Source organism: Brevibacillus fluminis (genome assembly GCF_052072235.1).
GTDB classification, from domain to species: Bacteria; Bacillota; Bacilli; order Brevibacillales; family Brevibacillaceae; genus Brevibacillus_D; species Brevibacillus_D fluminis_A.
This window is the reverse complement of sequence record NZ_CM125436.1, coordinates 4,447,433-4,505,103: the sequence shown is the minus strand read 5'-3', so window position 1 is coordinate 4,505,103 and position 57,671 is coordinate 4,447,433. Positions and strand designations below refer to the sequence as shown.

At 56.7% G+C, this 57,671-nt stretch carries 52 protein-coding genes and 1 riboswitch (1 of these 53 cut by a window edge); of the genes, 44 read left to right on the top strand and 8 right to left on the bottom strand.

Features of this window, described 5'->3' with window-relative positions; translation table 11 throughout:
• From thiO to ACTID9_RS22190, 5 genes are all read left to right on the top strand, one after another.
• On the top strand, window positions 1-131 hold the 3' portion of the coding sequence (gene thiO / locus ACTID9_RS22210) for a glycine oxidase ThiO (RefSeq protein ID WP_441067043.1). The gene continues 1,018 nt to the left of window position 1, outside the view; 131 of the gene's 1,149 nt are visible here — the last part of the coding sequence; its start codon lies off the left edge, out of view; the stop codon is at window positions 129-131.
• A complete protein-coding gene (gene thiS / locus ACTID9_RS22205; RefSeq protein ID WP_441067042.1) occupies window positions 128-331 on the top strand; it encodes a sulfur carrier protein ThiS in 204 nt (67 codons plus the stop codon). Before thiO ends, thiS begins: the two co-directional genes overlap by 4 nt.
• 3 nt (window positions 332-334) lie before the next feature.
• The gene (locus ACTID9_RS22200; protein WP_441067041.1) at window positions 335-1,102 is read left to right on the top strand and encodes a thiazole synthase; all 768 of its coding nucleotides are present in this window, start codon (window positions 335-337) and stop codon (window positions 1,100-1,102) included.
• Window positions 1,099-2,118, top strand: coding sequence for a thiazole biosynthesis adenylyltransferase ThiF (locus ACTID9_RS22195; RefSeq protein WP_441067040.1), 1,020 nt, complete (start codon window positions 1,099-1,101; stop codon window positions 2,116-2,118). Before ACTID9_RS22200 ends, ACTID9_RS22195 begins: the two co-directional genes overlap by 4 nt.
• 68 nt (window positions 2,119-2,186) lie before the next feature.
• On the top strand, window positions 2,187-2,810 hold the full coding sequence (locus ACTID9_RS22190; protein ID WP_441067039.1) for a DUF3298 domain-containing protein: 624 nt from the start codon (window positions 2,187-2,189) through the stop codon (window positions 2,808-2,810).
• A 70-nt stretch (window positions 2,811-2,880) separates the two neighbouring features.
• On the opposite strand, the gene ACTID9_RS22185 is transcribed toward ACTID9_RS22190, so the two are convergent.
• Entirely contained in the window at window positions 2,881-4,368 is a 1,488-nt protein-coding gene (locus tag ACTID9_RS22185) for an MDR family MFS transporter (protein ID WP_441072695.1), read from the bottom strand.
• 440 nt (window positions 4,369-4,808) lie between these two features.
• Between ACTID9_RS22185 and ACTID9_RS22180 the strand changes: the two genes are divergently transcribed.
• The 6 genes from ACTID9_RS22180 to ACTID9_RS22155 all read left to right on the top strand — a co-directional run bounded on the left by ACTID9_RS22180 (window position 4,809) and on the right by ACTID9_RS22155 (window position 11,150).
• The gene (locus ACTID9_RS22180; protein WP_441067038.1) at window positions 4,809-6,053 is read left to right on the top strand and encodes a saccharopine dehydrogenase family protein; all 1,245 of its coding nucleotides are present in this window, start codon (window positions 4,809-4,811) and stop codon (window positions 6,051-6,053) included.
• Window positions 6,054-6,145: 92 nt separating this feature from the next.
• Window positions 6,146-7,240, top strand: coding sequence for a polyamine ABC transporter substrate-binding protein (locus ACTID9_RS22175; protein WP_441067037.1), 1,095 nt, complete (start codon window positions 6,146-6,148; stop codon window positions 7,238-7,240).
• A 27-nt stretch (window positions 7,241-7,267) separates the two neighbouring features.
• Entirely contained in the window at window positions 7,268-8,476 is a 1,209-nt protein-coding gene (locus tag ACTID9_RS22170) for a saccharopine dehydrogenase family protein (protein WP_441072693.1), read from the top strand.
• A 259-nt stretch (window positions 8,477-8,735) separates the two neighbouring features.
• Window positions 8,736-8,963 (top strand): FeoA family protein, encoded by a 228-nt coding sequence (locus ACTID9_RS22165; RefSeq protein WP_441067036.1) that lies wholly within the window; start codon window positions 8,736-8,738, stop codon window positions 8,961-8,963.
• A 24-nt stretch (window positions 8,964-8,987) separates the two neighbouring features.
• Window positions 8,988-10,979 carry a ferrous iron transport protein B gene (gene feoB, locus ACTID9_RS22160; protein WP_441067035.1) on the top strand — a complete coding sequence of 664 codons (1,992 nt, stop codon included), beginning with the start codon at window positions 8,988-8,990 and terminating at the stop codon, window positions 10,977-10,979.
• Window positions 10,980-11,000: 21 nt separating this feature from the next.
• Window positions 11,001-11,150, top strand: coding sequence for a hypothetical protein (locus ACTID9_RS22155; protein ID WP_441067034.1), 150 nt, complete (start codon window positions 11,001-11,003; stop codon window positions 11,148-11,150).
• 62 nt (window positions 11,151-11,212) lie between these two features.
• On the opposite strand, the gene ACTID9_RS22150 is transcribed toward ACTID9_RS22155, so the two are convergent.
• Window positions 11,213-12,619, bottom strand: a complete 1,407-nt coding sequence (locus ACTID9_RS22150; protein ID WP_441067033.1) for a purine-cytosine permease family protein — start codon at window positions 12,617-12,619, stop codon at window positions 11,213-11,215.
• A gap of 387 nt (window positions 12,620-13,006) precedes the next feature.
• On the opposite strand from ACTID9_RS22150, the gene ACTID9_RS22145 reads away from it, so the two are divergent.
• The 25 genes from ACTID9_RS22145 (at window position 13,007) to ACTID9_RS22025 (ending at window position 43,170) form a co-directional block, all read left to right on the top strand.
• Window positions 13,007-15,217: a hydantoinase/oxoprolinase family protein gene (locus tag ACTID9_RS22145; protein WP_441067032.1), complete on the top strand. Its 2,211-nt coding sequence runs from the start codon at window positions 13,007-13,009 to the stop codon at window positions 15,215-15,217.
• Window position 15,218: 1 nt separating this feature from the next.
• Complete coding sequence (locus ACTID9_RS22140; protein ID WP_441067031.1) at window positions 15,219-17,198, top strand: hydantoinase B/oxoprolinase family protein; 1,980 nt, start codon at window positions 15,219-15,221, stop codon at window positions 17,196-17,198.
• Between the two features lie 168 nt (window positions 17,199-17,366).
• Window positions 17,367-19,199, top strand: a complete 1,833-nt coding sequence (locus ACTID9_RS22135; RefSeq protein ID WP_441067030.1) for a sigma 54-interacting transcriptional regulator — start codon at window positions 17,367-17,369, stop codon at window positions 19,197-19,199.
• The gene (locus tag ACTID9_RS22130) at window positions 19,183-19,425 is read left to right on the top strand and encodes a helix-turn-helix domain-containing protein (RefSeq protein ID WP_441067029.1); all 243 of its coding nucleotides are present in this window, start codon (window positions 19,183-19,185) and stop codon (window positions 19,423-19,425) included. The genes ACTID9_RS22135 and ACTID9_RS22130 overlap by 17 nt, the downstream gene beginning before the upstream one ends.
• A 15-nt stretch (window positions 19,426-19,440) precedes the next feature.
• Window positions 19,441-20,322, top strand: coding sequence for a 5-oxoprolinase subunit B family protein (locus tag ACTID9_RS22125; protein WP_441067028.1), 882 nt, complete (start codon window positions 19,441-19,443; stop codon window positions 20,320-20,322).
• Window positions 20,323-21,297, top strand: coding sequence for a biotin-dependent carboxyltransferase family protein (locus ACTID9_RS22120; protein ID WP_441067027.1), 975 nt, complete (start codon window positions 20,323-20,325; stop codon window positions 21,295-21,297). It abuts the gene before it with no gap.
• Between the two features lie 83 nt (window positions 21,298-21,380).
• Entirely contained in the window at window positions 21,381-21,767 is a 387-nt protein-coding gene (locus ACTID9_RS22115) for a VOC family protein (protein WP_441072691.1), read from the top strand.
• Between the two features lie 164 nt (window positions 21,768-21,931).
• Window positions 21,932-23,896 carry a methyl-accepting chemotaxis protein gene (locus ACTID9_RS22110; RefSeq protein ID WP_441067026.1) on the top strand — a complete coding sequence of 655 codons (1,965 nt, stop codon included), beginning with the start codon at window positions 21,932-21,934 and terminating at the stop codon, window positions 23,894-23,896.
• Between the two features lie 173 nt (window positions 23,897-24,069).
• Window positions 24,070-25,683, top strand: coding sequence for a YcdB/YcdC domain-containing protein (locus tag ACTID9_RS22105; protein ID WP_441067025.1), 1,614 nt, complete (start codon window positions 24,070-24,072; stop codon window positions 25,681-25,683).
• A gap of 320 nt (window positions 25,684-26,003) precedes the next feature.
• On the top strand, window positions 26,004-27,011 hold the full coding sequence (locus ACTID9_RS22100; protein ID WP_441067024.1) for a LacI family DNA-binding transcriptional regulator: 1,008 nt from the start codon (window positions 26,004-26,006) through the stop codon (window positions 27,009-27,011).
• A gap of 121 nt (window positions 27,012-27,132) precedes the next feature.
• A complete protein-coding gene (rbsD, locus tag ACTID9_RS22095) occupies window positions 27,133-27,531 on the top strand; it encodes a D-ribose pyranase (RefSeq protein ID WP_441067023.1) in 399 nt (132 codons plus the stop codon).
• Between the two features lie 34 nt (window positions 27,532-27,565).
• Window positions 27,566-29,065 (top strand): sugar ABC transporter ATP-binding protein, encoded by a 1,500-nt coding sequence (locus ACTID9_RS22090; protein ID WP_441067022.1) that lies wholly within the window; start codon window positions 27,566-27,568, stop codon window positions 29,063-29,065.
• The gene (locus ACTID9_RS22085) at window positions 29,062-30,042 is read left to right on the top strand and encodes an ABC transporter permease (protein WP_441067021.1); all 981 of its coding nucleotides are present in this window, start codon (window positions 29,062-29,064) and stop codon (window positions 30,040-30,042) included. Before ACTID9_RS22090 ends, ACTID9_RS22085 begins: the two co-directional genes overlap by 4 nt.
• A 66-nt stretch (window positions 30,043-30,108) precedes the next feature.
• Window positions 30,109-31,077: a substrate-binding domain-containing protein gene (locus tag ACTID9_RS22080; RefSeq protein WP_441067020.1), complete on the top strand. Its 969-nt coding sequence runs from the start codon at window positions 30,109-30,111 to the stop codon at window positions 31,075-31,077.
• A 22-nt stretch (window positions 31,078-31,099) separates the two neighbouring features.
• Entirely contained in the window at window positions 31,100-32,041 is a 942-nt protein-coding gene (gene rbsK, locus ACTID9_RS22075) for a ribokinase (protein WP_441067019.1), read from the top strand.
• A 246-nt stretch (window positions 32,042-32,287) separates the two neighbouring features.
• Window positions 32,288-32,860 carry a permease gene (locus ACTID9_RS22070; RefSeq protein WP_441067018.1) on the top strand — a complete coding sequence of 191 codons (573 nt, stop codon included), beginning with the start codon at window positions 32,288-32,290 and terminating at the stop codon, window positions 32,858-32,860.
• 157 nt (window positions 32,861-33,017) lie between these two features.
• Window positions 33,018-33,647 (top strand): TetR/AcrR family transcriptional regulator, encoded by a 630-nt coding sequence (locus ACTID9_RS22065; RefSeq protein ID WP_441067017.1) that lies wholly within the window; start codon window positions 33,018-33,020, stop codon window positions 33,645-33,647.
• Between the two features lie 425 nt (window positions 33,648-34,072).
• Entirely contained in the window at window positions 34,073-35,911 is a 1,839-nt protein-coding gene (locus ACTID9_RS22060; protein WP_441067016.1) for a sigma-54-dependent Fis family transcriptional regulator, read from the top strand.
• Between the two features lie 15 nt (window positions 35,912-35,926).
• Complete coding sequence (locus tag ACTID9_RS22055; RefSeq protein WP_441067015.1) at window positions 35,927-36,733, top strand: lipoyl protein ligase domain-containing protein; 807 nt, start codon at window positions 35,927-35,929, stop codon at window positions 36,731-36,733.
• A gap of 12 nt (window positions 36,734-36,745) precedes the next feature.
• On the top strand, window positions 36,746-37,021 hold the full coding sequence (locus tag ACTID9_RS22050) for a DUF2277 domain-containing protein (protein ID WP_441067014.1): 276 nt from the start codon (window positions 36,746-36,748) through the stop codon (window positions 37,019-37,021).
• A gap of 227 nt (window positions 37,022-37,248) precedes the next feature.
• Window positions 37,249-38,241 (top strand): thiamine pyrophosphate-dependent dehydrogenase E1 component subunit alpha, encoded by a 993-nt coding sequence (locus ACTID9_RS22045; protein ID WP_441067013.1) that lies wholly within the window; start codon window positions 37,249-37,251, stop codon window positions 38,239-38,241.
• A gap of 18 nt (window positions 38,242-38,259) precedes the next feature.
• Window positions 38,260-39,297 carry an alpha-ketoacid dehydrogenase subunit beta gene (locus ACTID9_RS22040; RefSeq protein WP_441067012.1) on the top strand — a complete coding sequence of 346 codons (1,038 nt, stop codon included), beginning with the start codon at window positions 38,260-38,262 and terminating at the stop codon, window positions 39,295-39,297.
• A 92-nt stretch (window positions 39,298-39,389) separates the two neighbouring features.
• On the top strand, window positions 39,390-40,697 hold the full coding sequence (locus ACTID9_RS22035) for a dihydrolipoamide acetyltransferase family protein (protein ID WP_441067011.1): 1,308 nt from the start codon (window positions 39,390-39,392) through the stop codon (window positions 40,695-40,697).
• A gap of 16 nt (window positions 40,698-40,713) precedes the next feature.
• Complete coding sequence (lpdA, locus tag ACTID9_RS22030; protein WP_441067010.1) at window positions 40,714-42,093, top strand: dihydrolipoyl dehydrogenase; 1,380 nt, start codon at window positions 40,714-40,716, stop codon at window positions 42,091-42,093.
• Between the two features lie 21 nt (window positions 42,094-42,114).
• On the top strand, window positions 42,115-43,170 hold the full coding sequence (locus ACTID9_RS22025; protein WP_441067009.1) for a 2,3-butanediol dehydrogenase: 1,056 nt from the start codon (window positions 42,115-42,117) through the stop codon (window positions 43,168-43,170).
• 80 nt (window positions 43,171-43,250) lie between these two features.
• Here ACTID9_RS22025 and ACTID9_RS22020 read toward each other — a convergent pair whose 3' ends face one another.
• From ACTID9_RS22020 to ACTID9_RS22010, 3 genes are all read right to left on the bottom strand, one after another.
• Complete coding sequence (locus ACTID9_RS22020) at window positions 43,251-43,739, bottom strand: DinB family protein (RefSeq protein ID WP_441067008.1); 489 nt, start codon at window positions 43,737-43,739, stop codon at window positions 43,251-43,253.
• A gap of 179 nt (window positions 43,740-43,918) precedes the next feature.
• Window positions 43,919-44,431 (bottom strand): AAA family ATPase, encoded by a 513-nt coding sequence (locus ACTID9_RS22015; protein WP_441067007.1) that lies wholly within the window; start codon window positions 44,429-44,431, stop codon window positions 43,919-43,921.
• Between the two features lie 303 nt (window positions 44,432-44,734).
• On the bottom strand, window positions 44,735-46,582 hold the full coding sequence (locus tag ACTID9_RS22010; protein ID WP_441067006.1) for an ABC transporter substrate-binding protein: 1,848 nt from the start codon (window positions 46,580-46,582) through the stop codon (window positions 44,735-44,737).
• 240 nt (window positions 46,583-46,822) lie between these two features.
• Here ACTID9_RS22010 and ACTID9_RS22005 point away from each other — a divergent pair, with 240 nt between their 5' ends.
• Window positions 46,823-47,620: an SDR family NAD(P)-dependent oxidoreductase gene (locus ACTID9_RS22005; protein WP_441067005.1), complete on the top strand. Its 798-nt coding sequence runs from the start codon at window positions 46,823-46,825 to the stop codon at window positions 47,618-47,620.
• Between the two features lie 10 nt (window positions 47,621-47,630).
• On the opposite strand, the gene ACTID9_RS22000 is transcribed toward ACTID9_RS22005, so the two are convergent.
• Window positions 47,631-48,494 (bottom strand): D-alanyl-D-alanine carboxypeptidase family protein, encoded by an 864-nt coding sequence (locus ACTID9_RS22000; RefSeq protein WP_441067004.1) that lies wholly within the window; start codon window positions 48,492-48,494, stop codon window positions 47,631-47,633.
• 200 nt (window positions 48,495-48,694) lie between these two features.
• Between ACTID9_RS22000 and ACTID9_RS21995 the strand changes: the two genes are divergently transcribed.
• From ACTID9_RS21995 to ACTID9_RS21975, 5 genes are all read left to right on the top strand, one after another.
• The gene (locus ACTID9_RS21995; RefSeq protein ID WP_441067003.1) at window positions 48,695-49,639 is read left to right on the top strand and encodes an aromatic acid exporter family protein; all 945 of its coding nucleotides are present in this window, start codon (window positions 48,695-48,697) and stop codon (window positions 49,637-49,639) included.
• A 15-nt stretch (window positions 49,640-49,654) separates the two neighbouring features.
• Window positions 49,655-50,527 (top strand): YitT family protein, encoded by an 873-nt coding sequence (locus ACTID9_RS21990; RefSeq protein WP_441067002.1) that lies wholly within the window; start codon window positions 49,655-49,657, stop codon window positions 50,525-50,527.
• 107 nt (window positions 50,528-50,634) lie between these two features.
• Complete coding sequence (gene hemQ, locus ACTID9_RS21985) at window positions 50,635-51,387, top strand: hydrogen peroxide-dependent heme synthase (RefSeq protein ID WP_441067001.1); 753 nt, start codon at window positions 50,635-50,637, stop codon at window positions 51,385-51,387.
• Window positions 51,388-51,431: 44 nt separating this feature from the next.
• Entirely contained in the window at window positions 51,432-51,602 is a 171-nt protein-coding gene (locus ACTID9_RS21980) for a hypothetical protein (RefSeq protein ID WP_441067000.1), read from the top strand.
• Window positions 51,603-51,624: 22 nt separating this feature from the next.
• Complete coding sequence (locus ACTID9_RS21975) at window positions 51,625-52,545, top strand: aldo/keto reductase (RefSeq protein WP_441066999.1); 921 nt, start codon at window positions 51,625-51,627, stop codon at window positions 52,543-52,545.
• Window positions 52,546-52,613: 68 nt separating this feature from the next.
• On the opposite strand, the gene ACTID9_RS21970 is transcribed toward ACTID9_RS21975, so the two are convergent.
• Complete coding sequence (locus tag ACTID9_RS21970) at window positions 52,614-53,483, bottom strand: urea transporter (protein ID WP_441066998.1); 870 nt, start codon at window positions 53,481-53,483, stop codon at window positions 52,614-52,616.
• A 345-nt stretch (window positions 53,484-53,828) separates the two neighbouring features.
• Window positions 53,829-53,889: riboswitch (Fluoride riboswitch) on the top strand.
• Between the two features lie 73 nt (window positions 53,890-53,962).
• Between ACTID9_RS21970 and crcB (ACTID9_RS21965) the strand changes: the two genes are divergently transcribed.
• Window positions 53,963-54,355, top strand: coding sequence for a fluoride efflux transporter CrcB (gene crcB, locus ACTID9_RS21965; protein ID WP_441066997.1), 393 nt, complete (start codon window positions 53,963-53,965; stop codon window positions 54,353-54,355).
• Window positions 54,352-54,711 carry a fluoride efflux transporter CrcB gene (crcB, locus tag ACTID9_RS21960; RefSeq protein WP_441066996.1) on the top strand — a complete coding sequence of 120 codons (360 nt, stop codon included), beginning with the start codon at window positions 54,352-54,354 and terminating at the stop codon, window positions 54,709-54,711. The genes crcB (ACTID9_RS21965) and crcB (ACTID9_RS21960) overlap by 4 nt, the downstream gene beginning before the upstream one ends.
• 56 nt (window positions 54,712-54,767) lie before the next feature.
• Here the strand turns inward: crcB (ACTID9_RS21960) and dacB are convergent, their stop codons facing one another.
• Entirely contained in the window at window positions 54,768-57,653 is a 2,886-nt protein-coding gene (gene dacB, locus ACTID9_RS21955) for a D-alanyl-D-alanine carboxypeptidase/D-alanyl-D-alanine endopeptidase (RefSeq protein WP_441066995.1), read from the bottom strand.
• Window positions 57,654-57,671 lie beyond the last annotated feature (18 nt).

The following is a 57,671-nucleotide window of genomic DNA, read 5'->3' as shown; positions in this document are numbered from 1 at the left end:
GCCCCATCACGGGTGAAGCGATCGCCGGCCTCATTTTGGGGAGAACACCCCGCGTATCCATCGAAGCGTTCCGCTTGGAGCGGGAGACTTGTGGCCGAGCACATGCAAACAAGGACGGTGATGTAACGTGAATCTGATCATCAATGGGAAAGCATGCGAGGTTCCGGACCGAATCGGGACGATTCAGCATTTGCTCGAACATTTTCAACTGGGCCAAAAGGTTGTCATCGTGGAGCTGAATCAGACGATTCTCGATCAGGCGACGCGGGCTGAAACGAGGATTACCGACGGAGACCGGATTGAAATCGTACATTTTGTAGGAGGCGGTTGAGCCATGTTAACAATCGGAACGAAAAAATTTTCCTCGCGCTTGCTGCTGGGAACAGGCAAGTTCCCGTCGTTTGAAATTCAAAAGGAAGCGGTCGCTGTTTCGGAGGCGCAAATTTTGACGTTCGCGGTCCGGCGCATGAACATCTTTGAACCGTCACAGCCGAATTTTCTGGATCTGCTGGATCTTTCCCGCTACACGCTGTTGCCCAATACGGCTGGCGCGAAAACGGCAGAGGAAGCCGTGCGCATCGCCAAGTTGGCGAAAGCGTCCGGGCTTTGCGACATGATCAAGGTGGAAGTGATCGGCGATAGGAAGACGCTGCTGCCCGATCCAATCGAAACGCTGCGAGCTTCCGAGATGCTGCTTGCGGAAGGCTTCACCGTCCTGACGTATACTTCAGACGATGTGATGCTGGCCAAACGGCTGCAGGAAATGGGCGTGCATGCGGTCATGCCGGGCGCCTCGCCGATCGGCTCCGGCCAAGGCATCGTCAATCCGCTCAACATAAGCCTGATCATCGAGCAAGCGACGGTTCCGATCATCGTGGATGCGGGCATCGGTTCCCCGGCTGATGCGGCGCTTGCCATGGAGCTGGGGGCGGATGGCGTGCTGTTGAACACGGCGGTATCCGGCGCCAGGGACCCGGTGAAGATGGCGCTTGCGATGAAGCTGGCGATCGAGGCTGGACGCCTTGGCTTTGAAGCGGGGCGGATTGAGAAAAAGCGGTATGCGTCAGCAAGCAGTCCCCTCGAAGGGATGAGCCGGCCGTGACGGGACGTTACTCGCGGCAGGAGCTTTTCGCCCCGATCGGCACAGCGGGGCAAAGCCTGCTTGGGCAAAAACATGTGCTGATCATCGGGGCAGGAGCGTTGGGTACTGCGAGCGCCGAGTCGCTGGTCAGAGCAGGGGTGGGCACGCTGACCATCGTGGACCGCGATTACGTCGAATGGAGCAATCTGCAGCGGCAGCAGCTGTACAGCGAAGACGATGCTGCAAAGCGTTTGCCAAAAGCCGTGGCGGCCCAAAAACGGCTGAACCAGCTCAACTCGGACGTGCGCGTCCATGCGCTGGTGATGGATGTGACAACCGCTGAAATTCACACGCTTTTGGCCGGGGTTGACCTCATCGTCGATGCTGCGGATAATTTCGACACGCGGCTGCTGCTCAACGACGCTGCGCAAAAATACGGAAAGCCGTGGATTTACGGCGCGTGCGTCGGAAGCTACGGCATCACGTTTACGATCGTGCCGGGGCGTACGCCCTGTCTCGGATGCCTGATGGAGCAGATCCCGCTGAACGGGCCGACATGCGATACGGCAGGCATCATCGCGCCTGCCGTGCAAATGGTCGTGGCGTATCAGGTGGCGGAGGCGCTCAAAATTTTGGTCGGCGATCACCAATCGCTGCACGGCAAGCTGATTTCCTTCGATCTGTGGACCAATGAACATGCGAGTTTGCACGTGAACGCGTTGAAACGGAAGGATTGCCCTTCCTGCGGGCAACATGCTTCGTACCCTTATTTGCGGCAAGCGAACCAGCCGCAGACGACGATCCTCTGTGGACGCGATACGGTCCAAATCCGCCCGCGTGCTGCCGGCGTACGCGATCTGGCGCAAATCGCCCAACAGCTGTCGCGACAAGGAATCGAAGTCCGGGCCAATCCGTATCTGCTGTCATGCGCGATCGGTGAACAGCGGATCGTTTTGTTTCAGGACGGCCGGGCGCTGGTCCACGGGACCCATGACAAGAGCGAGGCGAAATCGCTGTATCATCGTTTTTTCGGCTAGGCTAACCAAACCGCAATCCGGCGAATAGGCTACTGTATCATGCCTAGGAAAGGATTGAATGTACGATTATGCCGTTTCAATTGCCGACAGGAATCCAAACCAAGTCCATCACCTCGCCGCCGGGAACAACCGTGTACTATCCGCAGGTGACCGGGCTTGCCAATCGACGCGTGCAGGAGCGGATCAACGAGCACATTTTGCGCGCAACCAGAGAATTGATTCATGCGCAGGCCCGATACCAGACATCCAGGCAGCCTGAGATGATCGGGCATTACGAAATCAAAACGAATGAACGGGGTCTCTTGAGCCTGACGTTGACCAACTATGCGATTTCTCCCCATATGGCGCACGGCGTGACGCTGATGAGATCGCTCACCTTCCATGTGAACACCGGCAAGCAATATGCGTTAAGCGACTTGTTCACGCCTGGCAGCAACTATGTCCAGGTGATTTCCGCCAATGTCGCAGCGCAGATCCAAAAGCGCAATATTCCGCTGCTCGGCCCGTTTCAAGGTATCGGCCCCAATCAAGATTACTATTTGGCGGATAAGTCGGTCGTCATTTATTTCCCGCCGTATACGATCAGTCCCGGCTATGTCGGATTCCCGATGTTCCCGATCTCGGTGTATGACCTGACGGATATGGCTCCCGACACAAGCCCGATCTCGATTCTCGCTGCCGATATTTCCTGATTCAGCGTGTCAGAACATAGCAAAACAGGCGATCCGATTGGCTCAGATCGCCTGTTTTTTTGCATTGCGCCTAGGCGGATTCCGCTGTCGGTTCCGCTTTCGGCTGCTGCGGCATCGCTCGTCTCAGGAAAAACGAGATGATCAGTCCTGCAACCACCAGTCCGAAGGCAAGCAGAAATGCGCTTTTCATCCCGGAAATCAAGGCGAGCACCTCGACGGGAGCACCCTCGCCGCCGCCTTGCGGATGCTGCAGGTACTGCTTCTGGCCGGTCGTCATGACGGTGACCAAAAGCGCAGTCCCGACGGCTCCCGCCACCTGCTGGAGCGTACTGATGATCGCCGTGCCGTGCGGATACAGCGGCGGAGGCAGTTCATTCAACGCGTTGGTCATGACAGGCATCATCAGCATCGAGATGCCGAGCATCAAAAGCGTATTCCAGACCATGATCGTGATGTACGAGGTGGCAAGCGTAATGGAGGCAAATTGCCACAGCGTGTTGGCGATCAGCGCAAGCCCGACGACGGCAAGCCATCTGGCGCCGAACTTGTCAAACAGCCGTCCGGTGATCGGCGACATGATGCCCATTACGATTCCGCCGGGGAGCATGATCAGACCAGCTTCCAGCGGGGTGTAGCCAAGCGCGTTTTGCAAAAAGATCGGCAGAAGCATCATGGCAGAGAACATCGCCATCATGACGATGATCATGATCAATGTGGACATGCGGAAGATCCGGTAGGTAAATGTCCGCAAATCGAGCAATGGCTGCGGGATCGCAAGCTGTCTCCAAATGAACAATCCAAGCGACACGGCCCCGACCGCGATCGGCAACAGAACGCTGCTGCTCCCCCAGCCGCCCTGCGGATCGCCCGCGCTGCTGAACCCGTAGACGATTCCGCCGAAGCCGAGCGTCGAGAGCAGAAGCGAAGGCAGATCAACTTGCGGCCGCGACGTTTCCGTCACATTTTTCAGCTTGGCATAGGCGATGGCCATGACGAACAGCGCGATGGGCAGGATGCTGTAAAACAACACGCGCCAGCTGTAATGCTCCACGATGATACCCGACAAGGTTGGTCCGATCGCGGGTGCGAAAGTAATGACGATCCCGATCGTCCCCATCGCTTGACCGCGTTTTTCGAGCGCCACTGTCGCGAACACCACGTTGGTCAAAAGCGGGAAGAGCAGCCCGGTCCCCGAAGCTTGCAGCGTTCTGCCGAGCAGGAGCATGCCGAAGTTGGGAGAGATTGCGGCGACGAACGTTCCGATCGTAAACAAGCCCATCGCAGAGAGGAACAAGCCTCTCGTCGTGAACCGCTGGATCAAAAAGGCGGTGACGGGAATCAGCACGCCGATCACCAGCAAATAACCGGTCGACAGCCACTGTGCCGTGCTGGGAGAAATGCCGATGTCCCCCATGATTTTGGATAACGCCACATTGAGGAGCGTTTCGTTGAGAATGGCGACAAACACGCCGAGAATCATCACCATGACGACGAACAGATTCCCTTTGCTTCCAAACGTCCCCCCTGTATTCTTTGCATCGCTTTGCATATTTTGCATGCTCAAATCCGTGTTCCTCCCTTGCAAGGCCGCAGCATGATTGCGACCACATATGCGTGATTCATCAGTTCACTTTTCCTATTCTAGCCCAAAATCGCAGCAATTGGTTTCTTTTCAATTGCGAACTTGCCGATTCTCGCACATTCATGGCAATTTTTTGCTGTTCTGCTTCCCAATTACAAGAATGTGCCTCTCTCTTTTGAGAAGCGAGCGCTTTCAATGGAAACCGGGGAATTCAATGATTCCAATTATTGTAAATGAGAATGGAGATGCTCCAATAAAAGGCATCATCACCGTTTGTGAAGCTGGTACAGAAGTTGCTACGGCTTTATATGGGCGCGAGCGCGGCATAGCCGGGCAGGGCGACCCGCCAAAAATGCGAAGGGAAGTGGAATCTCAATTGAAACGGATTCGGGAAGCAGCAGTAGCAGGATGCACGGTTGGAAGCAAGCAAAAACAATATTCCAGTGGAGGAGGACGACGATCTGAGTTTTGCGATGGTCATTTTAGGTATTGGCGGAGTCGGTCAAGTTTGCGCGAGGGAAGCAGCCAAGCGTGAGTATGTAACCCATCTTGTTTTGGCGGATCTTTTTCCGGCAGCTGCCGAGCGATTGGCAGAACAGCTGCGCGAACAAACGAAGGCGACGATTGAGGTCGTAAAAGCAGATGCGAGCGATGCCGCAAGCGTGGCGGCGATTCTCGGCGCGGCGGACGTATGCGTTTATGCGGGTCTGCCTGAATATAATTTTCAAGTGATGCAGGCGTGCCTTGAGACAGGGACGTCTTATATTGATTTGGCCGCAGACGGCCCCGGTTCCGGCTACCAGCTGGAGCAATTGGCATGGGATGAACGATTCAAACAGGCAGGCATCCTCGGCATCATGGGGATGGGCTGCGATCCTGGCTTTACCAACATCGCGGCGCGTTATGCCGCCGACCAGATGGACCGCGTCACACGCATCAGCGTGCTGGATGGGGACAAATCGACGGTCGATTTCGACGGGTATTGCGCCTATTTCAGTCCGGCGACGGCGATCAAGGAGTGTCTCGGCAATCCGAACTACTGGACGCCGCAAACAGGCGAATGCTTCGATTGGGAGCCGCTTTCCAACAAGGAGCGCATCCAGTTTCCGGAGCCGGTCGGCTGGCTCGATTGCTACAATGTCGAGCATGAGGAAGTCGCCACGCTCGGCACGTCGATCGGCAAAGGCTGCGAGTATGTCGATTTCAAGTACGCGCTGTCCGAGGAGTTCGTCACGATGCTGCGCGTGATCCAAAAGCTCGGCTTGGCCAGCGAAGAGCCGGTGGAGGCAGGCGGACAATCGGTGGTGCCGCTTGATCTCGTCGTGCGCGCAATGCCCAAGCCTGCGGATTTGGCTGGGAAAATTCACGGACACTCCTGCATCGGCACCCTCGTGCATGGCACAAAGGGCGATCGGGCGGTGGAGATGTTCGTCTACTCCCTGATCAGCCACGATGAGGTGTATGCCGAGCACGGCTCACAGGCGACCGTCTGGCAAACCGGCGTTCCGCCGATCGTAGCCGTGGACATGATGGCCGAAGGGCTTTTGACTCGCACGGGCTGCATTCCGCCGGAGATGATCGATCCCGTTCCATTCCTGGAACGATTGCGAGCGAGAGGAATGAGATGGGACGTAACGATGAAAACAAGTCCACTTGTGTAAGCTGGCTTGAAACATAGATCGCGAAGAAACCCGCAGAGAAGAAATAAAGAGAGAGAAACCGGTACTTTCCGCATGAGACGAGGAGGGTAACGATGGGGGTTAGGATACGTTCGCATGAATCGAAACGGCAGCATCGCTTGTGGGCCGCCCTGACAGTGGGGCTGTCCCTCTTGCTGCTGGCCGCATGCAGCCAGACGCCGGCTGCCACGAATGGGCAAAAGGCGGGCGGCGAGGTTGTGTTCTCCAACTGGTCGGATTTCACGCCGGAGACGATGCTGAAAAATTTTGAGCAAGAAACAGGCATTAAAGTCAAATTCAGCACGTTTTCGTCCAATGAAGAGGTGTTGGCCAAGCTTTCTGCCGGCGGCTTGGGCAATTACGACTTGATCGTGGTGAGCGATTACACGGTGGATATTTTGCGTAAGCAGGGGATGCTTGAAGAGATTGACAAGGCGAACATTCCGAATTTCAAAAACTTGATCCCCGCGTTTTTGGATCAGGCGTTCGATCCCGGTAACAAATACTCGATTCCGTACATGGCTGGCAACGTGATCATCGCCTACAACAAGGACACGGTGAAAAAGCCGATTACAGGCTATGCGGATCTGTGGGACCCGGAGTTCGTCAACAATCTGGTCGTTTTGGATGACCAGCGGACACTGATCGGCATCGCCAACAAAATGCAGGGGAAATCGATGAACGATACGGACCCTGCAGTCTTGAAAAAATCGCTCGACTTTTTGCTTGCGCTCAAGCCGAACATCAAGGCGTTTGACAGCGACAGTCCCAAAAACATGCTGATCAACGGCGAGGTGAAGGCGGGGATCGTCTGGGGAGCCGAGGCGGCGCTGGCCCGCAAAGACAACCCGTCGATCGTCACGGTCAATCCGAAGGAAGGCATGCAGCTGTGGATCGACAACCTGGTGATTCCAAAAGGGGCGCCGCACAAGCAAAATGCGGAGGCGTTCATCAATTTCATGCTGGAAGGCAAAAACAGCGTGGAGCTGACAAAAGCGTTTCCGTACATGTTGCCCAATTCGGCAGGCCTTGAATTGACCGATGATTCGATCAAAAATGATCCGGCCGTTTATCCGCCGGAAGAGGATATGAAGAAGGGCGAGTATTTTATCGATGTCGGTGATGCAACCACCGAACTGGATAGAATCTGGTCGCAATTCAAGCAATAAAAATCGAAGGGGGACACACTCTTGCAGATGAATATCGCCATTGTGGGAGCAGGCGCAGTCGGGCACGTGGCTGCGATGGAAGCGATCAAAACGACTTATGTGAAAAAACTGGTGGTGGCTGACATTTCGCCGCAGGCAGCCGAGCATTTGGCCCAAAAGCTGCGGGGAAAAACAACCGCCGACATCGTGGCGGCGCGAGTGGACGCGAGCGATACCGATAGCGTGGCTGCGATTCTTGGGGACATCGACGTGTTGGTACACGCAGGCATCCCGCAATACAACTTCACGGTGATGGAAGCGTGCATCCGGACCAAAACCAACTATATCGATATGGCAGCCGATTCGCCGACATGGCTGTTGAAACAGCTGGAATGGGACGGCAGGTTCAAGGAAGCGGGCATTCTCGGCATCATGGGACTGGGCTGCGATCCGGGCTTCACCAACATTGCGGCCCGCTATGCCGTCGACCAGCTGGACACGGTGAAAAGCATCACCGTGCTGGACGGGGACAAATCCGTGGTCGACTACGAAGGCTTTTGCGCCTATTTCAGCCCGCAGACAGCGATCAAGGAATGCCTGGCCAAACCGAATTACTGGAGCAAGGAAGAAGGGATGCAGTTCGATGCCAAGCCGTTCACGCGCCAGGACGAGTATGAGTTTCCCGAGCCGATCGGCTGGCTCGACTGCTACCGCGTCGAACATGAGGAGGTCGCGACGTTGGGCGAGACGATCGGCCGCGCCAAAGGCTGCGAGCTGGTCGAATTCATGTACGCGCTTCATCCCGACTATGTGAACACGCTGAAGGTGCTGAGCTATCTCGGCCTGGATGGCGACGAGCCGATCAAGGTGGATGGCTCCGATGTGATCCCGCTCCACGTCGTGGTCACCTCGATGCCGAAGCCGCAGGACCTCGCAGGCAAAATCCACGGCTTTTCCTGCATCGGCACGGTCGTCAAAGGGATGAAGGATGGCGAATTGGTGGAGCTGTTCGTCTACTCGATGGTCAATCATGATGAAGTGTACTTGCGGATGAACACGCAGGCCACCGTATTCCAGACCGGGGTGCCGCCGATTGTCGCGATCGACATGATGGCAGAAGGGCTTTTGAACCAGACGGGATGCATTCCCCCGGAAATGATCGAGCCGATCCCGTTTCTCGCTCGTTTGGAATCGCGTGGCATGAAATGGTATGTGAGCAAGAAGACGACGCCGGTGTATGAACGGATTGAAGCGTAAGCAAAACCAGAGCCGTCAGGAAATTCCTGGCGGCTTTTTTGTGCGGGTAATCTGCTTCCGTCGAGGACTATCGGGATGTTTACAACCCCTGCCTGTTCCTGTCTGTGGCAATCCTATCCAAATCGGATCCCGATTTTCACGTCATCAAGAAGTGAAATTTTTGTGCGGCCTAGACAATTCAAAACCTCAGCGATTATCATAGGAGACAGTAATAATGATAATTCTTTTCATTTATGAATGCTAAGGATGCGAGACATAGATGGTGTTAAGTGAATGCAGCATCGGCGCAAGCGCACGGATCCTCGCGTTGGACATGGCGGACGCCCAGCGAAAACGGATGATGGATCTCGGGCTGATGCCGGGAACAGAAGTGAAACTGGTGCGGAAGGCACCGCTCGGCGACCCGCTCGTCGTGCAGGTGCGCGGCTATTTGATCAGCTTTCGGATGTCGGAAGCGCGTCGGATCGAAATCGAAAGAATACCCTAGATTCAATGGAAGAAGTTGGTCGTTGTGAAAACCATCATCGCATTGGCGGGCAACCCCAATGCCGGAAAAACCTCATTGTTTAATGTACTGACAGGCACGCGGCAGCAAGTGGGCAACTGGCCGGGTGTCACGGTCGAGAAAAAAGAAGGCGTGATCAAAGGGCTCGATGGGAGCGTGCTGATCGATCTGCCGGGGATTTACAGCTTATCTGCGCAATCGCTGGAGGAAAAGTTGGCGATCTCCTATCTGCTGCTGGAAACGCCGGACACGATCGTCAATATCGTCGATGCCTCCAATCTGGAGCGCAATTTGTACTTTTCGCTGCAGCTTTTGGAGATGGGCCTGCCCAGCATCGTCGTGCTCAATATGATGGATGTGGCGCGTTCGCGCGGGCTGCAGATCGATGAAAACAAGCTTGCAGACCGTTTGGGCGTCCCCGTCATTCCAATGGTGGCGCGCAAAGGCAGCGGCCATGAGCGGTTGCTGGGACAGCTTGCGGAACGCCGGGCGACTGCAAGCGGGCTTGCGCTCGTCTATCCTTCCGAGGTGGAGGAGGCGATCGGCCGATTGCTTCCGCATTGCAGCGGCATTCAGCTGGGGCAAGCGCTTAACCCGCGTTGGCTCGCAGCGATGTGGCTGGAGCGCAACGAATCGGTGGGGCAGATGATTCAGTCGCGCGTGACGCAAGCTGTATATCGGGATATGGAACGAATCCGCGATGAATACCGGCAGGCCGACCAATTGATCCGCAATGCGCGGTACACGTGGATCGAACATGTGCTGGCTGATGTGACGGAGCAAAAAAAACAGGTGACCAGCACATGGAGCGACCGGATCGACAGCCTGGTTCTGCACCGCATCTGGGGCATTCCGATCTTTCTCGGCTTCATGTATCTGGTGTTCCAGCTGACGTTCAGCTGGATCGGGACGACGCTGTCGGATGTGATGGATGCGTTTTTCAGCGGCACGCTGACGGAATGGGTGCAGCAGGCGCTTGCGCTGATGGACAGCCCGGAGTGGTTCAGCAAGCTGGTGACCGACGGAATATTGGCGGGTGTCGGCTCTGTCCTCGTGTTTGTGCCGCAGATCGCGATCCTGTTTCTCTGCCTGTCCTTTTTGGAGGACTCCGGCTATATGGCGCGCGCTGCGATTTTGATGGACCGGTTCATGCTGGCGATCGGCTTGAACGGAAAAGCCTTCATCCCGCTGATTCTCGGGTTTGGCTGCAATGTGCCGGCGATCATGGCGACGCGCACGCTGGAAGACCCGAAAGGACGACTGGTCACCGCGCTGATCGCGCCGTTCATGTCCTGCTCGGCGCGGTTGTCCGTATTTTCCTTGTTTGTGGCGGCGTTTTTTACCAATCATCAGGCGGAAATCGTGTTCATCCTCTATGTGACCGGGATTTTGATGGCCGTGTTTACCGCATTTTTGCTGAAGCGATTCATCAAGGCCGAGGAAGGGCTGTTCCTGATGGAATTGCCGCCGTATCGTGCGCCGATGGTCAAAAGCTTGCTATTGCACACGTGGGACAAAGCCAAAGGATTTGTGCGCAAAGCCGGGACGATCATTTTCGGGATGTCGGTGCTGATCTGGTTCCTCGGCAATTACTCCTGGCATGGCGCCGCCCCGATGAATGAGAGCTTCCTCGCGGCCATCGGCGGAAGCATCGCGCCGCTGTTCGCACCGATGGGTTTTGCGACTTGGCAGGCAGGCGTATCGCTGATCACCGGGTTTTTGGCGAAAGAGGTCGTCGTCACGACGATGAGCATCGCGTATATGGCGGGAGACAGCGGCAATTCGCTGATGACCTTGCTGCAAGGCGCGTTTTCCCCGGCAGCGGCGCTTTCCTTTCTGTTTTTCCTGCTGCTGTATACCCCGTGCGTGTCCACGGTCGTGATCATGAAAAAAGAAACGGGTTCGTGGAAGTGGACGCTTCTGTCTGTCGTATACAGCTTTGTGGCGGCATGGGTTGTGGCGTTGCTCGTCTATGAAGTGGCGCGAGTCATTTACTAAAAGTCGAAAGGCGGAATGGAAATGATCTATCTGGTGATGGCTGCAGTTCTGGGCTTTGCGACATGGCAACTGATCGCGTTTGCGAAACGGGCGAGGGCGGGCAAATGCGGCGGCGGAGGCTGCAGCGGCTGTGCGGCAGCGGGTGGAAACATGGTGTGCACCAAAAAATAAAGGAAGCTGTCAGCGGACCGATGGTTCTGCTGACAGCTTTTTTTTGCCAAAAGAGGGATGAGCTAGGCGATCTTTTCATCTTCCGGGACGTCTCTTGCTTGCTCGCGCGCGTAATACTTGCCTTTGGTCGCCACCGCCAAAATCACCGTCAAGGCAAAGGCAAGGATGGCGGCGAAAAATGCGGCGATGTTTTGCAAGAACGCCCCCATGTGGCCGAAGGCGGCGACGGTGCCCAAGATGCTCGAAACCAGCAGCGAGATGACGCCGACCGGGTTCCACGGGTACAGATACTGGCTGCGGTATTCGAAAAACAGCGGGCCGATCTTGAGCCATCGTTTGACCACAAGCGCATCTGCGACCAAGATCGCAGCCCACGCAAACAAAAAGACGCCTTGGAACGTCAACAGCGGTCCGAGGTAATCAAGCGCGCCGGCCAGCATGGCGACGATCGCCGTGAGGGCGGTGGTCGCCACCCAGAAAGTGCGTCCCGGCCGGAAGCGGAAGACGTGCTCGAAGAAATTGGCGAGCGACAAGGAGCCGCTGTACAAGTTGGTAATGTTGATGCGCAGCTGCGTCAGAATCGTGAAAAGCGCGCCGCCGATCCCGATCAGGTGAACAAAATACACGCCGGGATTCGGCTCGCCCAGCCGCACGCCGAACCAGATCCCTGCCAATCCCATCAAAAAGAAGCAGACCAGCTGCGGAATGAAGCCGACGGCAAAGACGCCGATTTTCATTTCCTCGCGCTTGATGAAGCGGGCATAGTCGGAGACCAGAAGCGCCATGATGCCGACCAGCCCGTTCATAATGCCGATGCAGGTCAACAGCATCGTCCCGCCAACCTGCGCGCCCTCCGGCAAAAAGGACCAGATTCCGCCGGTGTAGGCGGGAGCAATCCGCATCGCCGCGACGATGCCTGCGCCAAGCAAGACGATGAAGACGGGCAGCGTCCATTTTTGCAGTTTCTCCAATTGCTTCATGCCAAACCAGTTGAACGGAATGACGATCAGTCCGAAAAAAACCATCAGCACCCAAACGGGCACGACCTGTACATATTCATGGACAGCGCTGGCCATGATGGACCCTTCGATTGCGGAATACATGATGAAGTTCATCGCATAAATGAAAGACGTGATCGATGCGCCGACATAGCCGAACCCGCCGCCGCGCGCCATGAGATTGGTGTTCAGGCCGGATTTGGCTGCATAGTAGGCGATCGCGATCCCCAAAACACCGCCGACTGCCGTCGCATAAATTTCGGCGATCAATGCATTCATGCTGCCGTAGGCGGTCGCCATCAGGCTGCCCATCTGCATGAAGACCATGGCGGTTGCGACCCCGAGCGTTACATTGGTGATGCTCCACCATTTCATGCGGTAGTGCACAGGCACTTTTTCCAGAGCGTAGTCTTCCTTTTGTTCCTGGGAGGAATCGCCGGATGAAGTAGTCGGACGAATGATTTCTGCCACGTGAATCAACCCCTTTGTTTGACTGTTATTTCTCTTCTGGACAACCAGGATGTGTACTGCTCCTCCTTTCCTGTTTTGCAAACCGTTAGATAAGCAATCCACATACCAAGCGAAAGAGATTGAATTATTTGAATTTTTCGATTGCAATCTTTCATTTTTGCAAGAAATCGCGGGGAGCGAATTCGGATCTGCAATCGGATGGGGGCCAAAAAGTAGCGAAACGGCCAGTCTTGACGGCGACAGAAAGCGGCTTTCAAAAGTGAAAGATCATCTTTCGTTTTTGCAACGTTTTTGCGTCCCGGTTGCAGGCAAAAAGCGGGTGATCCCGCTGCTTTCGCCTTGTCGCCCTTGGTTTTTCACCGTTGGTACGCTCTTTGCTATTGGTTCATGTACAAGTCGCGGCAAGCGCAGACAGCAGGGGAGAGGAGGCGGACGGCGGCGGCTTACGTGTCGCGCGGCATCGCAATGCCCGGGCCAGGCATGACGGAAGGCTTGTCGGCAAGCGTGACAACCCAAAACAAAATGACGAAAAATCATACGTATGGAGGGCAGACAATGGGCAAATATCAGCTGGCGGTCGATGTGGGTGGAACGTTTACGGACGTATTCATCTTTGATGAGGAATCGAAGAAAATTTCGGTGACAAAAGTATCTTCAACACCGCACAATCCTGCGATCGGGATTTTGACGGGCATCGCGCAATCGGCCGTATCGACAAAAGACATTCATCTGTTTTCGCACGGAACGACGGTTGGCCTGAACGCGCTGATCACCCGCCGGCTGCCGAAAACGGCGCTGGTTACGACGAAAGGGTTCCGCGATGTGGCGGAAATTCGCCGCGGCACCAAGCTGGACTTGTGGGATGCCTATGCAGATGTGGCGCCGCCTTATATCAAGCGGCGCGACCGGTTTGAGCTGGTGGAGCGCGTGGATTATACCGGCAAGCTGCTTGCGGCTGTCGACGAAGCGGAGGCACGGGAACTCGCCCGCTTGCTGAAAAAGCGGGGTGTCGAGTCTGTGGCGATCTGCTTTATGAATGCGTATACAAACGGCGTCAATGAGCGGAAAGTGAAGGAGATTTTGCAGGAAGAACTGCCCGGTGTCTACATTTGCACGTCGAGCGAAACACTCCCGGAAATTTTCGAGCATGAGCGGATGAGCACGACGATCGTCAATGCGGTGCTGGGCCCGATCCTCTCGACCTATATCCGGAATTTGACCGACGAAATGCGGGACAAAGGCTACGAGGGCGACGTGCTCGTGCTGCATTCGGGCGGCGGGGTCATGACCTCGGAGACAGTGCCCAAGTTCGCCGCCAGGCTCGCCAGCTCCGGGATCGCTGCGGGGGCGATCGCCAGCTCCTATATCGCCAAGCTGTGCGGCTATCAGAATGCGATCGGGCTGGACATGGGGGGAACAAGCACCGACATCTCGCTCATGTATGACGGCGATTTGCGGATTACGAAAGACTGGTACATCGAATACGGCTATCCGATCGGATTCCCGAGCATCGAAATCTTGAGCATTGGCGCGGGAGGAGGCAGCCTCGCCTGGATCGACGAGGGCGGATCGTTGCGCAACGGCCCGCAGAGCGCCGGCGCCGATCCGGGTCCTGCCTGCTACATGAAGGGAGGCACGGAGCCGACCAACACCGATGCCAACGTGCTGCTCGGACGCCTGAACACCCGGCTGCTCAGCGGCCAGATGACGCTGAATAAAGAGGCGTCACGCCACGTCATCAGCGAAAAAATCGGAAAGCCGTTTACGCTGTCCGACGAAGAGGCGGCCAATTCCATTTTGAAGGTAGCCAACGCCAATATGTGTGATGCACTGCGGCTCATCTCGATTCGCCGCGGTTATGATCCGCGCGATTTCGCCCTGGTGGTCTTTGGCGGAGCGGGCGCTTTGCACGGCGCTTATTTGGCAAAGGAGATGGAGATTCCGACCGTGATCGTGCCGCCGTATCCCGGCATCACCTCCGCGATGGGCTGCCTGCTGGTCGACGTGCGCCACGACATTTCCAAAACGTATCTGGTCAATGCGGCGGATGTGACCGCCGAACAGCTGGAGAGCGAGTTTCAGGCGATGGAAGAAGAGGCAGCCGGGTTGCTCGCTGCCGAGGGCATCGGCGGGGAGGAGATGAAGTTGGTCCGCTATTTGGACATGCGCTACAGCGGCCAATGGCGCTCGCTGGAAGTCGCGATGAACCGTCCGATCCATTCCCTGGCGGACGCACTCGAGCGATTCCACCAGGAGCACCAGCGAGAGTTCGCTTTCTCAAGCCGCGAGCAAAGCGTGGAAATCTATGGCCTGCGCGTGGAGGCGATCGGGCTTGTGCCGAAGCCGAACCTGCCTCGCTACGAGCCGGAGGGGACGCTTGCAGATGCGCTGACAGGGTATCGCCAGGTTTATTTCGAAGAAGCGGGTGGTTATGTGGCGACACCGATTTACGATCGCGAGCAAGTTCCGGTCGCAAGCGAATTCACCGGTCCGGCCATCGTGGAGCAGCTGGATTCCACGACCGTGATTCCACCCGGCTTTTGCGTGAAAGTGGACGAATACAAAAATATGATCTTGACCTACGGGGAGGCGAAATAAGATGAGCCAGGTGCGAGAGCATGCGACCGCCTATAAAAGCAAGCTGGACCCAGTTACCTTTGAAGTGTTGAAAAATGCGTTCGTCAATCTGGTGGACCAGATGTCCGAGCAGATTTTGCGGACCTGCTATTCGTTCGTCATCTACAACCGCGATTTCAGCTCGGCGATTTGCGACGCCAAAGGCAACACGATCATGCAGGGGACGCAGGACATTTCCGTGCACGTGGGCACGCTGCATCTGACGGCAAAAGCGGTGATCGAAGATTTCGGGGACGACATTCACCCGGGCGACGTTTTTTTGGTGAATGACCCGTATCGCGGCGGCACCCATTTTTGCGACGTGCGCATCGTCCGTCCGGTTTTCCATGACGGCGAACTGATCGCTTTCATGCAGTCCAACGGCCACTGGGCCGATTTGGGCGGATCGGTCCCCGGCTCGTTTGACGTGCAGTCGCAGGACCACTATGGCGAGGGGATGCGCATTCCCCCGGTGAGAGTGTGGAGCCGCGGCGTTTTTCTCGCGGATGTCGCGAATTTGCTCGCTGCCAACATGCGCTTGCCGCAGGAGCGGCTGGGTGATTTGCGCTCACAGGCGGAGGCGACGCTCGTCGGGGAGCGCCAGCTGTTGCAGCTGATCAAAAAATATGGCCGCGAAACGGTGCTGACCGCATTCGATGAGGTGCAGGATTATGTGGAGCGGCTGGCCAAGTCCAAAATCGCGCAGCTGCCAAACGGCACATGGGAGACGACCGATTACCTCGATATGGACCCGCAGCAGGGCGATGGCCTGATTCCGATCAAGGTGAAGATGACGATTGACGAGGACACGATCACGTATGACTTGAACGGGTCCCATGACTATATCGGCTGCTTTCTCAATGCGGGCTTCGGCTCCTCCTTCTCGGCGGTCGTGGCGGGCACCAAGACGTTTTTTCCGGAAATCCCGCTCAACTCGGGCTTCTACCGCGTCCTGACCGTCGAGCTGCCGGAAAATTCCGTCGTCAATGCGCCGTGGCCGGTTGCGGTATCGGGCTTTTGCTCGGGCGCGTACGAAAAGATCATGAACGCGATCTTTGAGCTGTGGTCCCACATCATGCCGGAGCGGGCGCTCGCATGCTCCTTTAACCTTGAATATTTGCTGATCGGCGGCTGGGATAAGCGGCAGGGCGCCGACAGTTACTTCATGTGGTACGACTGGATGGCCGGCGGTCATGGCGGCCGCCATGAAAAAGACGGGGCCAACGCGCTGTCGCCGGTGTTCGGCGTGGGACTGAGCATCCAGCCGTGCGAAGGGCAGGAACGCCTGTCGCCGGTGCTGACCACCCACCATCAGATCATCACGGATTCCGGCGGGCCGGGCCGGTTCCGGGGCGGCTGCGGGGTGGAAAAAGGCGGGATGATGACCGGGATCGACCGCACCGTCATGTCGTATTGCTGCGACCGTTCGCGCTCCGTGACATGGGGCATTTTTGGCGGCCAATCGTCCAACCCGCACGGAGCGTGGCTCAACCCGGGTGAGGAAGGCGAGCGCTTTTTGGGCACGATTTTTTCCAATGTCAAAATCAAGACCGGCGACACGTTCACGCGTCCATCTGCCGGCGGCGGCGGTTTGGGCGATCCGCTCGAACGGGACCCCGAGCAAGTAAAGGAAGACGTGATTGACGGCTATGTCTCGCTCGAACGAGCCAAGCGCGATTACGGCGTGGTCATCCGCGAGATCGACCGGGAGCTGGATCTGTACGAAATTGACGAGAGTGCGACGGAAGCGGAGCGCGCCTATATTCGCGCGCATCGCAAGGAATGGCTGGCGCTCGGTCTGAATGAGGTGCAGGCGCTGTACGACAGCGGGCAGGCTGACAAGCTCGATCTGCTGCGCCGCTATCATGTTATCCTCGATTACGCGACAGGAATGATCCTGCCGAAATCTACCGCGCAATACCGCGACATGATCGCCAAGCGGACGCTTCCGTACTGGTCATAACGTTTTTTTGCACGAAGCCCCGGGCTGTTCGGATGAGCATGCCAGGGGCTTTGCGCCATCTGAAGCGGGTCGATCGCCGCTATTCTTTTCGGTACAGGCTTATGTACAATAGGAATAGGGACAACGCTTCGGCGCAGCCAAGTTTTATCGCGACAGGTGGTGGAAAACATGATGGCTTGGAACGAGATTCTTGAGGCATTGCCTGCGACGGTTTCGAAAGACGCGACCGTGAAGCACGCCTTGCAAACGCTGAATGCTGCGCCGCAAAAAGTGGTGTTCGTCACGGAAGCGGACGCCATCATCGGCTATGTGGACGCCGAGAGCATGCTGGCACAGATCGAGCAAAACAGCCTGGCAGCGCCGATCACCTACAAAACGGACATGCTCAAGGTGCCGTGCACCAATCCGGTTGAGTTTTACCACAATGTGTCGATCGTGCTCGGGGTGAACCAGCAGGGCGAGCCGGTCGGGTTCACCACATTCGCGGAGGCGCGAAACAAGATCACGCAGACGCAGCTGCACCGAAAAAACCAAATTTTCCACAGCTCCGGCATCGGGCTGATCACCACGGATTGCCAGTTTCGCATCACCTTCATCAACGAGCGCGCAGAAGCGATACTCGGGCTGTCACGCAATTTTTTGCTGAACCGCAATTACAAGAAGCTGCTCGCGATCGATGTGCTCGAAGAGGTGCTGCAAGGCGGGCAGCTCGTCAATATCACCAGCTCGCTCAATTTCAAGCAGATGATCGGCAACTTTTCGCCGCTTGTCGAGCATGGCAAAATCCAGGGCATCGTCCACATTTTTTATCAGCGGCAGCAACTGGAGCAAGCGATTCAGGATTTGGAGCTGGTGCGCAATCTGAACGACGACATCCAGGCGATCTATTCGTCTTCGAATGAAGAGATTCTCGTCATGAATGGACAGGGGCGGATCATGCGCCTGGCTGGCACGTATTTGCAGGAGTTTTGGATGTATGCCGATCCGCAGCTTTTGATCGGCAAGCAGATGGACGAGCTGCAGAAAGAAGGATTTTTCCGGCAAAACATTTTGCAAATCTGCCGCAAGCAAAAAGGCAAGCACGTGTTCATTCAGGAAAACGCCAAAGGGCGCAAGGTGTGGTCTGTGGCAACCCCCGTGTTCCACGGCGAGACGTTGGAAAAAATCGTGATCATCTCGCGCGACATCACGGAACTCAACCAGCTGAAAGAAGAGCTGGAAACCGTCAAAAAGAAATCGGACCGCTACAAGCAGGAGCTTGACCAGATTTTGAACAAGACCCAGCAGGAAAAAAAGCTGATCTATCGGTCGAAGGTGATGGAAAATCTGGAGGACCAGATCAAGCAGATTGCCCTGGTGAATTCGACCGTCCTGCTTTACGGGCAGTCCGGGGTCGGGAAAGAAGTGTTCGCGCAGGCGATTCACAAGTACAGCCGGCGCAGCGAGCAGCCGCTGATTCGGGTCAACTGCGGGGCGATCCCCGAGAATTTGATCGAAAGCGAGTTTTTCGGCTATGAAAAAGGGGCGTTTACCGGCGCCGACCGCAACGGCAAGCCCGGTTTGTTCGAGCTGGCGCACAACGGCAGCATTTTCCTCGACGAGATCACCGAAATGCCGCTCAACATGCAGGTCAAGCTGCTGCGCGTGCTGCAGGAGCGGGAAGTCACGCGAATCGGCGGGGTGAAAAGCCGCAAGATCGACGTGCGCGTCATCGCGGCCACCAATCGCGACATCAAAAAAATGGTGGAGGAAAACAAATTCCGCGAAGACTTGTATTACCGGCTGAACGTCATCCCGCTCCATATCCCGGCGCTGCGCGAGCGGGTAGAGGACATCATTCTCGCTTGCGATCGCGTTTTTGCAGCAATACAACGACGCGTACCAGCGGCAAAAAACGCTGACGCGCGAAGCGCTCGATGTGCTCGAGAGCTATCATTGGCCGGGAAATGTCAGAGAATTGCAAAATGTTCTGGAGCGGAGCATCGTGACGACGAAGGATGATGCGATCAAGGGAGAGGACGTGATGGCGATCCTGTACGGCGAGGAGAAGCGTACGAAAATCAAGCCGATCATCGGCTCCATCGTGCCGCTCAAGGAGGCGGTGGATGAAGTGGAGGGACAGCTCATCCGCTCCGCGCTGCAAAAATACGGGACAGCGGCGAAGGCGGCGGAGATTCTCGGCATCAGCCAGGCCACGATGAGCCGCAAGATCAAACAACTGCTGTAGGAGGAGGGCATTTTCATGTTCACGCTGCCGGAAACACGCTTCGATTTGGCCGGAGACGAGTACATTTATGCGGAAATCTCGCGGGAGATGGGGCTTGCGAGCAACTTCAAGGCGCTGGCGATCACGAACGAGCTGCGCAAGCGCAACATTCCGGGGCTCATCGATATTTGTCCGGCCAACGCCTCCTATCTGGTCCGCTTCAATCCGGAGATCATCTCGTCGCAAGATTTGCTCGATTATTTGATCGAGATCGACATTACCAAAAGCAATGTGGCGGAGCTGAACTTGTCCACGCGCATCGTCGAGATTCCAACCTGGTACGACGATCCGATCACCCGCTCCTATTCGGAGCGATTCGCCAGCCGGCACCAGCATCCGGGCCAGTCGGATTTCGATTTCGCGATGGCATGCAACGGCTTTGCGGACAAGGCCGCATTCATCCAGGCGCACTCGTCCACGCCGTATTTCATCACGATGGTAGGCTACATTCCCGGGACGTCATGGGAGTTTCCGCTCGGCGCGACCAACGAAGAAATTTTGCAGGCGCCCAAATATTTGAGCCCGCGCTCCAAAACACCGAATCGCGCCATCGGCTTGGGCGGGGCGTTCAATGCCATCTATCCGGTCGACAGTCCGGGCAGCTACCAATTGATCGGCATGTCGGCGGTGCCGGTTTACGACAAGGAGCGGCGCTATCCCGAGCTGCGCGACTACGTGCTGGCCAAGCCGGGAGACATCTGGCGGCACCGCCCGATTGACGAGGCGGAATACTGGCAGATCGTCGCGGACGTGGAAAAGGGGACATACGCGTACCGGACACGGGATGTCGAGTTTTCCCCGAAGGAATATTTGCTGCGCGGGAAGGCGTACATCGCGCTGTTGATGGAGGGATTTTAGATGATTCGCGTGCTGGAACCGGGCCTGTCGACCACTGTGCAGGATATGGGCAGAGACGGCTATTATCATTTGGGCATTCCGCCGTCAGGGGCGGCGGACAAATATTCGTATGCGCTTGGGAATATGCTGCTGGGCAATCCGGCATCGTTTGCGGCGCTTGAGATGTCGCTCATCTGTCCCAGGCTGGCATTCGGCAAAAAAACCGTGATCGCGATCACCGGCGCACCGGTCAAGGCTTTTGTGAACGGGCAGGAAATCCCGATGTGGCAAAACGTCGAGGTCCATGCGGGGGACATCCTGTCGTTTGGCCACATGGCGGCGGGGGTCCATGCGTATTTGTGCGTATCGGGCGGCATCGCGGTGCCGGAGATCATGGGCAGCAAATCGACGTATGTGCAGAGCGGGCTCGGCGGGTTTCACGGGCGCAAGCTGCAGAAGGGCGATGAGGTCGAGATCGGCGAGCCGCTTCCCGGTTACGCCCGGCAAGTCGGCAAGCAGATCGGCGAAGAGGCGCTGCCTGTATTTCCGAAGGAGCTGGATGTGCGGGTCGTCCTCGGCTTGGCGAGCCATCGCATCAGCGATGAGGGCGTTCGCGCCTTCCTCAACGAGGAGTGGGTCGTTTCCTCCGAGGCCAATCGGGTCGGCTACCGGTTCCATGGGCCAAGCCTGCATTTTGAACCGTTCGAGACGCCGTTCGGGGCGGGCAGCGGGTACTCCAATGTCGTCGATACCGCGTACATGCTCGGCGGGATCTTGCTGACGAACAGCGAGGAAATCATCATTCAGCTGAGCGATGCGACGACAGGCGGCGGCTTCATGACGATGGGCGTCGTCATCAGCTCCGATCTCGATCAGATCGCCCAGTTAAGGCCCACCGGCATCGTTCGTTTTCATGCGGTAACCGTCACCCAAGCGTGTGAAGCGCGGATGGCAAAAAAACAAAAGCTCCAGCTGGTCGCGGAGCAGTTGAAGTAGCGACATACCAAATTTGCAAAAAACGGAAGAGTCGCTACAATTAGGGGGTGTGAAGGCGGGAAGAGGAGGAGAAAGCAATGAAGATGAGCATCGATCGGCTGGATCATCTCGTCCTGACGGTGGCCGACGTCGAAGCGACGGTTCGCTTTTACACCGCCGTGCTGGGGATGGAGGAAGTCACGTTTAAAGGGGGCCGCAAAGCGCTTCAGTTCGGCCGCCAAAAGATCAATCTGCATCAAGCCGGACGCGAGTATGAACCGAAAGCGCTGCGGCCGACGCCCGGCTCGGCGGACCTTTGCTTCATCGCGACGCTGCCGCTTGCGGATGTGATGATTCATCTGGCCGAACAAGGCGTGGCGGTTGAAGAAGGGCCTGTGGAGCGGACCGGCGCGAACGGAACGATTCTGTCCGTGTATTTCCGCGATCTGGACCAAAACTTGATCGAGGTGTCCAATTACGTAGAGGACTAGCCTGATGCAAAAAAACACCCGTTTCCCGAATGCAACGCGGGAGAGGGTGTTTTTTTGCTGTTCACAAATGAGAATGTGCTTGTCAATGAAACGCTGGTCCTGGGTGAAACGTACCATATGTTGAGGAGATTACATAACTTTTCCACAATTGGAGGGAGCCGTCGATGAAAAAACGGTTGCAGCTGCAGATTTTGATTCCGTTTCTCGCGTTGATTCTTCTATCCGTGGCCGTCGTTTCGGTGGTGAGCTACGTAGTGTCGGCGAACACGACAATGGAAGTGCTGACGCAAAATATAGGGCAAAGGATGGAACAGACAGATAGAACCTTTGACTTGTATTTTAAAAAGACAGAAAATATCGTCAGCATGCTGGCAAAGGCCGACGAATTCGCCAACTATGAGACCCAGCATGAGCAGTTGATGAGTACATTGGAAGCGTTTGAAGATTCGGGTGCCTATTTCGGCACGGAAAAGGGCGAGTTTTTCAGCACGGGGGAATGGGCGGACAAGCCGAAAGATTACGACCCCCGCAAGCGTGTCTGGTATCAGAAAGCCGTCCAGCATAAAGGCGAGATCATCTGGACCGATCCGTATACCGATGCCAGCGATCCCAAGCTGATGACGATCACCGCCGCTAAAGCGATCTACAAGGGGGACAAGCTCGTAGGGGTAGTCGCAATCGATGTGGCCCCGACCGAGCTGATCGACCTCGTCAAAGATATTAAAATCGGCGATACCGGACATGCCGTGCTGCTCGACGCAAACGGGATCGTCCTCTATCATCCGGATCAGGCGGAGATCGGCACGGACATGTCCAAAGACGATTCGTACCGCCAGATGGAGGCGAAGGGCGCAGCCGGCGATCTGCAAATCGCCATCAATGATAACATTTTCACGATGAGCTATGTCACCAACGAAGTAACGGGCTGGAAGCTGATCGGCACGGTGAAAATCGATGAGCTGGCAAGTCGGGCTGGCGTCATTTTCAACCCGCTGCTGATTACGTGCCTCATTCTGCTCGCCATCGCGACGCTGACTTCCATTCTTCTCGCGCGCCGCATCACCAAGCCGATCCAACGCCTCGGCCAATCGATCGAAGCGGTCGAAAAGGGCAATCTGGGCATCGTGATGACGACGAACCGGGAAGACGAGATCGGCCAGCTCACCCGTCGCGTCAACAAGATGGTGGAGCAAAACCGCGAGATCATCGGCAAAATCCAGGCGTATGCGCAGCACGCGGCAGATTCGGCCGAATCGCTGTCCACAAGCATCAACGTGAACAATGACATCGCAGGCCAAATCCACGAATCAATGGCACAGGTGGCAGCAGGCGCCCATCAGCAGCAAAAGCAGACGGAAGAAGGCATGCGTGCGCTCGAGGAAATGTCGGTCGGCTTGCAACGGTTTGCCGAAACGGCATCGGTCGTATCGGAAGCGACTGTGGAGACAGCGAAAAAGGCGGAGCAGGGCGACAAATCGATTCGCCAGGCTGTCGCAGAGATGGATGCGATCAACCAGTCGGTCACGCTCGCAGCCGATACTGTCGAGCAGCTCGGCAAACGCTCGCAGCAGATCGAGGAGATCGTCGTCGCCATCACCGCGATTTCGTCCCAAACCAACCTGCTTTCGCTGAATGCGGCGATTGAGGCGGCCCGGGCAGGCGAGCATGGCAAAGGTTTTGCGGTCGTAGCGGGCGAGGTGCGCAAGCTGGCGGAGCAATCCGCCGAATCAGCCAAGCGGATCGAGCAGCTGATCAAGGAAATCCAGAATGAGACGGCCCATGCGATCAGCTCGATGGACATCGTCAGCAGCAATGCGTCGGCAGGCATGGAAGCAGTGAAAAGAAGCGGCGAGATGTTCCGCGTCATTTTGCAGCAGATCAAGCAAGTCTCCGATCAAATCCAGAGCGCATCAGCCATTTCGGAGGAAATGTCGGCCAGCTCGGAAGAAATTTTGGCAGCGGTCGACGAAACGGCGAAAATCGCCCAGCTATCGTCCGGCAAGGCAGGTGACGTTGCACGTTCGCTTGAGGAGCAGGTGAAGTCGCTCGATCAGCTCGCAAGCTCAGGCGAATCGCTCAACAAGATGGCGCATGAGCTGAAGAGATTGACCGACCGTTATACCGTGTAAGGCAGACAGGAAGCGTACCTTTGGGGGCGCTTCTGTTTTTTGGGGAGGTAGCGGAAGGTCCGGTAGAAGAAATTGTCAATCGATGGAGAAAATTGGTGTAACTTTTTGCAAGGGTCGGGCGTCTATTACATTGTGGAAAATACTAGTATTTTTGGAAAGGGAGAAGTTTGATCATGATGAAACAAAAGTTGAATCGAATTGTCGGAACTGTCGTAGCAGTGAGCCTGTTATCGGCGACCCCCGTTTGGGCCAAGCCCATTGAGCGGCATGCAGGAAATGGCCGCGAGGTGCAGTCGATTTCCATCAAGAAGATTCCTTCTGATATGACAAAAGCGCTTCAAGACGTATACAAGCTGATTCCCGAGCTGAAAGATTTGCGCGTCAGCAGCGCCGACATTTGGGAGGACGAAGACGGGACAAGCGAATGGAGCTTTACGCTCCGAAACAAGGAGCAGAAGGAGAACACATCGATGGTCCGGGTGAATCTGACCATTGATCCGGACACAGGCAAGCTTCTCTATTACTCGATTTTCAATTCGGACTGGAACCCGACGAAGCAGATTTCGGAAAAAGAGGCAAAAGAGATCGCCGACAAGTTTTTGAAGAAAGCAGTGGACAAGAGCGACCGCTATCAACTGGTGAAGGTCAGCAGCCAGACCGATGATGATGACGAGTACGTGGATGAAGAAGGCGAAGGCGCACAGCAGCGCGAGTTCATCTATCAATTGACCGTCAACAAAATTCCTGTGCAGGGCACGGATGTTCGCATAAAAATTGACGGGGACGGCCACCTGACCCGATACAACAATTATTTCAATGCGCTTCCGGACGAATCGCTCTTCCCCGATGCCAAAAAGGCGCTCAGCAAGAAAAAAGCGGAGGCTGCATACCTCGATCTGTTGGACATGCAGCTGGTGTACAATGCCAATCAATTGCTGGAAGTCAATGATGGCGAAGAGGCGACCGGTCTGGGCGCCGTGCTCAAGTACGTGCCTTCCTTCAGCGGCGCCATCGACGCGGTGACCGGCAAAAAAGCGTATGAATACACAGTGGACGACGAAGGTGGCAGCGAACAAATCCCTTACGAGAAAATCAAGCTCTCTCCTCAAGGAAAGGACATTTTCATCAAATCGACAGAAGATGCCCAGAAGGTGCTGGAAGAAGCGATCGGCATCGATCTTTCGCAGGCCGACTACAACGAATCCGGCAACAAGCAGTCGCGCAGCTATCGCTTCTATACGGATGATGAGAAGGGCGGCAGCGTCGCACGAGTCACGATTGATGCAAAAACAGGACAGCTGCAGGTGATCGATTACCGCAGCTATGATGACAGTACAGGAACGGGCTTCAAGAAGGAAGAGGCGAAAGCTGCGGCTGTGAAGAAGCTGGAGCAGTGGCTCGGCAAAGATGTGACGGAAGTGTTCCTGACGGGAGGATGGGCGGAGCCGGAATTCTATTCTTTCCAGTTCAACCCGTCTTACCAGGGTATTCCGGTCGAAAGCAGCGAAAATGAAGTCGAATTCGACGGCAAAGGAAATTTGACGAGATTGCGGATTGTGCTGCAAAACGATTTCTCCAAGCTGCCTGACAGCGGGAAAGCGATCTCGGCGGAAACGGCAGGGAAAACGTATTTGAAGAAAAATGCCTTGAAGCTGACCTATGTGCTGCAAGGAGTCGATGGGGAGACGAACACCCCGAATGTGGGGCTGTACTATGTCCCGACCTATGAGGATCGCGAGGCGTATGTCGATGCGATTACCGGAAAGTTCCAGACGCTCTGGGAATAGTGGCGTCACGAAGGGAAGGATAGCTTGGAAAACCGTTTCTCTGGGAGCAGGGGAACGGTTTTTCAGTATCAGTGCAACCGCGAATTAAGCCAAAAGCTTGGCGCAGCCAGGTTTCTAATTTCGGCCACGATGACGTGCCACAGGAATTTTTACAAAAAACAATGTAAACGTTTAGATTTAATCTTGCGTATTTTTTGAATACTATTTAGAATAAGGACATAAACAAGTTGTTTTTACCAATGAAAGCGTTTTTTCGTAAGGATGAAGTAATGATTTTGGCATATAAAATCTAAACGTTTACATTTTGAGGAGTTTTATTGATGCAGAAACCGACGATAGAAGATGTCGCCAAGCTGGCCGATGTTTCGATCGCGACGGTCTCGCGGGTGATCAACCGGCAGGGCGGCGTGCGAAAGAAGACCGAGGACCGGATTTTGGCCGCGATCGAGGAGCTGAACTACATCCCGAATGCGGTGGCGAGAAGCATGGTCAAGAAAAAAACGAAGACGATCGGCGTCATCATCCCCGATGTCAACAACCCGTTTTTCCCTGAAGTGGTGTCGGGCATCGAGCAAAAAGCGCGGGAGAACGGCTATTTCACCATGCTGTGCAATACGAACGAGTCAGCGGAAACCGAGCGGGAGCTGCTGCAGATTTTGATGGAGCGAAGCGTGGACGGCTTGATCATCACCACCGCCGATGAAGCGGGCGACCAGCTGCAGGCGGCGATTGACGCCAAAATCCCGATCGTGGCGGTGGACCGCTCCGTCAAGCGCTTTGAAGTCGATACGGTGCTGGTCGGCAATGTCGATGGCGCGTACCAGGCGACGCGCCATCTGATCTTGCAAGGGCATAAAAAGATCGCGATCATTTGCGGGCCGCAGCACACGACGCCAGGTTACGAGCGCTTCGTCGGCTACAAGCGGGCGCTCGACGATTACCGCATCGAGCTGGATGAGCGGCTGGTGCTGTACGGCGATTTCAAGGAGCCGAGCGGCAACAGCTTGACGCGCCGGCTGTTCATGCAAGAAGACCGGCCCACCGCGATTTTTGCCTGCAATAACCTGATGACCATGGGCAGCATCAAGGCGCTTCATGAGCTGGGCTGGAAGCTGGGGGAGGAGGTTTCGTTCATCGGGTTTGACGATGTCGACATCGCCACCTTCGTCAATCCGCCGCTCACGGTCGTTTCCCGGCCGATGCGCAAGCTGGGCGAGGTTGCGTTCGACATCTTGCACGAGCGAATGACCGCGCAGGCGGAAGGGGCGAAACGCCATTATGTCCTTTCCCCGGAGCTTTTGATCCGGCAATCGTGCCGCTTAAAGTAAGGAACCTATTGTTTTCGGCATCAATCTGTTGAAAGCCGGTCATCGCTTGAGCAGGCGATGGCTTTCAGCAGCCATGATAAAAAATCTAAACGTTTACATTTTCGCAGGAGGGCGAGTTTTTATGAAAAAAGGCGGGATTTTGCATCCGGAACTGAACAAACTGATTGCCCAAACGGGACACACCGATTTCATCGTCGTGACCGATGCGGGGCTGCCATTGCCGGAGAACGTGAATACGCGGATCGATTTGGCGCTCAAGGAAGGCGTGCCAGGTTTTCTGGAGACATTGGATACCGTGATGAGCGAGCTGGTCGTTGAGCGTGTCATTTTGGCGGAAGAAGTGAAAACGGTCAGCCCTGCGATGCACGAGCAGATTTTGCAGCGCTTTGCAGGCATTCCGGTCGACTACGTGGCGCATGTCGAGTTCAAGCAGATGACGCAACAAGCGCGCGGCCTGGTCCGTTCCGGCGAGTTTACTCCGTATGCCAACGTCATTTTGGTTGCGGGCGTCGCTTACTGACGGCGGTGAACCATTCGGGGGAGGGCAGATTTCCTTGAGAACAGCAGCGCTTAAAATGGAGCGGATTTCCAAGCGGTTTCCCGGTGTGAAAGCGTTGGATGAGGTCAATATCGAGGCGCATGCCGGCGAAATTCTGGCGCTCTTGGGCGAGAACGGAGCGGGCAAGTCGACGCTGATGAAAGTGCTGGCGGGCGTGCATCAGCCCGATTCGGGCGAAATTTACATCAACGGGCAAAAAGCGGTGATCCACGGCCCGCGCCAATCGCAAGAACTGGGGATCAGCATCATCTACCAGGAGTTCAATCTGATCCCGCACGTAAGCATCGCGGAAAACATTTATTTGGGGCGGGAGCCGCGCAAATGCAAAGGCGTAATCGATTGGAAGAAGCTGAACGCCATGGCGAAAGCGGTGATGGACCGCGTCGGCCTTACGCATCTTCAGCCGCAAAAGCGAGTCGAACAGCTGTCCATCGCCGAACAGCAGCTGGTCGAGATCGCCAAGGCGCTCTCTCATGCGTCCCAAATCTTGATCATGGATGAGCCTACAGCCGTGCTCAATGGCGAGGATGCGCAGCGGCTGCTCGCGATCATGGGGGAGCTGCGCGAACAGGGGATGGCGATCATTTTCATCACGCACCGGCTTGAGGAAGTGGAGCAGGTCGCGGATCGGATCGCGGTGCTGCGCGATGGCAAATATGTCGGCAGCGCCATCGCCCGTGAACTGACCCGCGAGCAAATGGTCCGGATGATGGTGGGGCGCGACATCGCCGCGCTGTATCCGGAACGCAACCGTCGCATCGGCGAGCCGGTGCTTAAGGTGGAGCATCTGTCGCTTGACGGCAAGCTGAGCGACATCAATCTGACGGTGCGGGCAGGGGAAATTCTCGGCATCGGCGGCCTGATGGGCTCCGGCAGCACGACTTTATCCAAGGCGTTGTTCGGCTTGTATCCGCAGGCAAAAGGAACGATCACGGTCGACGGAAAGAGCGGGATCACGTCTCCAAAAGCGGCGATCGATGCGGGCATCGCGCTTGTGACGGATGACCGCAAAGGCGAGGGCCTCGTCCTGATCATGTCCGTCTTTGAGAATTTGCTATTGCCGAGCTATCGCCGCATCTCCTCCTTCGGTACCTTGCTGGAAAAGTCGCGGGCAAGCGGCATCGTCGAGCGATGGATCGCAGGCTTGAAGATCAAGGTACACAATCCGGCGGTCGCAGTCGGCACGCTGAGCGGCGGCAACCAGCAGAAAGTCGTGCTGGGCAAATGGCTGCAAATGAATCCGAAGGTGCTGATTTTGAATGAACCGACGCGCGGGATCGATGTGGGCGCGAAGGCAGAAATTTACCAGTTCATGAAAGCCCTTTCAGAAGAGGGGCTGGCGATCATCATGATTTCCTCGGAGATGCCTGAATTGCTGGGGATGGCCCATCGCATCGCGGTCATGCATGAAGGCAGGATCACCGGCGAAATGCCGATTGAAGAGGCGACCCAGGAGAAAATTTTCATCTATGCGACCGGAGGTGAACGGGGATGAGCACGACAACGGTTGTAGCTGCTGCGAAAAAACAAGGCAGCCTGCTTCTTCTCCTCAATAAATATCGCGTATTCATCATTTTTATCGGTTTGTGTCTGGTTGCGAGCCTGCTGTCGGACGCGTTTTTGACCGTGCCCAATCTGATGAACGTGGCGCGCCAAGTATCGATCACGGCGATCATCGCCGCAGGCATGACGCTGGTGATTCTCGTGGCGGGGATCGATTTGTCGGTCGGCTCCGTCATGGCGTTCACGGGCGCAGTTGCGGCAGGCATGCTGACAGCAAACGTTCCGCTTTTGCTCATACTTGTCGGAACATTGGCAATCGGCGCGCTATTCGGCATGTGCAACGGCCTGTTCGTGACCCGCTGGGGCATCCCGGCGTTCATCACAACGCTCGGGCTCATGGTCATCGCGCGCGGCATGACGCTCGTCTACACGAAAGGCTATCCGCTGGTGGTGAGCAACGATGCGTTCCGCTACATCGGGAACGGCAAAATCGTCGGCATCCCGCTGCCGATCATCATCATGTTCATCGTGTTCGGCGCGATGGCATGGGTGCTGCGCTACACCAGCTTTGGCCGCTACGTGTATGCGATCGGCGGCAACGAAGAGGCGTCCCGTCTCTCCGGCATCCCGGTCAACGCGATCAAATTGGCGGTTTACGGCCTGTGCGGCTTGCTCTCTGCCTTATCGGCAATCATATACACCTCGCGTCTGATGTCTGCCCAACCTACTGCCGGAACCGGCGTGGAGCTGGATGCGATTGCAGCCGTCATCATCGGCGGCACCAGCCTGTCAGGCGGCAAGGGCGGCGTTGGCGGTACGCTGATCGGCGCTTTGATCATGGGGATCTTGGACAATACGCTCAATTTGATGAACGTCTCTCCGTTTTATCAAAGCATCGCCAAAGGCCTGGTGATTTTGATCGCTGTTTTGGTCGACAGCAAGTTTTCCAAATTGAAAGCGGCGCAGTAAGCGCAGGCAGCATGGAGTAGGCAAAAAGCAGCGAAATTTTTTCAGTAAAAAAAGGGGGAAGTCAGGATGAAAAAACGTTTGGCAACGGTGATGGGAGTATTGCTGTCGGCAAGCCTGCTGATGGGCGGCTGCGCGGGCGGGGGGCAGGACACGCAGGCAGGTGGAGCGCCCGCTGCGGATGCAGGCAAAAAAATCAAGGTCGGCCTGGCGATGAATACGCTGAACAATCCATTTTTCGTAGCGGTGAAAGAAGGGGCGGAGGCAGAGGCGAAGGAGCAAGGGTTCGATCTGGTCGTCACCGACGCCCAAAACAATCCGGGGCAGCAGCTGTCCGATGTGGAAAATTTGCTGCAGCAAAAGCTCGACGTGCTGGTGATCGACCCGGCGGACAGTGACGCCATCGCCGAAGCGGTGAAAAAAGCCAATGACGCAAACGTGCCGGTTTTCACCATCGACCGCAATTCCAACGGCGGCGAGGTTGTCACCCATATCGGTTTCGACGCGATCAAATCAGGCAACATCGCAGGCGATTTCCTTGCCAAAGCGCTGAACGGCAAAGGCAAGGTGGTGGAAATCCAGGGCATCATGGGAACAAACGTGGCGCGCGACCGCAGCAAAGGCTTCAACGAGGCGATGGCGAAACATCCCGACATGAAGGTCATTGCCCAACAAGCGGCTGATTTCGACCGTGGGAAAGCGATGAGCGTAATGGAAAACATTTTGCAGGCACAGCCGGAAATCGACGCGGTCTACGCGGCCAACGACGAGATGGCGCTGGGTGCCTTGGCAGCGATTGAAGCGGCAGGGCGGCTGGACAAAATCACGCTGATCGGCTGCGATGCGGTCGATCCGGCCATCGAGGCAATCAAAAGCGGCAAAATGGAAGCGACCATTGCCGAACCGCCGTTCTTCCTCGGCCGTGAAGCGATGAAAACAGCTGGCAAAATCGTGAAAAAAGAAACCGTGGAGAAATCAGTGATTCTCGATTCGACACTGGTGACCAAAGATAACGTAAACGAGATCAAAACGCGATAACGCACGTACAGGGGGAAGCGACATGGCAAAGGGAATCATTACGGTGGTCGGCAGTTATGTCGTCGACTTGATGTGCCGCACGCCGCATATGCCAAAGCCGGGGGAAACGGTGCTGGGCGGGCCGTTTCGGATGGGCCCCGGCGGCAAAGGCGGCAATCAGGCGGTGGCGGCCGCACGCCAAGGCTCTACCGTCCACATGGTGACAAAAGTGGGGGACGATCCGTTTGGCAAAGCTGCGCTGGCCAACTTTGAGCAAGAGCAAATCGAATCGTCGTGCGTGTTCGTCGATCGGGAAGAGGCAACCGGCGTGGCGCTGATCGCTGTCGATCGCAACAGCGAAAACATGATTGTCGTCGCGCTGGGCGCCTGCGGCAAGCTATCGGCAGACGATGTCGGGAAAGCGGAGAAGCATATCGAAACGTCCGATCTCGTGCTCGTCCAGCTGGAAACAAGCGTGGAGGCGATGGGGGCGGCGCTTATGCTGGCGCAGAAGCACGGCGTGCCCGCGATCCTCAATCCCGCTCCCTATCAGCCGTTTCCGCTGGAATTGCTGCAGCATGTCACCTATCTGACGCCGAACGAAACGGAAGCGTCATTTTTGACCGGCATCGAAGTCTGCGATGAAGCGAGTGCGGCGCGGGCGGCAAGAGTGCTGCATGAAGCGGGCGTGCCGCATGTCATCATTACGATGGGCAAGCAAGGCTGCTATTACGATAATGGCAGCGAGGGGAGGCTGTTCCCCGGATTCGCGGTGGAAGCCATCGATACGACCGGGGCGGGGGACGCGTTCAACGGCGGCCTGGCGCATGCGCTGGCAGCGGGGATGGCGCTTGAAGACGCGATCGCTTTCGCCAATGCGGTAGCGGCGCTCTCCGTCACCAAACAAGGCACGGCGCCCGCGATGCCGACGCAGGCGGAGGTGCTTGAGCTGCTCGCACAAAACGGGATTGTTGTGGAATCGTGAAAACAGCATCAGACAGGGGGGAAAAGAGAGGGGCGACGGTTCCTCTCTTTTTTTGCGTGGCGCGGGGTTCAATTGTTGGCGGAGGCCATTTGAAAAGGATTGATTTCGATTTTTGGGCGATTGCATGGGGAGAAGACCGTTGACAGAAATGTAACCATTGGTTATTATATGACCAACGGTTACTAACCGATGGTTATGAAAGCGGTGCGTGTGGACGAATCAATGAAATCAAAGGGGGCTGTCTTTATGTTTGCAGGTCATTTCGGCTTGGCGGCAGGCGTGCGTGCGAAATATCCGGAGGTGCCGCTATGGGCGCTGATGCTGGGAACGCAACTGCTTGATGTTTTGTTTGTCCCGCTTTTTGTAGCGGGCGTGGAGACGATGGACGATCATATCGGAAACGGCTATGGCGAGGCGATCATCCATGCGGATTATACGCATTCCTTGCTGGGGGCGCTGCTACTATCCGGTCTGGCATGGATTGCGGCAAAGCGCTTTTGGGGAGCGCGCGGCGGGCGAGTGCTGGCGGCGGTCGTCTTCAGCCATTGGCTGCTCGATCTGATCGTTCACCGGGCTGACATGCCGATCTTGCCAGGTAATTGGGGCGGATTGCCGACGCTTGGGCTTGGAGCGTGGAGCCATCCGGGGCTGGCGATCAGCCTGGAGCTGGCATTGCTTGCGGCAGGTCTCGGCATGTATGTGCACGCGGCCATGAAAGCATCGGCAGGCAGGAAAAAACGCGACGCGTACCTATCCGGCGCTGTGCTTGGGTGCCTTCTCGTCTTTGCGCTGGTGAACGATGTTCTCGGGCTATTTTGAAAGGAGGGGCACCATGAGCTTTATCGTATTTCTGCTGCTGTTTACCGTCGTCTGCGGCTGGTTGGATAAGCGGATCGGCAGGGGTGGCGAGACACATTGACTTTGCGGATAACCACTGGTTACAATGGGGCTACGCATGGAAGCAAGGAGTTGTAGCATGGCCACAAGACAAGAACAGCGTTCCGAGGAAACCAAAAACAGCATCCTGACCGCAGCCAGGCAGCTTTTCGCCAATCGCGGCTACGATGCCGTCACGATGCGGGAAATCGCCAAAGAGGCAGGATGCTCCCACACCACGATTTACATCTATTTCAAAGATAAAGAGACGCTGCTGCAGCAGCTGTCCATGCCTCCGCTGCAAGTGCTGATGGAGCGGATGGATGCCTTGATCGAGCAGAAGTCTGCCCCCGAGGAAAAGCTGGAAGCGGTCAGCCTGGCATTCATCGAGTTTTGTCTGGCAAACCGCAGCATGTACAGCCTGTTCGTCAACGTAAAAGCGGGGCGGGTCGACGAGCAATCCCCTCAACTGGAGATCAACAAACTGCGCAACGACATTTTCGCTACACTCGCCCGCATGGTACAGGCGAGCCTGCAGCTCGCGGTCACAGACGAGCAGCTGCTGATGTGCACCCGCATTTATTTCTACACCCTCCACGGAATCGTCGCGACATACGAACATTCCGCGGAAACCGTCGAAATGCTCATGTCCCGCCTGACCCCGACGTTTAGGCAAGCCATCGGAGTGCTGCTGAGCGGCTTTCGCGAGACTTTCAAAAAGTCTTTTTAAATGACCTGCTTCTGGGTCTTTTTTTTTGCATGATCTATTGCTTACTCTCCCCCTTCACAGCTTGAAAAGCCAACCACCGCAGCAAAGGGATTTTCGGACAAAAGTGGAGCGACGCCTTGGCGATGCCTACCAAGGCTCCGCGAAAAAATGGGAAACGCTTTTGCGCCACATCTGCTCCCTTGAGATACACCCGCCGCGCAGCGTGTGGCTTTGGGGCGCGGTTTCCCATTTTTTCGCGGAGCCGGCCACCCCGACCCCATGCAGGCATCGTCAGAGCGCCGCGCAACTTTTGTCCGAAAATCCCCGGGCCTCCACAAGACACTGGCTTTTCAATCTGTAAATCCCTCCCACCCCATTCTTGAAAAATCCGAACATTCAGGATACTCTTAGAAAAGAATTGATTCGAAAGCGAGGGTGACGAATGCATGTTTGAGGATCTCGTTTCGCTGCGGATGTGGAAACGTTTTGTCCATGAAGGTGTGATAGACTCGGCGCGAATCAATAAGCGGATAACGGAATCGTGGTACCGGTGCAGGCGCGGGCGGGTCGACCCGTACCAAGGGACAGGTCGTGTCATCCTGCAGACAGACGCACTGGAGCAGCAGCGCATGAAGCACCGCCGCTTGCTCGAACTTGCTATGCCGCAGCTCAACCGCCTTTCCCCTTTCATCCATGATGCGGGCATGATTTCGCTCTTGATCGACCCGGAGGGTTACGTGCTCAACATGCAGGGGGAAAAGCGGGCGCTTCAGGAGGCGAATGCCATCAACTTCGTGGAGGGCGTGCGGTGGACCGAGGACGAGGTGGGCACGAATGCGATCGGGACGGCGCTTTTGGCAAGCGAACCGATCATGATCAACGGCTCGGAGCATTATTCGGTCGCCTCGCATCGCTGGAGCTGTTCTGCCTCCCCGATTCGAGACGAGAACGGCACGCTTCTCGGGGTACTCGACGTGTCGTCGCCTTTGGAACGCAGCCATCCGCAGACGATGGCAACCGTCTCGTCGCTCGCCTTTCTCATCGAGCAGGAATGGGCGAAAGCCAGACAGCAGGACGAGCTGGAGCTGATGCAGCTGGCGCTGATGATTCCCGAGGACGATAATCGGCTGCTGGTCGTCTGCAATTCATACGGCCAGGTGGTGTACGCTTGCAAGCGTATCCGGCGGATTGTCCCGCATTGGGCGGGCATGCAGCGGGCGGAGCTGGTCAACCACGGGTTTGCCGAGGTACGGGAGAAGCCGTTTGCCTCCCTGCGGCACGGCGGATTAATCGGCTGGAAAGTCGAACTGATGCAGCGATGCAACGAAGCATTCTCGGTGTCGTTTGCTGCGAGCGTTTCGCCTGTGCGCCGCTTCCGGTTCGAGGGGGAGGCGGGAGTCAGCCCATCGTTTCAAACGACACTGCGCGATGTGGAGCGGGTCGCGCCAACTGATGTGAACGTGGTGATCTACGGCGAGAGCGGCACGGGCAAAGAGCTGATCGCCCAAGCGATCCATGCGAACAGCAGCAGGCGGAACGGCCCCTTTGTCGCCGTCAACTGCGGCGCAGTTCCGCGCGAGCTGATGGAAAGCGAGCTGTTCGGCTATGCCGAAGGCGCATTTACAGGGGCGAAGAAGCGCGGGTATGAGGGAAAGCTGGTTCAAGCCAACGGCGGCACGCTGTTTCTCGATGAAATCGGGGAGATCCCGCATGCGATGCAGGTCGCGCTGCTGCGGGTGCTGCAGGAGCGAAAAGTGACGCCGATCGGGAGCAGGGAGGAGATTCCGCTGCAAATCCGCGTGATTGCGGCGACGCACCGGAACTTGCGCCAGCAAGTCCAGGAAGGGACGTTTCGCGAGGACCTGTACTATCGGCTGCATGTCATGCCGGTTACAGTGCCGCCGCTGCGTGAGCGCAAGGAAGATATCGTCAGCCTGATCAATCATTATGCAGCGCGCAACGGATTTTCCCTGCACATATCGGATGAGGTGAAGCAATTGCTGCTCGCTCACGACTGGCCGGGCAACATTCGCGAGTTGTTCAATGTGGTCGAACGGCTGCGGATCACGCCTGAGCAGGAATGGAAACGCTTTCTGGCTGAGCTGACAGACCCGCGGGAAGAAATGGGACAGCCTGTGCAAGAATTGACTTATCGGGAGCAAGTGGAAAAGCAATCGATTGCGGAAGCGCTGGCGAAAAGCCATGGCAGCGCAGCGGTGGCAGCGGAGCTGCTCGGGATTCCGCGCAGCACATTTTACCGCAAGCTCAAAAAATATCAGCTGTAGAAAATGGAGGCAGCGATGGGAAACAAGCCTGATTACCATATTCTCGATACGCTATCGGCTCCGCAGACGGGCGATGTCCTGCTGCCGTTTTGCCGGGACGAGGCGTATGCGCGCCGACTGGCAGCAGAGCCGGACATGCCTTCTCTTTTGCATCTATGGCGGCACCGGCAAGCATTCGTGCTCGGCTCGCGGGATGCCAAGCTGCCGCAGGCTGCTGAAGCGGTGCGCCAGTTGAAGCGGCAAGGCTATCAAACGGCGGTGCGCCATTCGGGCGGGGCCGCCGTCCCGCTCGACCCCGGCGTCGTAAACCTTTCGCTCGCGATGCCGGTGACGGCGCTCGAGCTTAATCCGGAGCCGCATTTTGAACAGATGGCCGCGTTGATCAAGCGAGCGTTGGGGGCAACGGGCGAGCAGGTCGTGGCGGGCGAAATCGCCGGCGCCTATTGTCCGGGGTCGTATGATCTGGCGATGGCGGGGTACAAGTTTTGCGGAATCGCGCAGCGGCGGCTGGCCAAAGCGGTCGTGGTGCAAGCTTTTGTCATCGTGGAAGGTGAAGGCAGGGCGCATGGCGAGCGCGCCCGCAGCTTTTATGAGCAGGCTGCAAACGGAGCGGATGGCGGCTATCCCCACGTCGTGCCGGAGCGGATGAAAAGCTTGTCCGAGTTGGGCTGGCATGCGGGGGTAGCTGCATTCGGCGAAGGCGTAAAGCGGGCGCTCGCATCATTTGGTACAATCGAGGAGATGGCTGCGATCCCCGAGTGGATGGAAGCGGACGCTGTGCAAACGCTCCCGCTGCTGCAGGAGAGAAACGTGCAAGGATGAAAGGAGAACGCCATGTGCCGAAACATTAAAACGCTGTTCAATTTCGATCCGCCGGCAACCGATGATGAAATACAAGCCGCCGCCTTGCAGTTTGTGCGCAAGCTGTCCGGTTTCAATGCGCCGTCGAAGGCCAATGAGCAGGCATTTCACCAGGCGGTCGAGGATGTGGCTGCGGTTGCGCGGAATTTGCTCGAATCGCTGGTGACGAACGCGGAGCCGCGCAATCGCGAGACAGAACAGGAACGTGCCCGGTTGCGGAATGCCAAACGGTTTGGGACAGGGGACTAGGTCGGTCCGCTGGCAAGACAAAATGAGACGATTTGGGACGAAATGAGACGAAAATCTCACTTCGTCCCTTTTTTGCGTGGGAACGAAACGGTGCGATATGGGAAAGCCGCGCCCTATCGCGGTTTTTTGCGATGTTGAACGGCTGGCATGCAGGTTGCACATAGGAAAAGGCAAGAGCGGCTTACAGTCGTTTGCATACTCAAAACCGATGATGGGGGGCGTCAAAGATGGAAGTAGCGAAGGCGCAGAAGCAAGTGTTGTCGCGTGAGCAGGCGAGGTGGATGTATCAAAAAATGCTGGAGATCCGCCAGTTTGAGGACGCCGTGCACGTGTTGTTCAGCCAGGGCAAGCTGCCGGGATTCGTCCACTTGTACGCGGGGGAGGAAGCGATCGCCGTCGGGGTGGGCGCTCATCTGAACCAGCGGGACAGCATCACGAGCACACATCGCGGGCACGGCCACTGCATTGCAAAAGAGTGCGATCTGAACGGGATGATGGCGGAGATTTACGGCAAGGCGACCGGGCTGTGCAAAGGGAAAGGCGGCTCCATGCATATCGCCGACCTGGACAAAGGGATGCTGGGGGCGAACGGGATCGTCGGCGGCGGATTTCCGCTCGCGTGCGGTTCTGCATTGACCGCCAAGCTGAAAAAAACGGACGCGGTCAGCGTTTGCTTTTTCGGGGATGGCGCGAACAACCAGGGGACTTTCCATGAAGGCTTGAACTTGGCGGCGATCTGGAAGCTTCCCGTTGTCTTCGTCGCAGAAAACAATGGCTATGGCGAAGCGACGCCATTTACGTATGCCTCCAGCTGCACACATATCGCCGATCGTGCAAACGGTTACAACATGCCGGGCGTGCGCGTCGATGGCAAAAACGTGCTGGAAGTGTACGAGGCGGCACGGGTTGCGGTCGAGCGTGCGCGCCGCGGCGAGGGTCCAACCTTGATCGAATGCATCACGTACCGCAACTACGGCCATTTCGAGGGCGATGCGCAAAAATACAAGAAAGACAAGGAAAAAGAAGAGCATTTGAACGATCTCGACGCCATCGCATTTTTCCGCAGCCATCTGCTCGCCTCGCAAACGCTGTCGCAAGCGGAGATCGAAGGGCTGGAGCAAGATGTGGCAACAGCGATCGAGGAAGCGATCCGCTTTTCGGAGGAGAGCCCGTATCCGGAAGCGAGCGAGCTGTTGACCGATGTGTATGTGTCCTACTAATGAAAGGGGGAATCGACAATGACGAGAAAAATCAGTTTTTCCACCGCGGTCAATGAAGCGATGAAGCTGGCGATGCGCAAGGACGAGAACGTGATCCTGCTCGGTGAGGATGTGGCGGGCGGCGCACAGGTCGACCATCTGCAGGACGATGAAGCATGGGGCGGCGTGCTGGGCGTGACCAAAGGGCTGGTGCAGGAGTTCGGCCGCGACCGGGTGCTGGACACGCCGATTACGGAAGCAGGCTATATCGGTGCCGCTATGGCGGCGGCCGCGACAGGGATGCGCCCGATTGCCGAATTGATGTTCAACGATTTCATCGGCAGTTGTCTCGACATGGTGATGAATCAAGGCGCCAAGTTCCGCTACATGTTCGGCGGCAAAGCGCAGGTTCCCGTGACCATCCGCACGATGCACGGCGCCGGCTTCCGTGCGGCGGCGCAACACTCGCAGAGCCTGTACGCCATGTTCACGCACATTCCAGGGATCAAAGTGGTCGTGCCGTCGACACCGTATGATGCCAAAGGGCTTTTGCTCGCGTCCATCGAGGACAATGATCCGGTCATTTTCTTTGAAGACAAAACGCTGTACAACGTGACGGGAGAAGTGCCGGAGGGCTATTACACGATCCCGCTCGGCAAAGCGGAGATCAAGCGCGTCGGCAGCGACGTGACGATCGTGGCGATCGGCAAGCAGGTTCAGACCGCGTTGAAAGCAGCCGAGCTGCTCGCGCAAAAAGGCGTCGAGGTGGAAGTCGTCGATCCGCGCACGCTCTCGCCGCTCGATGAGGACACGATTCTTACTTCCGTCGCCAAAACGAACCGGCTGATCGTCATCGATGAAGCCAATCCGCGCTGCAGCATCGCGACGGACATCGCGGCGATCGTGGCGGACAAAGGCTTTGACACGCTGGACGCGCCGATCAAGCGGATCACCGCGCCGCACACGCCTGTTCCGTTTTCACCCGTATTGGAGGACCTGTATTTGCCGTCGCCGCAAAAAGTGCTCGAAACGGTGTCGGAGTTAATTGGAGACGCTTCCATTTCGGTCGTGTCCTAACGAACGAAAAAGCGCCCGTGCGAGAAAAGAAATCAGCCCGGGCGCTCCCATTCGCTCGATCGATCAAGAAGGATAGAGAGGAGAGAATCGGCATGGCGCATCAGGTGATTATGCCCAAGCTGGGGATGGCGATGGTCGAAGGTACCGTCATCGCCTGGAAGAAAAAAGCGGGGGATGCGGTGAAAAAGGGCGAAGGCATCGTCGAGATCAGCTCGGAAAAAATCGAAATGGAGGTCGAATCGCCAGGCGATGGCGTGCTGCTGCGCATCCTTGTGCCGGAAGGAGGCGTCGTCCCGTATGGCACGGTGCTGGGGAGCGTTGGCGAGCCTGGCGAATTGGCGGAGGAAGCGCTCGCGGTCGAATCATCCCCGGCCGCCGTGGCAGCACAGGGCGAATCAGCCGCAGCGATTTTGGCGGCAGAGCCAGCGGTAGCGGTGGACTCGTCGAGAGAGCCTGCATTGGCGCGAGCGGGGCGCGATGGCATCAAAATCTCCCCGGTGGCGCGCAAGATGGCGGAAGAGGCTAGGCTCGACGTATCGCAGATCGTCGGCACAGGGCCGCAGGGGCGCATCACCAAAGAGGATGTGGAAAATGCGCTGCGTGAACGCGGCGGGCTGCAAGCGGAGGGGGGGGCCGTGCAAGCCGTACCGGCAGCAAGTACAGACGGGCCAGCTTCCACGCCGGACGCATCCGTGCAAAACGATGCCCAAAGCGTCGAGCGCATCCCTGTCACAGGCATGCGCAAAGTAATTGCGGAGCGAATGCAGGCCAGCTTGCAGCAAAGCGCACAGCTGACGATGACCATGCACGCGGATGTGACGGCGCTGCTCCAACTGCGGGAGAGCCTTTCCCAAGAGTCGCAGCGACGCTATCAGGTGAAGCTGTCCGTCACCGATCTGATCGCGCGGGCCACCGTGCTGGCGCTGATGGAGCACAAGCAGATGAACAGCGCGTTTCTGGGCAGCCACATTGAGCAGTACGGGGCCGTGCATCTCGGGATGGCGGTCGCGCTGGAAAAAGGACTGGTCGTTCCGGTCATCCGCCACGCCGAGCAAAAAACGCTCGTACAGCTGGCGCAAGCGATCAAGGCGGCGAGCGAGCGGGCGCGTCTCAACCAGCTGGCACCGGAAGAAATGAAAGGCTCGACGTTTACGATCAGCAATCTCGGCAATTTTGGCGTGGAAAGCTTCACGCCGGTGCTGAATCCGCCGGAAGCCGGGATACTCGGTGTGGGAGCAGCCAAAGCGGTTCCCGCCTTCGTCGGCGAAGAGCTGGTTCGGCAACAAATGCTGCCGCTTTGCCTGACGTTCGACCATCGCGTGCTGGATGGCGCGCCTGCCGCAGCGTTTTTGGCTTGCGTCAAGCGGCATCTCGAAGAACCATACAGCTTGCTGCTGTAGGGAGGAGGGGAAAGCCTTGCATGACATCGCAATGATTGGAGGCGGACCGGCTGGCTATGTGGCGGCGATTACGGCGGCACGGGCGGGCAAGCGGGTCGTGCTGATCGAAGAAAAAGAGCTGGGCGGCACCTGCCTCAATGTGGGCTGCATGCCGACCAAAGCATTGCTGGAGAGCGCCGATACGTACGAACAAGTTTTGCACGCGGAGCGCTTTGGCATCGAGGGACCGCTGGGCGAGGCGCGCGTCAACTGGGCGCATGTCCAGCGGTACAAAGAAGGAGTGATCCAAAAGCTCGTCGCAGGCGTGCGATATTTGATGAAGCAAAATCAAATCACGGTGATGCGCGGCAGCGCCTTTTTCCTGACAGATCGCCAGCTGCTGGTGAAGGCGGAAGGCAGCGAACAGCTGGTCGAAGCGGAGCGGATCATCATCGCGGCGGGTTCCGAGCCCATTCCGCTGCCGTTTGCCCCTTTTGACGGAGAATGGGTGCTGCACAGCAGCCACGCCATGTCGCTTGCGGCCGTGCCGCCGGTTTTGGTGGTCGTGGGCGGCGGTGTAATCGGCTGCGAGTTCGCGTCGGTCTACAGCCGCATGGGCAGCAAGGTCATCATCATCGAAATGGCGGAGCAGCTTTTGCCTGGCGAGGATGGCGACATCGCCGGCGTGCTGGAGCGGCAATTGAAGCGCAACGGTGTAGAGGTGCATGTGAACAGCAGTGTCGAAGGAGTGGATCGCTCTGCCAAAACCGTGCGTTTTCGCACGCCGGATGGACTTCAATCGATAGCGGCGGACGCCGTTTTGGTCGCGATCGGACGCCGGCCGCGCGTGGGCGGGATGAATCTGGAGTCGATCGGCATCCGTTTTTCGACCAAAGGCATTCAGGTCGACGAACGGATGCAGACCAGCTTGCCGCATATTTTCGCGGCGGGCGATGTGACCGGCGGCATCCAATTGGCGCATATGGCTTTCCACGAGGGGGAGGTAGCGGCCGCCAACGCATGCGGCGGCGATCGCCGGGTGCAGGATCGCGTCGTCCCGCGCTGCATCTATACGGCGCCGGAAGTGGCTTCGGTAGGTTTGACGGAACGGCAGGCGCGAGCGAAATACGGGGATATCCGCATCGGCGAATTCCCGTTTTCCGCCAATGGAAAAGCGCTGATTTTGCAAGAAACGGCGGGAAAGGTGAAAGTGCTGGTCGAGCCTGGCTTCCACGAAATCGTCGGCATTTCCATCGTCGGGCCGCGGGCGACCGAGCTGATCGGTCAAGCTGCGCTCCTGTTGCACACGGAGATGACAGCGGATGCGCTGGAAGACTTCATCGCTCCGCACCCAACCTTGTCGGAAGCGCTGTTTGAGGCCGTGCGAGGGGCGGTTGGCCATGCGGTTCACGGGTAAAAAGGAGAGGGGGAGCAAGGGATGAAAGCAGCCAGATGGCATGGCGTGCGGGATATTCGAATCGAGGAGATCGAGGAGCCAATCATCCAGCCGGGCATGGTCAAAATTCGGCCGGTCTGGTGCGGCATTTGTGGAACCGATTTGCATGAGTATTTGGCGGGGCCGATTTTTTTGCCGGCAGAGCCGCATGCGCTGACAGACGAGAGCGTACCTGTGGTGCTCGGGCATGAGTTCGCGGGCGAGGTGGTTGAGATCGGGGCAGGGGTCAGCCGGTTTCAGGTGGGCAACCGCGTCACGGTCGAGCCGATTCTGTCATGCGGCACGTGCGCTGCCTGCCGCAAAGGCCATTACAACGTTTGCGACCATATCGGCTTTCATGGCTTGAGCGGCGGGGGAGGCGGATTTTCGGAAATCACCATGGTCAAGGAATCGCTGGTGCATCCGCTGCCGGATGGGATTTCCTATGAGCAGGCCGCGATGGTCGAACCGGCAGCGGTCGCGCTGCATGCGGTGCGGCAAAGCGGCTTGCAGGCGGGCGATTCGTGCGTCGTGTTCGGCACCGGACCGATCGGCCTTCTGGTCATCCAGGCAGCACGGCTGGCAGGGGCAAGCAACATCATCGGCATCGAAATATCCGAGGTGCGCCAACAGATGGCCTTGGCCGCAGGCGCCCACCACGTGATCAATCCGCTTGCCACCGATGCGGTCGGCGCTGTGCTGGAGCTGACCGATGGCGGGGCGGACGTCAGTTTTGAAGTTACCGGCGTCGAAAAAGGGCTGCAAGGCGCGATCGAGGCCACCAGGACAGACGGACAGGTGGTCATCGTGAGCATTTGGGAAAAATCAGCACAGATCCCGCCCAATGCCCTGGTCTTGAAAGAACGCAGCATCAAAGGCGTGCTCGCCTATCGCAACATTTTCCCGGCGGTCATCTCCCTGATCGCGGAAGGGCGTTTTCCGGTCGAACAGTTCATCACCAAAAAAATCACGCTGGACCATATTGTGCAGGAAGGCTTCGAAGAATTGGTCAATGACAAGCGGCATGTGAAAATTTTGGTGACGCCAAAAGGGGTATAGGACACAGCGCGAACAAAGAAGGCCGCCGGCTCCTCGCGATTGGGCGAGAAGGCAGAGCGGTCTTCTTTTGCACGCATGGATCAGTCATCTGTACCAAGCACGTCCGTATTAGGCGGCGTGTAGCCCATAAAGCGGGCCATCGACATGATCTGCCCTTTGTGATGATACTCATGCGTGACGGTATGCATGAGCAGCTTCCCGGGCGTTAGGGTCAGCGTCTGCGCCACGCGCCACGGAATATCCCGTGTGAGCGGCACCTCCATCTGACCGGCGAACTCGGTCAAAACGTCTTTCACATACGCATCCGCCTGCGCGAAGCGCTCCCGGATTTCTTCTGGGCCGATTTGTGCCAGGGCGTCTTTTGCGGTAATCGGTTTTTTCGTACGAAGCAAGAGGTAGGAACCAAGCCAAGCATGGTAACAGTCCGCCATATGCATCAGCATATCGCGCATACACAGATCGCCGAATCCGTCGATCCGGCGGGTAAAGTCTTCCGGTTTGATCTCGCTGCAAAAATCAAGCAGCGTCCGTCGCGTCTGTTTGACCCATTCATATTCATGTGGATGCATGGTCTTCAGCTCCTTCTCGCGTGTTCAGGAAACGGCAATCTTGTTGTTCGGTGAAAATAAAGTATTAGACTGCCGCTGTTATCATTCAACTATCGCTCTCCTTTAGCGCAGTGGATGGGACTATTCGTATCCAGGTGCACCGGTATATTGGGCTATCCGTGAGCGCCTGAAAGTTACTGTCATTGGCGTTCATTTGCTTCGATTTGATGGAGGATTTCGTCAACGACGTGCGCGATCGGTGCGGTGGCGTCGATTATAATCCCGTTTTTAGGAACGCCTTCTTTCGTTTGATGCAAGCGCGCACAGATTTCCCGTTCCTCTGGTCTACCACCCCAGTCAGTTGGGTCCAGTGCCACTCGCTCATCAATCCGCCGGAGACAGGTTTCCAGGTCGACCTCAAGGACAAACACGCCGTCGAAGAGATCGATGAATTTGGGATAATTCCGCGAACCACCGCAGAAAAATGTTACCGCCTCATCCTGATTGTCGACTAGAGCTTTTACTTTATCTACATGCCAAATGTGGTGTTCGGGTTTAAAGTCATCTGTCGGGGTACCAGTTTCCGGATCGCCTTGATAAGCCAATTCTCGGTCACCATGAATGGCATGGTAACCGCGCCGCTGCAATTCGTTGCAGACCGTAGTTTTGCCGGCGCCAGAAACGCCTCCAATCAGATAATTCCTAATGCCCATGGCAGACCCTCCATTCAACTGGATAAGCACATTAATAATAAGAGATATTTCTATCTGTCGCTAAACTGCACGTTAGCTTAATGTGGCGTTGCCAGTCTAATACTTTATTTTCTCAGTCTACAACTTATTTTCCGAGTCTAATACTTTATTTTTTAGTCCAACACTTTATTTTCATTGGACACTTGTAAAACTTCTTGTCCACCTGCATGATCGGGAAGTTTTCCGGCAGCTGTGCGACGTCGATCTCCGTGAAGCCGTTCTTTTCATAAAAGCGGTGGAAATGCATGATCGATCAAATAAGGTTTACATGTCGATGGATTTTCCAGATGGTTCGTCCGCTTGCCCCAGAGCGGCTTTCGCTGTGTCTGGCTGAAACCAGATGCAGGAGAAATCGATCCAGCCTTCCGCCGTAAACCGGACATTTTTGACCGTGGACGGGTAGGAGGCGGTCAGCGTGTTGTGCAGCAAAAACAGCAGGGCGTTTTCTTGCTGCAGCAGCCGTTCGGTTTCGAGCAAGAGCTGCTCCCGGCGCGTATCGCACGGCTCGGCCAAAAGCTGGCCGATCTGTTGATCGAGAATGGCGTCCACAGCGGGCGCCAAGTGCGGGCGAATGAAGCAGGCGGCCGACTGGAGCAGCTCGATTTGGGTGACTTGCTCGACATAGATGACAGCGCCGAACAGCAAAAAGTCGCTCGCCGCCCAAATGGCCGCATTCCGGATTTCACCCCAGCTGTGCAGCTCCACTGTCATCGTGATGCCAAATGCCTGGCACTGTTGCGCGATCCAGCGGGCATCGTCTGCATGTCTTCCATACGTGGAGAGGCGCAGCTCTTCTCCTCGATAGCCGCTTTGCGCGATGAGCTGGCGAATGTTGTCGGCGCTGGCCTTCGCTGATTCCGTCGGCATCGCCTCGCCGCTACGGTAACGAAAACCGAGAGCCGGGCGATCGCGAAAGCCGCCCAGGTCAGCGATCATCCGCTCCGGTGCGAGAATGAGCCGCAGCGCTTCGCGAAAATGCCGGTCGTTTTGCGGTCCGGCTTTTTTCCGGTTGAAGGTCAGAATGCTGCTGCTGGCATGGTAAAAGTGCTCGGTGTCCCAGCCGGCGAAGGTCGGCTGCGCCATTTCGCCCGTATCGACCATCAGCTGGCGGGGCGCGGCTGACTCCCACTCCGCGAGCTGCTCCGGCAGAAGCTGCAAAATTTCCACGCGGTCGGTTTGGGCACGCCCGGCAAAATAGTCGTCAAACGCTTCGAGCACCGTGAGAAACGGCTGCCATTTCGTCACGCGAAACGCGCCGGTACCAGCGAGCAGTCCGGTGTCCGGCTCTGTAACCTGGCTGATGATCGATGCGGACGGATGGGCAAGAAACCGGGGCAAGATCCAGTTCGAAGAGGCGAGGTCGAACAAGACCGAATAGCGATCGAGCGCGACCGCCGTCCCGAGCTGCCTGCCGAGCCATTCGCCCGGATGCGAGCAAGGTGTGTGCGCAAGCCGCTCCACCGTATGCACGACATCGTCCGCTGTGCATTCGAGGCCGTTGTGGAAGCGGACGCCTTTGCGCAAGTAAAAGACCCAGCGCGTTGCGTCGTGATTGGCTTCCCAGCTGTGGGCGAGACGCGGGATGCAGACGTTTTTCTCCCGATCCAAGGCGACCAGCGTATCGAAAATTTGCCGTACCAGATGAATGTCGAATGCGTAAAACGCCTCGGCTGGGTCAAGCGTCAAAATTTGCCGTCCGGTGGGAAAGCGCAGCGTCTCGATGCGGCTTGTGTCCCCGGTTCGAACCGCATAGCCGAACGTGCCGGACAGCTTTTGCCAAAATTGCTGCTTGGCTGAGGTTCCGGCGCCGTACTTGTCCAACAGCTCGATTGCTTCGTGAAGGTGTCCATGTTCAAGACGCGCTTGCGCCACCTCCAAAAGCACGGTTTGCAGCGGCAGAAGAAAGGTGAGCGTAGAGGCATTGCCGCGGCCGACGCCAGGAACAAAGCGCAGCCAATCGGCCTGCTCCATTTTTTTGAGCAACAGCTTGGCATTGCGCGGTGTGCAAAACAGGGTCGCGGCGAGCTGTGAGAGGGTGACGCGGATTGGCTCGCCGTCTGCGAACGGTGCGAATGTGTGGCGGAGCGTCAAATAATCGAGTGTGATGGTCATGGGAAAACTCCATTCGGGAATGCGGATTTAAAAAAGGCGAAAGGAGCGTGCGGATGGTTGCCCTTTTTCTCTTACCCGCAGTCGCGAAACCGTGTTCGTTGTTTTGTTGAATTGTACCATGACGGTTGTGAACACGACCATGATTTTCTATATCAAGGATGAGCTGCATCTGTCCACGTCCGACAGGGATTTTTTCTTTTTTGTCGAAAACGTGCGTCAGTAGGAAGGGAGTGGAGAAGAATGCAGGGACTCATGCGTTTTGATGAAAAGGTATGCCTGGTAACGGGCGCTGGCAGCGACAGTGGCATCGGCTTTGCGGCGGCGAAAATCATCGGCAGACTTGGAGGCAGGATCGCGCTGGTGGCGACGACGGAGCGAATCAACGAACGGGCGCGCGAGCTTGTGGAAGAAGGAATCGAGGCGCGCGGGTACGTCGCCGATCTGATGGACCGGGCCAGGACGCGCGGCATGGTGCAGCAGGTGGCGGAAGATTTCGGACGCATCGACATTTTGGTCAACAATGCGGGCATGACGCAGGTGGGCGAGCCGGAAAAATTCATCGCATTCGCCGAGCTGCCGGATGAAGAATGGGATTTGGGGATTTCGCGCAATTTGACGACCTGTTTCAATGTCACGCGCGCGGTGCTGCCGCATATGATTGCCAATCAGTACGGGCGGATCGTCAACGTCTCGTCGACGACGGGAACGCTTGGCGCCAATCCGGGCGAAGCGGCTTACGGTGCGGCAAAGGCCGCGATGGTGGGCATGAGCATGGGGATCGCGATCGAGGTAGCGAAGCAAAACATTACGATCAACAGCGTTGCGCCCGGTTGGATTGAAACCGGGTCGCAGACGCCGCTCGAAGCGCAAGCCGGCCGCCAAACACCGATGGGGCGCAGCGGCCGGCCGGAGGAAGTGGGACACATGATCGCGTTCCTCGCTTCCGAGCAAGCTTCGTATATCACCGGACAGCTGTTTGTGGTGGATGGCGGCAATGCGCTTGTGGAAAACAAGGCGCCGCACAGCCAGCATCCGTAAAAGCTGCGGTTTAGTTTGCCGCTGCGGTGGCCGGAACGGCATTCAGGTATTCTTCCAGCGTAATGTGTTTCTCGCTGATTTCGCCGGCGATCTGGGTGCCGACATAGCGGAGGTGCCACGGCTCGTACTGATAGCCCGTGATCGCATCCTTGCCTTGCGGATAGCGGATGATGAAGCCGTATTCGGCAGCGTGCTTGGCGAGCCAGGCGGCTTCTTTCGTATCGCCGAAGCAGTCTTGTGCCGCGCAAGCGCCGGTGCTGCCGGAAACGTCGATAGCAAGGCCCGTTTCATGCTCGCTGGTGCCAGGCAGGGCGCTGTATTTGCGGGCTGCTTCCTCGCCGTCCTTTTTCACATAGTTTTCAAAAAGCGCGCGCTGGGTGGCTTCCGAGCGGTAGGCCGATACGCCTGCCAGCTGGATGCCATCCTTTTTCGCGCCCGCAAACATTTTTTCCAACGCTTCTGCGGCTTCCTTGCGCATCAGCCGTTTCTCCGACTTGCCTTTGAAAATGAACGGCACGTCGGGGTCGACCAGATCGGCTGGCTTGAAGTGGGCGGGGAGCTTGTACTGCTTGTTAACCAAAATGCTCAGGCTATCAGGATCGCCGTCCACTTCTTTTGGCTCATCGGCGGATGGCTGGGGAGTCGCTGGCGTCGGTTCTATCGTTGTTGAAGGTTGTTCGGCGTCAGAGGCTGCAGGGGTCTGTGCAGACGGTGTTTCCTGCGATGGCGAAGGCGGCGCGGTTGGCGTCTGATTCGCTTCTTGCGCAGGTTTTGGGGTTGGCTGGGCGCTGTTGTTCAGAATATCGCATCCGGAAAGCAGCGCGACGGACAAGCCGAGAAAAACGGCTGCCAGTGTTGTTTTGGAATGTTGCATGAACGTTGAACCTCCTTGAGCAGGTGACAAAACATGTATGAACGTAATGACGGTTTGGCAACCGAAAACGTTACTTCCTCATTATGATAAAAACAAAACAAAAACGAAACAGTCATTTTTTCGTAACTTGATTTGGTTTGGCAGTTCATGTCAAGATGGGAGGCAGGTTACTAATTCCAAGTGATAAGGAAGGAAATAACGTGTTCATTGGTACGCGAACGATAAAAACAGCAATTGGAACCGGTGTTTCCATCGCGGTTGCCCATGCCATCGGGCTGGATTATTTCGCCACGGCGGGGACGATCGCCATCCTGTGCATTCAGGTCACGCGCAAGCGGACGGTGAAAACTTCGCTGTTCCGGTTTGCCGCGAGCCTGCTGGTCATCCTGTTTGCTTATCTTTTTTTCAATCTGCTGGGGTACCATCCGTGGACGGTCACGATCTTGCTCCTGGTCTTCCTCCCCGTTTTGGTGAAATTGAAAATACAGGAGGGATTCGTCACCAGCGCAGTCATCTTGATGCATATTTTCACGCTGCAGGAAATGTCAATCCCGATCCTGATCAACGAGATGTCGCTGGTGGGAATCGGCGTCGGAGTCGCGCTTTTGATGAATCTGTGGATGCCGAGCTACAACAAGACACTCGTCAGCCTGCAGTGCACCATCGAGCAAAACTTCCGCACGATCATCAAGGAGTTCGCCATCTATTTGCGCCAGGGCGAGAGCGAATGGGACGGCAAAGAGCTTTTGGAAACGGCGAAATTGCTCGATCAGGCGATCAAGCTGGCCGTCCTGGAAAACGAGAACCGGCTGATTCGCGAAGAAAACACCGCATTCGATTATTTCGTCATGCGCGAGAAGCAGTTCGTTTTGCTGGAGCGGATGATGCCGATCGTCTCCTCCTTGACGCTGCAAGTGCCGCAGGGAACGCAAATCGCCGAATTTCTCGAAGAATTAGGCGCGCGCGTCCATCCCGGTAATACCGCCTACCTCTTTTTGGAAAAGCTACAGGTAATGGTGGAGGCGATCAAGCAGGCCCCGCTGCCGCTGTCGCGGGAAGAATTTGAAATCAGAGCGTCCCTGTTTACGTTGCTGCGCGAGATCGAAGAGTATCTCTACATCAAACATAATTTGGGAAAAGCTTAACGTAGAGGTGTGAACGTGGGCAAGAAAGCGAAATTGCGAAAAGGGGCTCTGCAAAGTCCGAGCCACCTCATTTATGACTATCTTCATTTGATTATCGGGTCGCTGATTTTGGCGGCGAGCTTCAACATGTTTCTCAATCCGAACCAGATCGCCTCGGGCGGGGTGTCCGGGCTGTCCACGATCATCCATAATTTGTTCGGCTTTCCCCCTGCCATCATTCAGTGGGCGCTCAACATTCCGCTGTTTCTTCTGGGGCTGTGGCTTTTGGAGCGGCATTACAGCATCAAAACGGCGGTGGGATCGGTTGTGTTGCCGCTGTGTGTGATGCTGACCAGCTCGCTGCCAGCGCTCACGACCAATACGCTACTGGCGAGCATTTACGGCGGGATGGGCGTTGGGCTGGGCATCGGCATCGTGTTTCGCGGGCGCGGCTCGACGGGCGGTCTGTCCATCGCCTCGCAAATTTTGCACAAATATACGGGATTAAGCCTCGGGTTGTCAGTCGCCGTGTTTGACGGACTGGTGATTTTGCTCGCCGGCGTAATCTTTTCCCCGGAAAAAGCGCTGTACGCCCTGATCGGTCTGTTCGTCACCAGCAAGACGATCGATGTGGTGCAGGTCGGCTTCAATACATCAAAGGTGGCCTACATCATCTCCAATGAGATCGACAGCCTGCGCGAGGCGATTCTGTTCGATCTCGACCGCGGCTTCACGCAGATCAACGGCTCCGGCGGTTTCACCGGCGACAAGCGGATGGTGCTGATGGTCGTGGTGAGCCAAAGCGAGGTAAGCAAGCTGAAGGCACTGGTCAAGGCGGTCGATCCGCAGGCGTTCATCGTGCTGACACAGGCAAACGAAGTGCTGGGCGAGGGTTTCAAAAGCGTCTGATTCCGATTTCGCTTGTCACGTAATTGCTACTTCCGATTTGATTTGGCCGTGTCTTCCTATGGTATACTGAACGATGAACAATACATAGCAAGGAGTTGGATTGCAAGATGAGCCAAAATGAAGCATTGCTCACGCTGGAGGGCTGGTTTACCGTCCACGATTTCCGCAAGATCAACTGGGAAAAATGGAATGCAGCGTCCGTCGAGGAGCGTCAGGCAGCATTGGACGACCTTTTCACCCTGATGAAAGGGTGGGAGGGGAACGAGGCTGCGAATGAAGGCAGCAGCGCAGTTTACTCCATTCTGGGGCACAAAGCGGATTTGGTTTTCATGTACCTCCGTCCGACATTGCAAGAACTCGATGAAATCAAGACAGCGTTCAACAAAAGCCCTTTCGCGGCGTTCACGACAAACGATTATTCCTATGTGTCCGTGGTTGAATTGAGCAACTATGTCAACAACCCGGGAGAAGACCCGAAAGCGAACCCGCATGTGCGCGATCGTCTCTACCCTGTCCTGCCGAAATGGGAGCACATTTGCTTCTATCCGATGAACAAAAAACGCGACCTGCAAGACAACTGGTACATGCTGACGATGGACGAGCGCCGTCAGATGATGGCGTCCCACGGCATGATCGGCCGCAAATACGCGGGCAAAATCAAGCAGATCATCGGCGGTTCCGTCGGCTTCGACGATTGGGAGTGGGGCGTTACGCTGTTTGCGCACGATCCGCTTGAATTCAAACACATCATTTATGAAATGCGCTTCGACGAGGTCAGCGCCCGCTACGGCGAATTCGGCAACTTCCTGGTCGGCAACCATCTGGATTACGAAAAACTGCAAAACCTGTTTACCGTTTAAAAAGCAGTGGCCGACGCGGAAGGATAGCGTCGGCTGCTTTTTTTGTGCCTGGCGGTTTTGACTATCAGGTTTATCAAAGGATCGACAGCGAAACCGATGAGATCGTGTTCTATTGGTATTGGCGGATCGCTGGCGCTTCAACCGAAGTGCCGTTGATGGAGGATTTTCACGAGCGCTTGTCAAATGATCAACTGGCTGGAATTGAATTGACCTAACGAGGGAAAAGGAGTGGTTCGCATGAAATACCGCAGACTGGGAAAAACAGGGCTGAAGGTGTCGGTCGTCGGAGTCGGCACGTGGCAGTTTGGCGGAGAGTGGGGCAGGACCTATACGCAATCAGAGGTGGACCGGGTGCTCGCCACCGCGAAGGAAGTGGGGATCAACCTGATCGATACGGCGGAATGCTATGGCGATCATTTATCCGAAGCTTTCATTGGCGAAGCGATTGCCGGCGATCGGCAGGAGTGGGTGCTTGCAACCAAGTTCGGGCATCACTTCCACGGGCATCAGGATCGAACCGGCCATTGGACGCCTGATGAGGTGCAAAAGCAGCTGGAGGATTCCCTGCGCGCGCTGCGAACCGATTACGTCGACCTGTACCAGTTCCATTCGGGCGCAGACGAGTTTTTTGACCGCGATGATTTGTGGACGATGCTGGATAAGCAGGTGCAAGCAGGAAAAATCCGTCATCTGGGCATCTCCATCGGCAGCAACGACAACCTGCACCAGACGGCTGCGGCAAGCCGCGTAAACGCCCAGGCGATTCAGGTTGTTTACAACCGTCTCGACCGCAAGCCGGAGGAGCGCGTTTTCCCGTCTTGTGTGGAGCAGGATCTCGGCGTATTGGCCCGCGTGCCGCTCGCAAGCGGATACTTGAGCGGCAAATACAAGCCGGGCGCCTCGTTTGCCGCCAATGACGTGCGGAATCGCCATGATCGCGACGAGCGCGACGCCAAGCTGCTCTCGGTGGATGAGATCAGGCGGACGGAGGTGCCGGAAGGAGTCAGCATGTCTGAGTGGGCGCTCGCGTGGTGCCTCACCCATCCGGCTGTCACCAGCGTGATTCCAGGCTGCAAAGATGAAGAGCAAGTGCGCATGAATGCGCGTGCGGCGGAGCTGGCGCTCGTGAGCGAAGATCATCCGCAGGCGTGGAAATAATAGGGGCAAGGCAAAAAAAGGACGTCACCCGAGCGAGAAGCAGGGGGGCGTCCTTTTTTCATAAAGTTTCACGAAGACACCGCTTCCTCCACCCCGCGCTTCCGCTTCTCGATGAATGCCATCAGCGCTCGTCCCACCCACATCGTGGCGATGAACGGAAACGTGAATGCAGGCAGACCCACAGTGCCCAGCATGGCAGAAAGGGGCGGGTAGAGAAGCGCGGACCCGAGCGCGAAACAAACGGACAGAAGTGCGGGATAACGCGTCTTCACCTGTAAAATTCCGAGAGCAGAAAGGGCCGCGTTGGTGCTGATCAGCCCAGCCGTGAGAGAGGGTGCCTCGCCGAGCCACACGAAGGGCAGACAGCCGATGGCGGCGCCAACAAAGGTCAGCACAAGTTGGCGTGGCGGGCACGCGGCGGCAAGCCCTGCGAGAATCAAGAGGCCGCCCGGTGCGGAGGGCAAGAAAAAGATTTGTCCCAAGCCTGTGAGCGGAATCGTCCAGCTGAAAGCGGACGCGGATGCGGCGCCGAGATCAGGACGGATGATCGCAAGGACGATCCAGGCGAGGGCGACGTACGGCATCGTGTAAGGCGGGATGCCGAATCGTTGAAAAAGGTCATACAAAAAAACGCTCAGCCCCGCAGTAATCGCGATACACGCCCAAAGCAGCCAATCGTGCGGCAAAAAGGTGGCGAATGCGAGTCCGAGCAAGGCCCCGTTGTAACCGTACAAGCCTTCCCCGATCGCCGCCTGCGGACGTTTGCCGAGTGCAGCGGCACCATTTGCAGCAATGGCGCCAACCAAGCAGGCGAGCGCGAGAAGCGGGGAGTAGAGCAGGAAGGCGCACAGGAAGATCCCTCCTGCCAGCGGCTTCCGGAAAAAAACGATTTGAGCAATACCGGATAAACCATGGATGAAAACGTGTCGAATGCTCATTGAAATTGTGTCTCCATTTCGAATAAAAAAGTAGGATGAAGGTTGAGAGCCCGTCTTGGCTGCTAGCTAAAGTATAGCAGAGCCGCGATCGTTTCTCATGGACGAAATCGCCGCGGGCCCGGTTTCCAGACTGATTGGCTTTGCTGTCGCGATCCATGGCCCAGGCGGCCTGAACCCTGTATTTGACGATGGGGATGCAGAAGCAAAGCGAACAGCACGAGGGCATCATAACCGATTTGTTTTTGCTTGGGGGCTTGGGGTGTGCCGCATCGGCTGTTGTGCTGGCACGCTTCCAGATCGAAACGCGCCATTGACACCTGACCCATGCTCTTTTACAATGTGGATAACTTTGCAGGCGATGGAGTTCGCCTTTACCTGCCCGACGGCTGATGACTCCTACCGATACCATAAGGTCGGTAGGAGTCTGTTTCGTTTTATCGGGGAAAAAATCGGGCCAACAGAAAGGAATGCACGTATTCATGAACCTACTTTTCCTCAGCGTCGGCGCCTTTTTGGGGACGATCGCGCGCTATGAAGCAGGACAGCTCGTGCCGCCTGCGGAATCCGGGTTTCCACTCGGCACATGGCTGATCAACATGGGCGGCTGCCTGTTTCTCGGCTGGTTTTTCACCCGATGGAGGGCGCCGTCGGCGATTCGGCTTGGCATCGGCACCGGATTTACCGGCTCGTTCACGACTTTTTCCACGTTCTCGGTGGAGACGATGCATTTGATCGACACGGGGCAAGCGGGGATCGCGCTGCTGTACGCGGCTGCAAGCGTAGTCGGCGGGATTTTGTTTGCCGCAGCGGGCTTTTGGGCAGCTGTGCAGCAGGACAAAGCGAATGCGCGAGAAGGGGGGCCCAAGCGATGACGGTCTGGATCGGTTTATGCGGCATCGTTGGTGCGCTCATGAGATTTTACCTGGGAAAAATCATTGCGGACAAAAGCAAAACCGCGTTTCCTTTCGGCACGTTTGTGATCAATCTCACCGGCTCGCTCATTCTCGGGGCGCTGTACGCGCTTTACCAGAGAGGAAGCGTCTCAGGGGAAGTCTGGCTTTTGGCAGGCGTAGGTTTTTGTGGCGCGTATACGACGTTTTCGACGTTCGGGTTGGAAGCCGTCCAGCTTGTGGAGAGAGGCATGCGCAAGGCAGCGCTTTTCTACGTGCTGCTGTCCGCCATTCTCGGCGTTTGCTTTGCCTGGATCGGTTTTCTGCTTTGCGTTTAGACAGGCAAAAAAAGTCCCCACCATTGCAAACGGGAACTTTTTTCGTAAGACAAGCGCTATTCTTCGTAATCAGCCAACGCTTCCACTATTTGGTCCTGAATCGATGTCATCACCTTGGGGCTGGCGGCATAGCCGTTCAACAGGATGGAGAACGCCAGCCTGGTGCCGCCTTTGGTGGTGACATAGCCGGACAGGCTGTTAACTCCCGACATGGAGCCGGTTTTCGCGTGTGCGTTGTTTTCCGCCGCCGTGCCTTTCATCCGGCTCTTTAGCGTCCCGTCCACGCCTGCGATCGGCAGGGAGTCATAATAGATGTCAAACGACTCGGAAGCAGCCATGCCCTCCAGTGCAGCGGCGATGTGGCGGGCGGATATTTGGTCGTAGCGGGTAAGCCCGGAGCCATCGACCATATCGAAATTGGTTGTCCCGCCAAACGATTTCAAGACCGCTTGCACCGCTTCAATACCGGCATCGGCTGTGCCGGAACCGCTTGCCTTGGCGCCGACCGCTTTGAGCAGCATCTCGGCATACAGATTGTCGCTCTTTTTGTTCATGTATGTCAAAATATCGGCGAGCGGCTCCGATTGGAAGACCTTCAGCTTGGTGACTCTTGATGGCAGCTCGCCGCGTTTCACTTCACTGCTACTTGTAAATTTGATGCCGGCTTCCTCCAGCTTTTCCTTCAATACGGTGCCGAAGTAGAGCGCTGGCTGCTCGACCGGCATCCGCTCGTAGTCGGCGTCGCTTCCGAGCGGCAGGTTGCCTTGCAGGCGAATCGTATCTGTCGCACGGTCGCGCAGGATCGTAAACGTGTTTTCTTCATCTTTTGCGACCGTTTTGGCTTCATTGATCACCGTCACATAGCTCGTATTCGGGGTGATCGTCACTTTCACCGGTTTGTCCTTGCGTGCGCCCGGCTCATAGGAGATCATCACGGTCCCGCGATTGAGCGACAGCGCGTCGATCAGCGCGTTGTAGTAGTAGCTTTCGTCATCCCAAGCCCAGCCGAGCCCGAGTCGCTGGTCGTCAAAATAGGTGTCATCGAGGATCAAGTCGCCATTGATGCGCTTGATGCCGCGTTTTTTGATTGCATCGACGATCGACTCGATGGAGACGCCGTCCTGCACCTTCAGCTCATCTTCCGTATGGATGGACGGGTCGCCGTAGCCTTTCACGTACAGATTTCCTTTCAACAGGCCATCGTCGGTTACAGGGGTGGAGGCATAAAGCTCGGTTTTGAAACGGTAGTCGCTGCCCAGCTCGGTCAACGCGGCGGCACCTGTCAAAAGCTTCAGATTGGAAGCAGGGGTCATCAGCTTGTCCGCGTCGTGGGCGTACCAGGTGGCCTCTTTTTCGTTTTCATCCAGCGCTTTTACGATGATGCCAGCAGATACACCGGTCGCTTCCGGTGCGTCGAGGATCGGATCGAGCAGGTCGCTGAGCTTGTAGGATTCCGGTTCGGGCAGTCCAGCGTCGCTTGGCTCATCCAACTCCGGATAGGAGGCCATCAGCACGGCGACTTGATCCTGCAGGCTGCGCGCGTACTTGCTTTTGTAAATGCCGTTGCTGATGATCGAAAAGGCCAGCTTGTCCCCGTTCTTTGCCGTCACATAGCCGGAGAGCGAATTGACGCCGCTCATGGAGCCGGTTTTCGCGATCAGATTCTTTTCGGCAGGCGTGCCTTTCAGGCGATTTGCCAGGGTGCCGTCCACACCGGCGATAGGGAGCGTCGATTCCAAAAGGTCGCTGTACGGTTTGTCCTGAACGTAGCGGAGCAGCTGGACCATCTGCTCGGTCGTGATCAGGTCATAGCGGGACAAGCCGGAGCCGTCAGCCTGGCTGTAGCCGGTCGTAATGCCCGCGTCATTCAGAACATCGGCGACAACCTCCGCGCCGGCTTCCGCGCTGCCTTCCTGCTTTTCCACGGCGCCGAGTGTTTTAAGCAACTGTTCGGCGTAAAAATTATCGCTTTCCTTGTTCAATTCAACCATGATTTCGCCGAGCGGCCGGGACTCGTGGGTTGCGAGAGGCTCATCGTACACCTTGTCCGTCGTCTGGATGCGGATCGAGGAGCCGAGCTTGATGCCCGCTTCTTCGAGCTTGCGCTTCCAGACGTCGCCGACATAAAGCGTCGGATTTTCGATCGAGACATCTTCCTGATAGGAGGAAGCATCCACACCGATCGTGCCGGTTACCGTCACCACATTTTTCCCGCGCGCCCGCGTGACCGTCACATCGGCCGTCTTGCCATCGACCGTTTTCACCTGGTTGTCGATCGTCATGGAATCGGTTTGCGGATCGAGCGTGATGTCCGCTTTCTTGCCTGGCTCGCCAGGGGAGACGGTCAGCGAGACGAAATTTTTGTGCAGAGCGAGCGCGCTGAGCTGGGCGCTGTACCCGTACGGCTCATCGTCCCACATCCAGCCCGCCCCGAGGCGCACATTGTCAAAATAGCTGTCATCGAGCAGCAGGCGGCTGCGCACGGTCGTGACGCCTTTTTCTTTCAGGTCGCGGGCGAGTTCTTCAAGATCGGCCTCCGTCAGCGTCGGGTCGCCATATCCTTTCAAAATCAGCTCGGTGACTTGTCCGCGCGCATTGATGCCGCCTTTTGCGAAAACCTCCGTCTTGAAGGTGTAGTCCGGCCCAAGCCGATCCAGTGCGGCCACGCCGGTAAACAGCTTCATGTTGGAGGCGGGAACATAATTTTTGTCTGCGTTGTGGCTGTAAAGCATTTTGTTTTTTGTCAGATCGTAGATGGAGATGCCTGACTGCATGCCGATGCTCTCGGGGTTTTGTTCGAGGGCATCCAGCACCGCATCGATCTGCGCGGTCAGCGGATCGGCTGTGTGGGCAGAGGCGAGAGTCGGAACTGCCGCCAATTGGAGGAGCAGGCTGAATGCCATCAGCCATTTGAAAAACGGGTTTCTGCACGTTTTTTTCATGAAAACCTCCCTTTTTAC

Coding starts and splice junctions, on each gene's coding strand:
- ACTID9_RS22200 (WP_441067041.1), top strand. CDS start 335: ATGTTAACAATCGGAACGAAAAAATTTTCCTCGCGCTTGCTGCTGGGA.
- ACTID9_RS22190 (WP_441067039.1), top strand. CDS start 2,187: ATGCCGTTTCAATTGCCGACAGGAATCCAAACCAAGTCCATCACCTCG.
- ACTID9_RS22185 (WP_441072695.1), bottom strand. CDS start 4,368: ATGCAAAATATGCAAAGCGATGCAAAGAATACAGGGGGGACGTTTGGA.
- ACTID9_RS22175 (WP_441067037.1), top strand. CDS start 6,146: ATGGGGGTTAGGATACGTTCGCATGAATCGAAACGGCAGCATCGCTTG.
- ACTID9_RS22170 (WP_441072693.1), top strand. CDS start 7,268: ATGAATATCGCCATTGTGGGAGCAGGCGCAGTCGGGCACGTGGCTGCG.
- ACTID9_RS22165 (WP_441067036.1), top strand. CDS start 8,736: ATGGTGTTAAGTGAATGCAGCATCGGCGCAAGCGCACGGATCCTCGCG.
- ACTID9_RS22155 (WP_441067034.1), top strand. CDS start 11,001: ATGATCTATCTGGTGATGGCTGCAGTTCTGGGCTTTGCGACATGGCAA.
- ACTID9_RS22145 (WP_441067032.1), top strand. CDS start 13,007: ATGTACAAGTCGCGGCAAGCGCAGACAGCAGGGGAGAGGAGGCGGACG.
- ACTID9_RS22140 (WP_441067031.1), top strand. CDS start 15,219: ATGAGCCAGGTGCGAGAGCATGCGACCGCCTATAAAAGCAAGCTGGAC.
- ACTID9_RS22135 (WP_441067030.1), top strand. CDS start 17,367: ATGATGGCTTGGAACGAGATTCTTGAGGCATTGCCTGCGACGGTTTCG.
- ACTID9_RS22125 (WP_441067028.1), top strand. CDS start 19,441: ATGTTCACGCTGCCGGAAACACGCTTCGATTTGGCCGGAGACGAGTAC.
- ACTID9_RS22120 (WP_441067027.1), top strand. CDS start 20,323: ATGATTCGCGTGCTGGAACCGGGCCTGTCGACCACTGTGCAGGATATG.
- ACTID9_RS22115 (WP_441072691.1), top strand. CDS start 21,381: ATGAGCATCGATCGGCTGGATCATCTCGTCCTGACGGTGGCCGACGTC.
- ACTID9_RS22110 (WP_441067026.1), top strand. CDS start 21,932: ATGAAAAAACGGTTGCAGCTGCAGATTTTGATTCCGTTTCTCGCGTTG.
- ACTID9_RS22105 (WP_441067025.1), top strand. CDS start 24,070: ATGATGAAACAAAAGTTGAATCGAATTGTCGGAACTGTCGTAGCAGTG.
- ACTID9_RS22100 (WP_441067024.1), top strand. CDS start 26,004: ATGCAGAAACCGACGATAGAAGATGTCGCCAAGCTGGCCGATGTTTCG.
- rbsD (WP_441067023.1), top strand. CDS start 27,133: ATGAAAAAAGGCGGGATTTTGCATCCGGAACTGAACAAACTGATTGCC.
- ACTID9_RS22085 (WP_441067021.1), top strand. CDS start 29,062: ATGAGCACGACAACGGTTGTAGCTGCTGCGAAAAAACAAGGCAGCCTG.
- ACTID9_RS22080 (WP_441067020.1), top strand. CDS start 30,109: ATGAAAAAACGTTTGGCAACGGTGATGGGAGTATTGCTGTCGGCAAGC.
- rbsK (WP_441067019.1), top strand. CDS start 31,100: ATGGCAAAGGGAATCATTACGGTGGTCGGCAGTTATGTCGTCGACTTG.
- ACTID9_RS22070 (WP_441067018.1), top strand. CDS start 32,288: ATGTTTGCAGGTCATTTCGGCTTGGCGGCAGGCGTGCGTGCGAAATAT.
- ACTID9_RS22065 (WP_441067017.1), top strand. CDS start 33,018: ATGGCCACAAGACAAGAACAGCGTTCCGAGGAAACCAAAAACAGCATC.
- ACTID9_RS22060 (WP_441067016.1), top strand. CDS start 34,073: ATGTTTGAGGATCTCGTTTCGCTGCGGATGTGGAAACGTTTTGTCCAT.
- ACTID9_RS22055 (WP_441067015.1), top strand. CDS start 35,927: ATGGGAAACAAGCCTGATTACCATATTCTCGATACGCTATCGGCTCCG.
- ACTID9_RS22050 (WP_441067014.1), top strand. CDS start 36,746: ATGTGCCGAAACATTAAAACGCTGTTCAATTTCGATCCGCCGGCAACC.
- ACTID9_RS22045 (WP_441067013.1), top strand. CDS start 37,249: ATGGAAGTAGCGAAGGCGCAGAAGCAAGTGTTGTCGCGTGAGCAGGCG.
- ACTID9_RS22040 (WP_441067012.1), top strand. CDS start 38,260: ATGACGAGAAAAATCAGTTTTTCCACCGCGGTCAATGAAGCGATGAAG.
- ACTID9_RS22035 (WP_441067011.1), top strand. CDS start 39,390: ATGGCGCATCAGGTGATTATGCCCAAGCTGGGGATGGCGATGGTCGAA.
- ACTID9_RS22025 (WP_441067009.1), top strand. CDS start 42,115: ATGAAAGCAGCCAGATGGCATGGCGTGCGGGATATTCGAATCGAGGAG.
- ACTID9_RS22020 (WP_441067008.1), bottom strand. CDS start 43,739: ATGCATCCACATGAATATGAATGGGTCAAACAGACGCGACGGACGCTG.
- ACTID9_RS22015 (WP_441067007.1), bottom strand. CDS start 44,431: ATGGGCATTAGGAATTATCTGATTGGAGGCGTTTCTGGCGCCGGCAAA.
- ACTID9_RS22010 (WP_441067006.1), bottom strand. CDS start 46,582: ATGACCATCACACTCGATTATTTGACGCTCCGCCACACATTCGCACCG.
- ACTID9_RS22005 (WP_441067005.1), top strand. CDS start 46,823: ATGCAGGGACTCATGCGTTTTGATGAAAAGGTATGCCTGGTAACGGGC.
- ACTID9_RS22000 (WP_441067004.1), bottom strand. CDS start 48,494: ATGCAACATTCCAAAACAACACTGGCAGCCGTTTTTCTCGGCTTGTCC.
- hemQ (WP_441067001.1), top strand. CDS start 50,635: ATGAGCCAAAATGAAGCATTGCTCACGCTGGAGGGCTGGTTTACCGTC.
- ACTID9_RS21975 (WP_441066999.1), top strand. CDS start 51,625: ATGAAATACCGCAGACTGGGAAAAACAGGGCTGAAGGTGTCGGTCGTC.
- ACTID9_RS21970 (WP_441066998.1), bottom strand. CDS start 53,483: ATGAGCATTCGACACGTTTTCATCCATGGTTTATCCGGTATTGCTCAA.
- crcB (WP_441066997.1), top strand. CDS start 53,963: ATGAACCTACTTTTCCTCAGCGTCGGCGCCTTTTTGGGGACGATCGCG.
- crcB (WP_441066996.1), top strand. CDS start 54,352: ATGACGGTCTGGATCGGTTTATGCGGCATCGTTGGTGCGCTCATGAGA.
- dacB (WP_441066995.1), bottom strand. CDS start 57,653: ATGAAAAAAACGTGCAGAAACCCGTTTTTCAAATGGCTGATGGCATTC.